Below are 57,671 nucleotides of genomic sequence, written 5' to 3' on the forward strand. Positions count from 1 at the left end.
GGGAAGGTCACTTCGCCTGTGGTCTGGCCCACAGGGATGGTGATGGTCTCACCGTTGTCTAGCGTGATGACCAGCGGCGTGTCGACCGGCGGGTTATCCACGGTCGCTGTGACGGTGATGTCACCGCCTTCTTCTACGCTAGGGGTGCTCTCAAGGGTGACAGTAGTTACATCATTGTCATCTACGATTGTTGTAGTCGAAGTATCAGTAGTATCAATACTTTCATAACCACCACCGGTAGTGCTATCAACACTGAATTCGACTGGGGTATCAGGGTCAGCGTAAACATCGTCTGCTACAGGGAAAGTCACAGAACCTGTAGTTTCACCAACAGGAATCGTGATTTCTTCACCATTATCTAGCGTAATTACTAATGGTGTATCAATCGGTGGATTATCAACGGTGGCTGTAACCGTAATATCACCGCCTTCTTCAACACTTGGAGTACTTTCCAGGGTAACAGTAGTCGGATCATTATCATCAACAACTGTAGTTACTGCGGTATCGGAGGTATCAAGATTTTCATAACCACCTCCGACAGCACTACCGACACCAAATTCAACAGGAGTGTCTGAGTCTGCATAAACATTATCATCAGCGGGGAATGTAATTGATCCTACAGTTTCGCCAACCGGAATGATTATTTCTTCACCATTATCTAGGGTGATTACTAACGGTGTATCTATTGGTGGATTATCGACAGTTGCTGTTACCGTAATATCGCCGCCTTCTTCAACATTTGGCGTACTTTCTAAGGTAACAGTAGTCGTTGTGAGGTCTGCCGGGTCATTAGCATCAACAATTGATGTTGTAACAGTAGCCGCAGCTGAGTCTACAACAACAGCTTCAAAGCCGCCCGAAGTCGGATTACTGATGCTAACAGTAAAGTCCTCGACCCCTTCGGAATAAGCATCATTGACGGCATCTACAGAAAAAGAAACCTCAGTTGATCCAGCAGGAATTGTGACTTGGGTTACACCTTCAACAATATCACCGCTGTCTGCACTAACAAAGCTGTAGAGGATATCAACAACTAGATCTTCAACAGGAGCCTCATCTATAGTTACCGTATAGCTGGCTGTATCGCCTTCAGCAACACTGGTATCACCCGTAATACTTAACGTAACGGTATCTTCTACTCCCGGCGTTGGCTCATCGAGTATGGTACCGACGCCTTCACCATCAGCAACCTCTGCATTACCGGAAGTAATATCTGTTATGTCTAAAAGGAAGGTTTCCGGCTGCTCTGCTAAGTTATCATCCGTAATCGGTACCGAAATAACAACAGAGGTCTCGCCTGCGGGAATAACGGCTGTGCCTGAGACTGGCGTATAATCGGCTCCATCTACAGCACTAGCATTATTGTTGGTGGTATATGTGAAAACAACGTCCGAATCAGCAGCAACATTTATGCTAACTGTAAATGCCAATGCACCTAGGTCTTCGTTAACGGTTACGTCATTAACGGATAGCTGTGGAATTGCAGCTGATTCACTCGAAACTTCTCCACCTGGCTCACGAATTATGTCATTCGTCTCTCGTTCAACACCAATGGTTTCGTAACCGGCTTCTGGGTCTTCTTCAAGCGCTGTACGAGTCAATATTTCAAAACGAACGCCGTCATCGCCTTGCCCACCGGCGCCAGGAGCACCCGCGGCTGTTTCTTCAGCTACTTGAGTAGGGTCTTCACCAGCCAAGATGGCTTGTTGGATAGCATCAACTGCTGCAAGGTCTTCATCAGCTACTGCATCTTCTACAGGGTAGTCAGCGGCTTCAGTATAGGTTTCAGCTGAGATTAACCAGCTTTGCCCACCGCCTAGTACAACTTCTTGACCGTTAGCCATGTATATTTCAACAGATGCATCAGGTGAAGTTCTGATCAGCTCATCTGCAAAAACCTCATCACCAAGCGCAAGCAAACGCTCCGACCCATCAGATTTTATTGCATAAACCAAACCAGAAATAAAAGTAACCGTACCGACAGCAGAAGCCATGCTATTTCCTCATAAACTTTTTAGACCATTACAGCCCAAAATACAGGGATGCAATAGACAATAAAATTGTACCGAGGGTCAGTATAGTTAAAGTTTTAGACTGAGCAGGATAAAAGCCTAAAAAATCATAGAGAAAGACAACAAAAGATACCTACAAATATCGATGTAGTACTGGGACTACGACATACAAAATAATTTCAAAGACTTTTAGCACTTTTTAATCGTTTAAGCCGACTGTAAACCGCCAACATTGCAGAGTGTGACTTAAAGCACTGAACGTTATCATCGATAACATGGAGATCCTCAAAGACTCTACTGCCTGCAAGCATCGCTTGGCAACGCGAAAAAACAGCTTCGCCGTATACATCAATGAATACCATTTTCACTTCATCAAGCTGGATTTCATGCTGCTCATTCAGCGCCAGAAGCTGGCTCAAGCACCTAAATAATTTAATACTATTACGATTAGGTAAACGCTTAATCGAGTGACAGGCTTTTGCTGCCATGACTAAGCGCCCGAGCTTCAAGCAAATCAAACACTTCAATTCAGCTACACTAAGCTCATTAAAATAGCTTTCTTTGTCAGGAAAAACACCTAATAACGCAGCCACATTGCCAGCTTCACCAAACACCCCATCTTCTATCAAATTTAAAAGGCTAGATAACTCTCCATCAGAGGCAGCGTTTAAATCAAACACAACAGAGCGCAACTCAACCATCGCACTATCATTGCTAACAACTAGCCGATCCACTGGATAAACATCAGACATACCTGGGACAATCACTCGGCATACATACAACCCCAAATATTCGTAATCAGCTATATAGATATCCATATCTACACGATGAATTAGATGACACAGATGCTCGAATTCGGCTTCACTATCCCCATCCACGTTCCATTCAGTAAACGCATAATCTGAATCAGTAGATAGAAGATCCCATGAGATAACACCATTTGAGTAAAAACTATGGGCTTCTAAATTCTCCTGATCAGCAACTTTTTGCAGATCAAAAACAGGCTCCGGAAATGCTTTATCTGGGTCTAAGGTAACACGCTGCATGACTTTCGAAGCCACCCTCAACAGTGCAATCTCAAATTTAGGATGAGCACCAAAGGCAGCAAAACAGCCACCATCTTCTGGATCAAAAATTGTCATACCGACTAATGGAAACTTACCCCCCAACGACGCATCGAGCACATACACAATATAACCCAGCTCACGTAGAAGATTTATTATTGCCACGGCATCCGGATACCGTTCTACAACAACCGGCGGAATCCTGGGTAAGCTTATCCCAGAAGATAGAATCGTATTTTTAATATGGCGTTCAAAGATTTCCGATAAAGCATGTACTCGCGCTTCAAATTTATTATTGCCAGCAGCGGAGCCATTACCCACATATAACGTATCGATAATTTTGACTGGAAACCACACCTCTCGTGCTGTTTTTTGATGCACAAAAGGAAGCCCACACACACCTCGGCTTACATCATCAGAGTTAAAGTCTAATAGCATATGAGCTTTGAGGTTATCGTCCATATTGTAGTGACTGAGCGTAGCCTCATCTAACAAACCTGCCGGGATGTTGTCCGAATCAACGGAAAACCAACGCTCATTGGGATAATAAATGAAGGAAGAGTCCGCACCCTGCTTGCCTAGATAGCTCCTGGCAAAAAAATAGTTACAGCCTAAATGCTCAATAAACGCACCTAGCGCACTCGCTAATGCCGCTTGTTTCGTGATACCTCTACCTTTAACTGACAAGCCCTTACAAGACACATCTCTCAGCTGCACGGACCACACGTAAGGAGCAGGGTTAAGCCAATCAAATTGCTCAACCACGAAGCCATTATCTACTAATAACTGCGACATTCTTTTAATAGATACTTCTAAAGATACATCTTTACCTAATACACGCGACATGTTGTAACTCTATAAAATTGAACGCACTCTTCATTTCATCAACACCCAATGAAGTACTTTCTGACAGACCGCACCCTGCAAACACAACTAAGCGCTGAACTGGACAATACACATTGCAACATAACTTGCTTCTAAATATAAGGACTACCATCCGCCTACTTAAGGTTATTAAAAATAAAGAGTTTTTTCTGAATCTTTTTGAAAAATAAGCTTGACGACTGACGGCCTCATCACTAATATACGCGCCCATCAGGTTGAGCAACCATTCCTCGATAGCTCAGTTGGTAGAGCAGTAGACTGTTAATCTATTGGTCGCTGGTTCGAGTCCAGCTCGAGGAGCCAAACCTGATATGTGTCGGAGCATAGCGCAGCCTGGTAGCGCATCTGCTTTGGGAGCAGAGGGTCGCAGGTTCGAATCCTGCTGCTCCGACCATTAAAAACATAGGCAACAAATTTATAATATTCTTATTATAAATCCCAACGTGTCGGAGCATAGCGCAGCCTGGTAGCGCATCTGCTTTGGGAGCAGAGGGTCGCAGGTTCGAATCCTGCTGCTCCGACCATTCTTATTTATCTATCCATCCAATTTTATTTCATACAAAAGCCAAATCTATTTTTTGATTTTATACTCGCTTTGCACCTGTTAAAGTAGATCTCCTATAAGGGTTTACATTTACTGAGGTGTCAGTTTGCCCCTCTTAAAAAAGCACTTTTGTCCAAAGGAATGGCAAGTGACTAAGCGGTTCATCATTTTATTTACCATCTTTGCATGCTGCTTTGTTGCACAGCTGTCGCATGGAGCAAACCAAGAGGTTTCATTACAACTACGATGGAGCCATCAAGCACAGTTTATCGGCTATTATGTTGCCAAAGAAAAAGGCTTTTACGAATCCCTCAACCTTGATGTCACTATAAAAGCTGGAGGCCATGGAATAATACCCTGGCAAGAGATAAAAGCAGGAAGGTCTGACTTTGCAGTCGACAACAGCAATGCATTTACAGCTTACATCGAAGGCGAACCTATCATTAGCCTTGCTGCCATATTCCAACACTCACCAAGCATCTTCCTTTCTAAGAGCAGCTCGGGTATCAGACAACCCCGAGATCTAGTCGGTAAGAGAGTCATGGCATTTCCAGGCAGCCAAGACCCCGAACTCATATTACTACTTTTAAAACAAGGTATTGCACTTGAAGATGTCAACCTTATTGCCACTAGCGCCGATTTAAACGACCTTATAACTAATAAAGTAGATGCATTTAGCGCTTACATTTCAAATGAGCCCTACTATCTTCAAAAACTGAACATTAACTTTAACATCATTAGCCCCAAACAATACGGCATAGACTTCTACAGTGATGTCCTTATAACCAATCCCACCTTAGCTCAACAATCGCCAGAATTAGTCGATCGCTTTATTTCAGCCAGCCTAGAGGGCTGGCGCTATGCTCTCAACCACCCAGAAGAAGCTATCAGTATTTTATATGACAAATACAACACTCAAAAAGAAATAGGACATTTAAGATACGAACTAAATTTAGCCAGAGAGCTAATCATGCCTGACCTATTTGATATTGGTCACATGAACCCTAAGCGCTGGGAAATAATGCAAGACACCCTGCTTCAGTACAAACTGGTAAAGCAAAGCAGACCTGTTGAGGACTTCATTTACAACAGCAAAGAGTCAATTACATGGAGTAATTGGCTACCAATTATATATCCGCTTGTGGCCTTGGTTTTGGCTTTAACCATTCTCAGCTTCTACCTTATTTCCTTAAATCGGAAGCTGAAGAAAGAGATCCGCAACCGAATTTATACAGAAACCCAGCTAAAACACCTTGCTAACCACGACCCTTTAACAGGATTAGCAAACCGCTCAGCATTAACCAACAAACTTGACACACTGGTTAAGCTTGCTCGTCGCAACAAAGAAACACCCGCTCTTCTGTATATAGACCTGGATGGCTTCAAGGAAATTAACGACACACACGGTCACTCATCTGGTGACCAAGTCCTTATTAGATTTGCTAAGCGCACACGTATGATACTAAGAGAAAGTGACATTTTTGCCAGACTGGGTGGTGATGAGTTTGTCATACTCTTGTCCTCTTCTGACCGCGCTGGAGCACACCACTTAGCACGCAAAATACTACTGAACTTCAAAACCCCATTTAAACTGCTTTCTGGTGATTACTACATCAGCGCTAGTATAGGCATTGCCATTTATGATCAATACGATGAAGCGGCCGATCAATTTCTTATTCGTGCTGACCACGCCATGTATCATATTAAGCGAAGCGGAAAATCAGGCATTAGCATCGCCCCTGCCCACAAACGAAAAAGGCCGTTAAAAAATGTCGTATAGTCTCTTTTAAAACAGTTTATTTCCAATAAGAAACAAATTGCAATTTCGTTTATCATCTACATTTACGCCCTTTAATTTCCCACACCTTCGGGCGAGATGTATATTTTAGCGAAAAGGCATACGGATGACCGACGACCTAGACAACCTCACTCCCCCTGAAAACACTAACCCAGCCTTTGAAGTAACAAAAACTTACGGCCACGATAAATCAGTTGAACCATTGCAACTAGGGAAACGCGTAAGACAAATTCGCCTCAGCCAAAATTTAACACTCGAAGAAGCAAGCAAACTGACAGGGCTCGCACGTTCAACCTTATCAAAGATAGAGAACGAGCAGATATCCCCTACCTTTAGCGCAGTGAGCAAACTGGTTAAAGGGCTAGGGATAGACATGCCTCAGCTTTTTACCCAACCCCAAAGCGCAAGCGGTGCTACTGGACGCCGAGACATCACCAAAGCAGGCGAAGGCAAACCGCACCCAACCACAACCTATGAACATGAGCTTTTAGCCAACAAGCTCAGTACAAAAAAAATGCTACCTTACAAAACAACGGTAAGAGCCAGAAACTTTTCGGAATTTGGTGATTGGGTGCGACACGAAGGAGAAGAACTGCTGTATGTCATCGAGGGAGATATCATATTTTACACTGAATTTTATGAGCCTATTCAGCTAACCACTGGCGATAGTGCTTATTATGATTGTGAAATGGGCCACGCTGTTATATCAACAAGCCCAAAGGATGCTGTAATCCTATGGGTAACAGCTTAGGCCACCTCACTGCAAAGCATCTATTGCCCTGTTCTAAGGAGCCTGCTACATTAAACGTTCATCAAGAGTAGGGCTGACGCCCTCACCAACCTGCCTACCCGGGCAAGGTGGTAACCCACAAAGATGCGGCCTTACAGGCAACAATACGGGGAATACAGCGTCAGCTCTTGGTTATCTAATAATCCGGAGCACACCATGTTTGAAGCACATTTTTGCACAGCAGCGGAAGAAACATTAACACACCCCAATCCGCCCAGTCTTAAATCAACCCCCGCTCTACCTAAAAACCAAGGCCAACAACGGTTATTTAAACGTGCCGTACAGCACCCAAGATACAATTGCTCTGTATGGATATGGAATGCTTTTGGCAAAAAAAGTGACTACTCGAACACGAGCAAATTGCACGAGTTCATTCACCTTGAATATAAAAAACATAACAATGAAACTGGCTCTATTTTTGTAGAATCAAGCACCCCCTTACTCTCAAGCGATGCAATGATAGAACAGCTACTAAGCACTACCATCACCGACATTTCTCCCCAAAAGAGTGACGAATGGCTCCATAGTCTACAAAACGAGGGGATTTAACCTGTACTAAAAGCGCTTGGTATCTTATACTGTAGCGCTATTCATATTTATCCCATCCAGGTTGATTTATTCAACCACGATTTACAGGTTTATTAGATGTCATCAGACAACCTGCCCGCTTTTTCAGAACTGGGCCTGGCTGCTCCTTTGTTACAATCATTACAAGAGATCGGCTACGAAACACCTTCCCCAATACAGGCGGCAAGCATTCCGCATCTGTTGGAAGGTAAAGACTTACTCGGACAAGCCCAAACGGGTACCGGTAAGACAGCAGCGTTTGCACTTCCTTTACTGTCGCGCATCGACACTAAGAAAAAAGTGCCTCAATTGCTTGTTTTAGCGCCAACACGTGAGCTTGCAATTCAAGTAGCCGAAGCATTCCAGACATATGCTCGCCATATGCCTGATTTCCATGTACTACCTATTTACGGTGGTTCCGCGTACGATGGACAACTACGCCAATTACGTCGTGGTGTTCAAGTAGTCGTCGGCACACCTGGCCGCGTAATGGATCATATCCGTCGCGGATCTTTAGTACTAAACGACCTACAAGCCCTTGTCTTAGATGAAGCCGATGAAATGCTTCGCATGGGCTTTATAGACGATGTCGATTGGATACTCGAGCATACGCCATCTACACGACAAATCGCACTGTTTTCAGCGACGATGCCTCAAGCGATTCGTCGCTTAGCACTTCAGCACTTAAAATCGCCTGAAGAAATTAAAATCGCAAGCAAAACAGCTACTGCTACAACGATCACGCAGAAATACTGGCGTGTAAGTGGCCTGCATAAGCTAGATGCCCTAACCCGCATCTTAGAAATGCAGCAGTTTGACGCGATGCTGATTTTTGTTCGTACAAAATCAGCAACCGTTGAATTATCAGAAAAATTGACTGCACGTGGCTATTCGTGCGAAGCACTTAATGGCGACGTTACTCAGCAGTTACGAGAGCGAACCGTTGAGCGTCTGCGCCAAGGTAAGTTAGACATTGTTGTAGCGACTGATGTTGTAGCGCGCGGCTTAGATGTAGAGCGTATCAGCCACGTATTGAACTACGATATTCCTTACGATACTGAATCATATGTCCACCGTATTGGGCGTACAGGACGTGCGGGACGCGAAGGCGAAGCAATCCTATTTGTTTCACCACGCGAGCAACGTATGCTACGCATGATCGAGCAAGCAACTCGTCAAAAAATCGAGCCGATGGAATTACCGTCTACAGCTGATATCAACACCAAACGTGTTGACCGCTTTAAGCAGCAAATCAGTGATACCCTAGACAGCCAAGATCTATCGCAATATGTCGATTTATTGACCAAGTATCAAACAGAGCATGACACGGATCCGCTGTTTATTGCTGCTGCCTTAGCTTCTCTTTTGCAAGGCAAGACACCGCTACTCTTAAGCGAGCGTGAACTGCGTGGCCCTAAAGGCTTTGAAGACCGCCCTCCTCGTGAACGCGGTGAGCGAAAAGAGCGTCGTCCTAAACGTTCTAGCGGCTCTGATGAAAACATGCAGCGCTACTGCCTATCGGTTGGTCGTGAGCATGGCGTTAAGCCTGGCAACATTGTTGGCGCTATCGCCAATGAAGCCGATATCGAAAGCAAATTTATTGGCCATATTGATATCCGCGATAAAGCAACATTTGTTGATTTACCGTCAGGCTTACCAAAAGAGACGATTGAGGTACTTAAACGAACAGTAGTTTGTGGCCAGCGACTCAACGCAAAATCAGTTGATGGTGCCGGTACGGAATCAGGCTCTAAGCCAAGCCGTTCCAAAGAAGGCCGAGACAGACCACGCAAACCGCGCAAGCCTCGCGCTGCAGAATAATTAAGTATTTAATCAATAAAATACTCCATTATAAAAGGCTGCATATGCAGCCTTTTTTACTATTTCATAGCTTACGCCACGCCGAATTAGTAAGTGATCCGAGTTGTGCCTCCACGTTGCAATAAGCGTATTTGGTCACCTACTCTAAAAAACTGCTGATTTTCAACTTCTTGTACAACAGAAATTTCTTGGCCATCCGCCATTCGTAGCGTCACTTCTTGACCTTGTTTACGTGTAGCACTCTCTTCTAGCTTTGAACCTAGCACACCACCAGCAACCGCACCTAACACAGCCGCAATACTGCTTCCTTTACCACCACCCACTGAACTGCCTGCTAGCGCTCCGACAATAGTTCCGGCACCGCCGCCCACGATCCCATCTTGCCGCCCTTCGATAACCACTGGCGTCACCGAGGTTACCGTACCATAACGTACTTGCTGAACTTGGCGCGCATCTTTCTGGCTATAAGTTGTTCCTGTTAAACTTGGGCTTGCGCAGCCAGTTAACAATACCGACGCGACAACAACAGCACCTAGTACTTTATGTTTTACCATGACTATCCCTCTTTCAAAAACTTTGCCTTAACTGACAATATGCCATGTAGTATATGACATAAACTGAACAGAAAAATTCGATTTAACTTGCGAGTGAGCCATATAGGCGAGCATAAAGTCCATTCTGCTGAAGAAGCGCGTCGTGATGCCCTTCTTCAGCTATCAGCCCATCCTCAAACACATAGACTCTATCCGCTTGCTTTACAGCACTTAGTCGATGCGCAATTATAATTGTTGTTCGCCCATCTAAGAATCGCTCTAAAGCAAGATGTACCGCATGCTCAGTCTCTGTATCTAAAGCTGAAGTTGCCTCATCTAATACAACGACTTTTGGGTTTGATAACACCATACGGGCGATAGCTAATCGTTGGCGCTGCCCTCCCGACAAACGAATTCCCTGCCTACCTACTTTAGCATCCAACCCATTCTCTAGCTCACTAACAAAACCACTTAACTGAGCCACCTCTAGCGCCGCCCATAATGCTGGTTCCGTAAAATCTTGCCCCATACACAGATTTGTTCTGACAGTCCCATTGAATAAAGCCGGATGCTGCAAGACAGTAGCAACATTCGCCCTTACAACTGACAAACCGATCTGACTAACAGGCACACCATTAAATTTAACCTCTCCTTCTTGCGCGCTGTACAACCCTAACAAAACTTGAACCAAAGTGGACTTACCACCACCGCTCACACCGACTAAAGCCACCTTCTGCCCAGCCTCAACATGCAAACTAATCCCCTTGAGCACTTCATTGTCTGCATTGTAGCGAAAATGAATATTATCAAGCGTCACACTAACACTCTTACGCCCAGCAAAAGGGTTTTCCAACATTGGATAATTTGGCTCTTGCTTCAGGTCTATTAAACGATTTAATCGCACCAATGCCGCTTTTGCTCCATAAAAAGCGTACTGCATATTCAGCACTTCTTGGACAGGCCCCATCATGAACCAAAGGTAGCCAAAGACAGCCATCATTTCGCCAATCGACAGATTAGAGAAGACGACCATGAGCATTGTAATCGCTCTAAAAATATCGAATCCGATCAAAAAAACCAAAAAGCTAAAACGTCCTGCTGCTTCACTACGCCACTCAAATGCAGAAGACTGATCCCTTACACCACGCGCCAACCGCGTAAGCTGACCAAGATAATACTCCTCTCGATTAGCTGAACGCACTTGCTGAATAGCATCTAATGTTTCGGTAAGCGCCCCTTGAAAAACCTCATAAGCTTTATTTTCTCGTTTCTTTAATTCTTTAACTCGCTTGCCAATCACGGTTGTGAAATAAATAACAACGGGGTTAAGAAACATGATGAACAACGCCAGCTGCCAATGCACCCAAAACAGGATTACCGCTGTGCCCACAATTGATAAGCTAGCTACCAATAATCGACTAACTGAGGTCCCTACAAAACGATCTACCGTATCCAAGTCCGTTACAAAGTGCGAGCTGATAGCGCCACTGCCCAACGTTTCGTACTCCACCATCGCAACCTTGCCTAATCTGGCGAGCAATAGTGAGCGCATTTTGTAAATAACGTCTTTGGAGATTAACGTGAACTGTCGTGACTGCCATACATTTAAAACCAAAGCCATGGCACGTAGAACAATTGTACACATCAAAATAGCAACGATATAAAGCACCGGGCCGTGCCAATCTAAAGGAAATAATGAGTTTAAAAATTGAACCATCTTACCTGGTTGTTCAAGAAGAACCTCATCAACTAATAAAGGCATTAGCAATGGCAAAGGTACCGAAGCGCACGCAGCTAAAATAGCCACCACGTTTGCCACTACGAGCGACTTTTTATGAGTGAAGGCAATCTGGGTAATGTATGACCAATCAAACTGAAACAAACGTATATCCACGATTCAAAAAAACAGAATACACAGCATACACAGCATACTGCGAGCGGACGACAAACCAAACAAAAACACCCGCAAAAGCGGGTGTTTTTGTATAATTGACTCGATGAATAGTCATTTATGGATTAGCGGCTCTCGCTATGCCTTCTCACTTAGCATTGCGTAAAGCTTATCCTTCAAACGAAGCCTTCTTAGTTTCAATTCCTCTTCCATTTTAGAAGACCCAGGTTTTACCTCTGCCTCCATTAACTCTACTTCTTTTGTAACTTCATGGTACTCGTCAAAAAGCTTTAAAAAGTGCGCATCTGTCATTTTAAGCGCATGAATTTGATCTCTGTACTCTGGCAATTCGTGCACCAAATCATGGTGTTCAATACCCATATTTACATTCCTTATCATTGTAAAAAAGCAGATGCTGTTAGTATCCGCCTCTATTGAAAAAAGAACATTGACACCTATCAACAAACGCCGCTCACCCTACTAAGGGCTTCAATCAACTTACCAGTACGTAAAAACTAGCTCCCCAGAAACCCCAGGGTTAGATTAAGCGCTTATCTGCACTTTTTTTATCCGATACCCTCGACCTAAACGGCTACACAAGGTAGCTTATATCTCCCTGATAAAAACACGTATAAAGAGTACCTTCCATGGATAATTTGACCCTAGAGCCTATCAATGCAGTTGCTGGCGAAGTTCAAATCCCAGGTTCAAAGAGCCTGTCGAACCGAATCTTGCTTTTAGCCGCACTTGCACAAGGCACAACACGTATCACTAACTTATTGGACAGTGATGATGTTCGTCATATGCTTACAGCATTAAACGAAATGGGTGTGGAATATTCATTATCCGATGATAAACAGACTTGTACATTAACAGGCTTAGCTGGATCACTGGGCACAGCCAGTAAAGCTCTTTTCTTAGGCAACGCAGGCACTGCTATGCGCCCTTTATGTGCGGCCTTATGCCTTGGCAATGATGTTTACGAGCTAACAGGCGAGCCACGAATGTATGAGCGCCCCATTGGCGACCTAGTGGATGCCTTACGTCAGCTTGGCGCTGATATTACCTATCTAGGTGATGACGGATATCCACCTTTGCGTATCCGCTCGCAAGGCTTGCGCGGTGGTGAGGTCAGCATCAAAGGCAATATCTCTAGTCAATTCTTAACCGCTTTACTGATGGCTGCTCCATTGGCTAGCGATGATCTGACCATTAAAGTAGATGGTGAGCTTGTATCCAAGCCGTATATTGATATTACCCTACATACCATGAAGCTTTTTGGTGTGAATGTGCAAAATGACAACTACCAGCAATTCGTTATTAAATCAGGACAGACATACCAGTCACCCGGCGAAATCATGGTAGAAGGCGATGCGTCGTCGGCTTCATACTTCCTTGCCGCTGGCGCTATTAAAGGTGGTACTGTTCGTGTTTATGGCGTGGGATCTGATAGCGTTCAGGGCGACAAACGTTTTGCTGAAGTCTTAGAAGCAATGGGGGCTCAAGTAACCTACGGGCCCACCTATATTGAGGTAACGGGAACAGGTGACTTAAAGGCCGTTGATATGGACATGAATCATATCCCAGATGCTGCCATGACAATCGCGACTACCGCTTTATTTGCAGAGGGTACTACTGCCATTCGAAATATATATAACTGGCGAGTCAAAGAGACCGATCGCCTTTCGGCCATGGCTACTGAGCTACGTAAAGTCGGTGCTAGCGTAGTAGAAGGAGAAGACTTTATCGAAGTAACTCCACCAGCCAAGCTGACTCATGCCGCTATCGACACATATGACGACCACCGTATGGCTATGTGTTTTTCGCTAGTTGCGTTGAGCGATACTCCCGTCACTATCAATGATCCAGGATGCACTCGTAAAACTTTCCCAGAGTACTTCGAACTTTTTAAAAGCATTTGCCAATAAAACGATACCGCTCGCTGCTCACGGGCAGCGAGCTTTTATCATCGCCCTTATACAATCAGCCACTGATTGAGCACAAAACCGCCTCCCAGTAAAAGCACAAACAAACAACCGGCTAGCAACATGGATGCGGCCCCTGCTTGGCGTATAGCCGCTAAACGTGTCTGATAGCCTAAGGCAGCCATAGCGATTGTTAACATAAACTGGCTAGCTAAATGGGCTGTTTCGCGAGTCACGGCCACAAAATTTTCTATCTTTTGGGGTGATACAAACAACTGACTAACGTTATCTAAGCCACTATTGATAACAACAGCAACCACAAAACCAAGTACAAACCACGGGAAATTAATCGAGCCACGCTCTCTATCGCCTCGTAAGCGCAATAAGCAAACGCTTAATATAACGATAAAAGGCGCCAAGAGCATCACACGGATTAACTTAACCACAACAGCATATTGCAAAGCACTACCGCCAATACTCTCCCCAGCTGCAACTGCTTGCGCGACTTCATGCACCGTACTACCTATGAACACACCAAATTGTTGCTCAGTCATTCCCGTTAAAGGAAAGATAAACGGATAACTAAACATCGCAACCGTACCAAATAGGACAACAGTCGCTACCGCCATAGAAACATGCTGCTGCCTTGGCTTAAGAATGGACTCTGTCGCCAAGATCGCCGCTGCTCCACAAATAGCACTGCCTGCCGAAGTCAAAATCGCAAGATCTACTGGCAACTTAAACAGGTGAACCCCAAGCCAAATACCCACTAACAGCACACACGTCACTACTAGCATATCAAGTACTAGCGCCTGCCAGCCCACAGCAAGCAACTGCTGAAGTGTCAACGAAAAGCCAAACAAAATGATCCCGGCTCTAAGCAGGCGTTGTTGGCAAAAGCGAACCCATTGCAACTCGCTACCTTCTGGCAGATGACCAACACAGTGCCCCGCTATCATGCCTAGCACAATAGCCAACGGTAAAGCGCTCACTCCCATTTCAGAGATCGAATCAACATGTGCAAAACAGATCGCAGAAACAGCGATAATGGGCAACAACACAACAGCAGAAAAAACAGGTAAGCGTTTGATCACAATCCAAAGCCGGTGCAAAAGCCCATGCCCACCTGCTATAAATTGATCGAAATTATTATTCATTATTAAGGCACCCATGCACGCGCTACGTTTATGGGCGCCATACTGATGGAAGCCTTATCAGATGTAAAACAGATTAATTAAGATAGCATTATCGACTAAACCGATTAACACTATTGACTCTCTTTTGAACCCCCACGGCATTGAGGCGAAGGCATCACAAAACCGTTTTTATCAGCCCATTCCTTTTGAGTATACAAAAGCATAGATAGCGCATGGATGGGGTTTTGCATTTCATTGGCTAGCACTTTGTAGAGTAACTGGTGGCGCTGTACCAAGCGTTTATCAGCAAAATCATCCGATACCAACAACACCTTAAAATGACTGTCAGTAGCTGGGCCTGAGTGCATGTGGCTTTCATTTTCTATGATCAGCTCAGCTACAGCTAGGTTAGCCCGTAGCTTGTCTTCTATAATTTGAGCAACGCTCATTTTAGCTCACCTATTGCTAGTAATATTATGATTTATTTAGACTTTCTACGTTCTTCATCAGCTAAATCTGCATCTCGTTGCTCGCGCGCCAAGGCTAAAAAATGCTTATGAATACGCCGTGTCGCTAACCATACACCACCGACAACAACGGGTACAGCTGCCCCCAAAACGAGGTGTTTATTAAAGCTCAACCCACTATCGTATAACGCATCAATAATCAGTTTGATTAACCCGATAGAGTAATAGCTAATAGCCGCGACTGATAACCCCTCAACGGTATGCTGCATCATCAACTGGATTTTAGAACGACGATCCATCGATGAAAGTAATTCTTGATTTTGCTCTTGTATCGACAGCTCAATGCGCGTTCGCATCATGTCGGAAACCCTATCAATTCGCCGCGACATGTCTTCTAAGCGCTGACCTACCGAATCACAGGTTCGTATTGCTGGTGACAAACGACGCGTCATAAACTCTGTCATGGTCAAATGACCCGACACCTCATCCTCTCTTAGCTCTGCTAAACGCTTAAGAACAAGCTCATGGTAAGCTTGTGAAGCCGCAAAACGAAAGGTTGTTTTAGCTCGATAGTCTTCCACTTTACTGGCTATGCGCGTTAAGTCTTTGAGTATGTCCGACTCATCCTCACCACTTTCCGAAGATAAACGCTGTGTTAGCTCGGCAATTTGGGTATCCATAATGCGTAACTGGGGAGAGTACTCCCGTGCGGTTGGTAAGCCGATTAAAGCCATTAAGCGATAGGTCTCGATCTCCATGAGCCGCTGCGTTAAACGCCCTAATTGACTATCACTCATACGCTTATTACAGATGAGCATTCGACCAAATCCATCACTGTGCAAGCGAAACGTCGTCCAGATACGCGCATCCCCTTGTTGAGGGCTACTACCAATTAAACGCATACCTTCAAAAAAACGGCGCACCTTAGGGAGCATATAATCGCCATCTTCTGAAGAGTCCTTAACGGATACATGCACTGCCGAGATTACCTTACCGGGTAGCTTATCTAGCCAACCACTAGGTAATGAACTAATGCCCGTTACAGCAAATGGATCATCGTTATTTTCAACCGCTAAATTAACAAAGGTAAAAGCGATAAACTCTAAGTGCTTCTCTAAACGAATTCTGAAATCACCAAAGTCCCATTGAACGCACATTTCATCTCGTTCGGGCGGCTGTTGACCTAACAGCTCAAATAAACGGCGCAGATGATTAAATTGCTCCCGCTTTTCTGCTTCATCACAAATTAGCGCGATATGTGTCAAACGCGCTGGGCTGGGTATAACTTGGAAAGGACGCGAGTGCATCTCTTCATATAAATCATCTCTATGCGGATGAAACGACATACCTGTTGACACTGACTCCACAACCCTCTCCCCGACCAACAACTTTTGATAAACAATCAGTCTAATTTAGCGACTAATAACGGCTCTGAAGAAAGATCAAACGCCATCACCTGGTGGCTGATTTCAAACCACTCTTTAAATACTGCTAAGCTTCTTTGCGATGGCCAGTAATCACCAAACTCGTCCCAAGCAGCAAGTTCGTTGCGCCATAGATTATCCCACTCGTCGACCAATACTTGAGCAAAGTCTGACTCGTGCTCGGCCTCAGTCATGAGATAAATATTCCCTTCGCGTCTTAGCTCTTCTAATGAAGTGGGTTGATTTAACTCATCGCCTTCCGGTAATGAAGCTATCCAACGCGCAAAGGGTTCCTTTGCCAATAAAGTAATAGCTGAACGATTAAGCAGTTTCATGATGCGTCTTTCACCTGTTCAATTTATACTGACCTTTCAGCCAATAAGTAATAATGATGCATATTCCTGTTTTAAATCAATTAGAAACACGTACTGATTGGGTCTCCTTCTTTAGGAGGGAGCGGTCGTACGCCTACGTACAACAACCTCTGTGTTTAATTGATTTACAAAGCACTTACCTACAACTCACTTTACTAGACAACGAACAACTGGATGGCAGAAGCGCAATCAAATATAGCCTCGGCTCACGTCGCTCGGTAGAGCCTGCATGGCGATTAATAAAATCATGTAATTGGCAGCTATCCGTCTTAGTAACTGGGCTGAATACGTTAGGCTTTGACTCCAACGTACGTGACAACAGCTTTCTGCAACGACATACCGACTTAACGGTAAGAAAGTTTTTTGCCAAAGATAAGCAAATTATTGCACCTAGCTTAATTGGGCAAATTACTCCCACTACCCACATACCATCTGAATGGAATATATCTAGCGTTAAGAGTCTTTTAAGCCACAAACAATACAAGGACTGTATTTATCTCCCTGCTCCAAAGCAACCCGCTCCGATGAAAGCCATACTCTTGCGCTTAATTGACTCCCCGCAGTCTTGGACTGTACAAACCAGTCACGATGGGAGCCTACTGCTTTTTTACCGAAATAAAGGCATTGTTCAACTGACTCCGGATATAAAAAAGCCGGTGGCACGCTTACGCACAACCGGCTAATTTCATAAAACGATTTTAGAAACCGTAATGAGTTAAACGTCTGCTAAGAGCTCCTCAGATAAACCAGCCTCTTCCATTAGCTTACGCGGGTTATCGGAATTAAGTAGTTCCTTACCCTTAGGAGTCGGAAATTCAACATCGATATCAACGATACGCCCATCTCGACAAACGTTGATGATGGTATCCATGCAAGACGATAACAAAGAATACTTTTCATCGGGTGCCGCAATGATAGTTTGCAGCCCTAAATCAGTCATAAAGCCGAGCGATGTTTGCGTGTTCTCTGAATCTAGCTTGTTAAAGGCCTCATCAAACACCGCCAAACTCATACCACCTACCGGATTACCGTTAGGGCCTTCTTTTAGCCGGTAAGCCGCGCCCATTGCTGCTGCCATTGCAACATAGAAAGGGACTTGGTGCTCACCACCTGAACCGGTTTTGATACGCTGAGTGAGAGTTGTTTTCCGATTACCGTTAAGATCTTTAACCACAAGCTCAAAGTTATAAAAGTTTCGATAGTCCTGTAGCAGACTGCTCTCACCTTCATCTTTTAACACATCGTGTATTTTAGCTAAGGCATCATGATGCGGACGATCACCATCATGCTGAATGTCAAAAAGCGTCCCAACATTCGCTTGATCTAAACGTGTATAAGCCTCAACCAGCTCTAAAATATCTTTTAGCTCAGGGTTAGGAGACATCTCGAAGCTGTACATTTCCTTATGGAAAGGACGGTTCTTTAAGTGATTGTTTAACTCACGAATCAGATCTTTAATTTTATTGATTTGATCATTTAGGTGCGCAACAAAGTCCGACCGGAAAGCGGTTTCTGCCTCTAAGCGAGCACGCTCAGCTTTTTCGGTGTACTCTGCCAGCTCGGAATCTTTCAACGACTGCAGTGTTTCATCCACATACTGCTCTAGCTCTTCATGAGTTGAGTCTGGGCCTATTTTGTCTAAGCCCTGATGGCTTCTACCGCCGCCATGGAAACGAGCCTTGTAATTTGCAACCGCATCACGCACAGAGTATTTCTTTTTCTCGTGCAAGCTTAATTCGGACTGTGCTTTTTTAGCGGCCTCAAAAATAATACGCTCTAGCTCACCAGCGCAGCTTTCATCTAAATAATCACGCTTTTCCTGTGCTGACTGCGGATCAAAGTCACGATTTGCCTCACACACATTACGTGCTTCTGAATGCTCTGTTAGTTCTTCGTCTAAAACTTCTAACGCCGCCGTGTCTTTTATCATACTCGTGCGGATACGCTGTAACTTATCCATGAGCACTTTGTTTTTGTCATTAGCGGCTTTTTGCTCTTCAACGAGTTCCGCTATGCGACGCTGGATACCTGAATCGTCGTGATTGCGCAGGTCAGTAATTGCCTGACGGTAACCTTCAATCTCATTACTGATTTGGTTACGGGAGTTCACCAGATCAAATACGTTTTCTGTCGCTCCAGCCAAGCTTGTGGTTAAGTTGATGAGGTTATCACGCAGTTTTTCCAACGCCTCATGGCGTTTACCCAGCTTGGTAAACTCTTCAATCATCTCATCAACTTGCTTACCTTGCGATGCCAGCTGATCGCCACGACGACGAATGCCCATAATAGGCGACAGTTCGTTGATAGAGGTCGTTGAACCCTCGGTTTGCAGCATGCAGTCATATGTTAAAGCACGTTCCTCACGCAGTAGCTCGTTTTCCGTTTCAACGGCCATAACGCCGCCTAGCGCACGGTTCATGTAAGCCTGAGCATCATCATTATCCGTATCGATAAATTGAGCGAGCGAGCGCGGCTTACTACGGTTTAACCAATCGCGGGACTTGGTCGTATTGATTATACGACACCCTTTTAGATGACGACCTTTACGACGATAAAGCGTGATCGCTTCTTTAACATGTGCAGGGTCAACAATCAGAGCTTCTCGGCGAGCCCCTAAAAATGACTCAATAGCAATACGCCACTTATCGTCATTGATATCGACCAGTTCACAAATAGGTGTCGACTCTATTCCATACTCAGACAGCAAATTCATTAATTCGCGCGTGTTGTGGCGCACTGGCGCTCGGCCTTGCTTTAATTGCTCAACAGCACCTTTTTGATTTTGAATTGACGTGCGTAGCTCATTCATCCGGATGACGGATTCTTCAAACTTACGGCCAATATCTCGTCTTACCGAATCAACATTGTCCTTCAATTCGGCAAGCGCATTATCCACCTCTACCGGCTCTGCAGGCCATACATCGGCCATCATGTCTTCACCAGTTCGCCACAATTGCACGCAACGCTCAACTAATGGACGAAACGATTCAGGTAATAAATCTTGATAATGCGCAAACCCGACCGTATTACGGAACAAACTATAAACGTTCTGTATTTTATCTTTTACAACGCCTTCTTCATGTAAACGAGCGGCAATATTATTCTCAAGCGCTTTGATTTGGTGAGCATCATCAGAGTTATTTAATTGAGCACGCGCATCAGCAAGACGCTGCATTACACCGCTGAGTTCAGCGGCATGCTCTTCCATTTCTTTTTGGACTTCTAACTCTTTTTCTTGGTTCGATTCTAAACGTTCTTGAGCATCTTCTTTTTTGAGATCTGCGTTTTCAAAGCGAGTCTCGTGTACCACCCATTCATACTCAACAGCGTTTTTCACGTTACGCTGAATACCTTTACACTGCTCAGAAACCTTTTCTAGCTCCGTAATACGATTAAACACCTCAAGTGTTTTTTGCTCCATCGCACGGTATTCATCCAGTGACTTCCGGAAAGCGCCAACATGCACGATGTTTTCATCCAATACGAACTCACGAATAAATTTCGTCGGACTATCGATCGGTACAAAACGTAATGCGTTCTTAAAGTTTTTAATAAACTTTTCATCATCATTAGGCATTTGCGGGTCATGGCTAAGCGCAGTCGTTACTTCACGAACAAACTTACTGGCACGTTTTTCCAACACCATATCAGGGCATTGTTTAAGAAGCTGATCTCGCACCTTGTTCCACGGCTTAGGCAATCGACCATCACCCTCGCGCACCGAGAAATCATCTAACGTTACTGAAAAGTTAGGCAATATAAAGCGACCTAAAATTTCTTCATCGGGTGATGCTGTGGACGCGCTAATCGCTATCCCAATACACGTTTCTTGTGCTGTCTCCGTATCAAAGAAGCTTAGCGCCATGTAGGTAATAGAATCATCACGTGCAGTTGCTTTTTTACCACCGTCATCCAAAAAACCAAGGCAGTAAGTACGTAAAGAACGCTCACTTTTTTGGCCGGCTGATGCGTTGAAACTTAAATTACGTTTGTGGCCGCCCATCAGTATGGTTTGTATAGCATCTAATAATGATGATTTACCCGAACCATTAGGCCCGACAATAGCCACATTACCTTTAATAGGAACCTCTACCGCCCCCAAAACATACCAGTTAACTAGAACAATACGATTAAGCTGTTTCATCAGCAGCCTCCTCCGCTTCTGTTAGGGCATCGCGGCTGTTTTCTGTATCGCAAAGCGCTTCTAACTGACCGATGTAATCTTCAATTACCACTTGGCGGATTGTGGGTAAAATACTAAATGGCACGTTTTTGGGATCCGTTTCGTTAATTTTCCCGCGCTCGATAATACCGTGACGATTAAAGAGGGACATGATCTCTTTCATGCGGGTTTCGTTCGGGAGTTCTTTACCGGTCAGGTTCTCATACAGAGAAAGTAACTCATTGGTATTGGTGTAAGCCCGACCGCTTTCAACTTCAAAGCTCTCTAATTTTGCTTCATATTGCTGTCGCATACATAACATCAATAAAGACTCATCAAGACGCAGCTTTACATTGCGTTCCTCACCTTGAGGCAGAATACCCATATAAGCTTCATCGGGTTGATAAATAAATGACCACCCAATCGCCTCAAATAAGTTACGAAAATAATCAATATGTGCGGCTATTAAAAAATAACTGTCACGATGTGAAGAACGGTCCGCATGCAGAAACTGGTTAGTTAACAGCAAGTTGGCCGCTCGCGAAAAATCAGCTGCGTCATTTTGCTCACTGCGGCTGACTATTTTTTGCAGATCACCAAGCATTACGGTTTCCTTTGAATAACTTTATTAATAGTAAAATCGCGACACTCCACCACATCGGCGACATGAGTGTAGTTTTCGGCAAACTCAATTTTGAACATATCTGCTGTCTTCTTAGCTTTTTTGCCAAGCGATGCAAGGTGACGTATATAGCTAAAGCATATGTAATCTTCGATGGTGTCAATCGAAAACTCTTCGGCTTTAATTGAGTCTTTATCCGATAAGTGACGCTCTAGATAGGCATCGATGCGCTCCACTTTAACTTCGCGGCGCTCTTTGAAAGCTTTAAATAACTCGCGCAATTCAACCACTTTAGGATCAATCTGCTGCTGCCTAATCACCGTTGGTTCTGCCACAATGCGCCTTCTGATAGGCGAGCGTATGCTTGAAGGGTTAATAAACCCGACCTCTTCAATAGTATCAATGACAGGCAACTCATCACGTTTGGCTAACTCGGCAATCACTCGTGATAAGCGTGAGGCCATGCCTGGTGTGGTTTTATCCATGTATCTAACAGTATCAGCCACACGTTTTTCCAATCGATAACGAAAATCATCAATGGAGTCTAAGCGTTTATCTACTGAGTCAAAGATACGAATGATACGGTTGATGTGCGTATGGACCATGGCCTCTGCATCATCGTAACTCGCTTCAAACTGTTCTTGATAGTGGCGAGTAAGCTTATCAACTTTAACAGTGTCGAACTGTAAATCGCGCAAGAGCGATAAAATCTGACGACGGAAACGAAACGGATTATTTTTCGTTTTCAGCGTTTTATAGTCAGACACCAAAATATGCTCAACAAAACGCTCGAAGAAGCCTCGCACTATCTCTTGCGGACTTTGCGAATTAGAAAGGCTAATTTTTAGTTCTCGCAATCCCAACATCATATCGGTCAGATGCGCACTAAAGTCTGAAGCGGTTTGCGCGGCTTCCGATAATGTAATTCCTCGGCCTGCGGGGTCGTTAACAGCCGCTTCAAGCGAGCTCAATACATTCAGTACCGCACCGCCATAAGAGCGTTTTTCTAAATTAGCGATCGAAACTAACGAGCGCAGCAAAAAGCTGATAGACGGCGACATCAGTACATAAGTGCGATAAATACGCTGCTCTTCTTCGATCCAGCCACAATCGACTAAACGACGATAAATGCGGTTCGTGTATTCCGCGGTGGAACGCGGCGCCTCACCATCATCGTTGTCGTCATCTATCTCTGGTTCCCAACGACGAACTCCTAAGCGCACTACCGCATCTTCGATCGAAGAACGTACAAGGTCTTTGGGAATAAAGGGATCGACTAGATCTTCGTCGAAAAACAAATCAGCCAACTCAAGCAAAACAGCTTGATATATATGGCGGTTTTGACCGGAGAGCGGTACAAAAAGATCATCAGGAAGCTTGTTAAAAAGCATTCAAAGTCCAATTAGATGTCAGCTAGCCCAGCAATTGATAAAGGCTGGGTTGTAATAAGTCCAGCGGGTGATTCTAGCTCAGCTAGCGCTGACAAAAAAGGCCTTCTCTACTCTGAGCCTAGAATGCTTCAAACTATCTCCTCACATACCTATTGCAAAGATTGACGGACACGTATTTAACATTAGGTTGTGTGCTTGCATAGTAGAAATTGATTTGGCGCATTATTTTCAACGCCTGCAGCTAGCCAAACGTCTTAAACAGCCCCTTATTATTCAATTAAACCCTGTGATTTAGCTGCTAGCCCTACTGAAATCGAACGCTTTTTTTTACTTATTCTCTGCTTTATCACGTGAGTTTTGGCGTTGATGCTTAGCCAATAAACTTTACTTGGCAAATTTTGTATATGTCGTACACTGATACCGCACTCAATAACAATAAAAAGGAATGATCATGCCTTTCACTAGTGAGATAAACGACGAACTCAATATATTAGCTCGGTTTAACCTAGAGACCACTCAGGAAGGAATCAAAATCCACTCCTCGGCAGCACCAAATGTTATTGCGGCTACCAAGCGGCTTCATGAAAAATCTTTAGTCACTCAGCCTGATGGTGGCTATTTGACTGAACTAGGACGCCACGCAGCTGAACATGCACAGCAATTGTTAACGATTGTTAAAGCCTAAAGACAAACTGAACGCTCCCAGATGGTTATAACCAACCTTGTAACCACTGGGTGCTATCCTTGAGTGAATTCCAATCAATTGTATCAGCTCGCTTAGTCAGTACAGCTTCTATTACGCATTCCTCAACACATCCCTCTTCGTCAAACGTAATCTTGGACACGAGAAAGTGTTTTTCTTTATTAATGGGCCGAACTGCGGTCCACTTACTTAGATGAAGTTTTTTAGGGTTTATCGTATTCACTTAACGCTTCCATTATAGTCATTAATTGATCAATCGAGGACGCTCCTACCTTGGACACACAAGTAGCCCCCGCCTGCTCGAACATATGTGCTTGAACTAACCCAACAAGATCCTCAAGGGTGTACTTTTCTTCGAGCTTTACTAACTCGATACCTTTTTCGCTTTTCTCGGGTTGATACAAACAACCATCAGCATCAATAATACGATCACCTTCGTCAAAATGAGGCGATTGTAAGTCATTATCAGACATCCACTCACTTTGGTTAGCAATAAAAACAAGCTCATTGTCACCAACATAGCTCAATAACGCGGGCCAACGCATTAGGCTCCTCCTTAGAGATTTCAATTAGCTAAACGTAATACTCTGCGCTAAATAAATCGTCCACTTTGCTCGTACGGTTTAACATCAATAAAAGATGTAAATTACTCATTAATAGGGAATTAATTTTCATCCGAGTAGACAAAACAAACGTAAAGGTGTCTAGTAATACAATATTAGTCTATTACAATTTAAATTCTCAAACCGCTACGCTCAAGGAGAAGGCTATGACCGTACAACGTCCGGAAAGTACTGCTGCTCATCAGATTCCACAGGAAGCGTTCGATTGGTACGACCAATACGCACATGGCGACATTGATAGACGCACATTTTTAACTCGATTAGCGGCTATTGGCTTAACAGCGGCAGCGGTCGCGGGTGGCCTTATTCCCAATTACGCGTTGGCTGAACAGGTGTCGTTTAACGACCCAGACATCACCGCATCTTACGCAACCTACCCGTCACCAGACGGTTTTGGTGAAGGCCGGGGGTACTTAGTTGTACCTAAAAACATGACCGAAAAAACCCCTGCTGTGCTTGTTGTCCACGAAAACCGAGGTTTAAACCCGTATATCGAAGATGTTGCACGTCGATTAGCAAAAGCCGGTTACATTGCCTTTGCTCCAGATATTTTATACTCGCTCGGCGGTTACCCCGGCAATGATGATGAAGGTCGAGAAATGCAAAAGTCTCTTGATCCTGTGAAGGTTGAAATAGACTTCATCAACGCCGCCAAATTCCTAAAAGCTCATGAATTAACGAATGATAAACTCGGCGTAGTAGGTTTTTGCTTTGGTGGTTACATCAGTAACATGTTAGCGGCTCGAGCTCCTGAGATCATAGATGCAGCAGTCCCATTTTATGGCACCCCCGCTAAAGCAGAGCTTATTAAAAATATCAAAGCTCCACTCATGCTCCAATTTGCCGCACTTGATAAGCGCGTCAATGGCACATGGCCTGATTATGAGAAAGAACTGAAGGCTATCGGCGCCGATTACCAAGCCTTTGTATATGAAGACGTAAACCATGGTTTCCACAACGATTCTACAGCTCGCTACAATGAGCCTGCTGCCGAGTTAGCATGGGAACGCACACTTGCTTTCTTTAAGGAACACTTATCATAGTTACTAAAAGCGCTAATATTTAGCCATCACGCAGCCCCAAACAAAGGGGCTGCCACTAACTAATAGTCTTCTCGGTAAGTTATGACTCAACGAGGAAGCGAGCACTCAAATACGTTTTAACAATTCCGCTTTTTTACTGGAAAACTCATCATCTGTGAGTACGCCTGCTTCACGCAACTTGCCTAATTTTTCGATATGACCCAGCACCTCGTCTAAAGAGCCAGAGCTATGGCTTAAACTATCAGAGCCTTGCGGAGCTTGTGCAAAATTCTGTTGAGAAGCGCTCTGATAGGATTGCTGAACATTATCCGCCTGATTATAACCATTAGATTGGCTTTGCGACTGGCCCACGGAAGCGGCACTGTTAGCGGCAGGTACGGCGAAGTTAGTTTGCTGAGCCTGGGGCAAACCCGGACCATAAATAACGGGCAAACTAGAAACCGACAATGTTCCATACTGGCTACTAAAAGTAAGGGAGGTGTCCCCGCCTTGCTGCTGGCTTACGCCTCCGATTTGGTGATCCAACGTATCGTACACCGTCACATTTCCAAACAGCATGACCGCTAAACGCCCAGGAAATACGGCATACTTAATATCATTTTGCGCACCACTACTAAACGGAACGCCTAAATCTTGAGGCCACCACTGATTACTACCCGGAGTACCCGCTGGGATAACTGGAAAAACTTGGGTACTGGCCAATGCATTGGATAAATCGTTGCACAAATTATCAACGGTATTTTTAAGGCCATAATTAAACATATCACCCACCATTGTCATACCACCACGCATCCACTGACCGCCGCCACCGAGTTCGGGACAGTTAAATTGCGCCATACTGCCACCACCATTACTAACAGCAATTAACATATGAACAATTGCATCGCGGCTTAGGTTATAACGCTGAGACATAGTGGTGACCAGATGTTGGCCTTCGGGTGTTAAGTTTTGCATGATGCATCCTCTGCGTTAGTGGGCAAACCGTAAACGATTGTATATCAGGTGTCACTTATACAGGATTTTGATGCTAATTGTTGAGTTAACCACTCACTAAGCGCCTTCTATTTTTCGTGCCAAGAGCCTCGTCTAAACAGAACTATTTTTACACAAAACAGCTTTCTTTATTAAAACAGCACCTTATAGAGCAACCATACTCAAAAGGACAATTATAAGGAACGGAAAGCCTGTAAAAATCAGCTCGGCGTTACAAAAAAAAATAAAAAAAGCCGACCTAAGTCAGCTTTTTACTGTATTCATTTACCGGCAAACTCTCGTCTTTCAAGGACGATGACTATTAGTCCTGAGAAGTAGACTCGATTTTATGGATACTCAAATCAGCGCCGTTATATTCCTCTTCTTCGCTGAGACGCAGACCAGAAATTGCCTTAATCATTCCATATACAACAGCAGCACCAACAACCGCAACCAAAACGCCGGCTACGCTACCAATCAGCTGCGACATAAAACTAACACCGCCTAAACCGCCTAAAGCTTCTGAGCCAAAAATACCAGCCGCAATACCACCCCAGACGCCACACAAACCGTGTAATGGCCATACACCCAGCACATCATCAACTTTCCATTTATTCTGCTGCAGAGTAAAAACCCATACAAACAGGACACCTGCTACAGCACCTACAACGAGCGACCCCATTGGGTGCATTACGTCAGAGCCAGCACACACGGCGACTAAACCAGCGAGTGGACCGTTATGAATAAAGCCTGGGTCATTCTTGCCAACCAGTAGCGCAGCGATAATGCCGCCCACCATGGCCATCAATGAGTTAACGGCAACCAATCCTGAAATACCGTCTAAGGTTTGCGCCGACATAACGTTAAAGCCAAACCAACCTATGCAAAGAATCCACGCACCGAGCGCCAAAAAAGGAATATTAGATGGAGGAAATGCAACCACTCGATTATCGCGATAACGTCCTGAACGTGCGCCCAGCATGAGAACAGCCACGAGCGCAATCCAACCTCCAACACCATGAACGACTACGGAGCCTGCAAAATCATGAAAGCCAGCACCAAAAGTATCTTCCAACCAAGTTTGAAAACCGAAATTTCCATTCCAGATTACCCCTTCAAAAAACGGGTAAACAAACGCTACAACTAGACTAGACGCGATAAGCATGGGCCAAAACTTAGCTCGTTCGGCTATACCGCCAGACACAATGGCAGGGATCGCCGCCGCAAATGTCATCAAAAAGAAAAACTTAACCAGGTCATATCCGTTATTCGCGGCTAACGCTTCTGCGTCTTGAAAAAAAGTGATTCCGTACGCAACCCAATAGCCAATGAAGAAATAAGCCACGGCAGAAAAACCAAAGTCCGTCATAATTTTAACTAACGCATTAACTTGGTTTTTATGGCGAACAGTACCCACTTCTAAAAAGGCAAAGCCAGCATGCATAGCGAACACCATAATGGCGCCCATCAGGATAAAGAGCGTATTAGCGCTCTGCATTAATGTCTCGACTGCACTATTAACAGTTTCCACAAGTGTCTCCTACAAAGGTTGCAATTTATAATATTGCACTCTATCGGTGCAATTTCAGCGTACGGACGCTATAAAAGTGCACTGAATATCTAGATACTCATTTTTGTTGTTGTCGCCATGCTTCATCAATTAATTCAAAAAGCACGTAAACAACTGAAAAACAGGAAGTATTTATAAAATCAGGCACTCTAAAGCATGCGCCGTATCATTCGGCGCACCCAATACTGCACTAAATTAATGCACGAAACGTACCAAAAGAAAGCATTGCACCATTATTGACGCCAGCGAATTTCGAAACAGCTGTGTATTTTTGCATTGCGCTTAAAGTCAGGATCGATGGTCTGCGCTGTAATATCGTTAATATCAAACGCACCCAACATTTCGTAATCCAGCTTAAACTTCCGAAAGTTATTAGAGAAAATTAGAACACCATCCTGCCGCAACAAACGCATCGCTAACCGAATCAGCTCAACATGATCTCTTTGAACATCCAAAACATCGCTCATACGTTTAGAATTTGAAAACGTGGGGGGGTCCATAAAAATCAGGTCATAAGCCGGCTTACGTTGTTTTTTAAGCCATACAATACAATCAGATTGAATAAAGTGATGAGCTTTGTCAGCAAAGCCATTAATCGCCATGTTCTTCATCGCCCACTGCAGATAAGTGGCTGACATATCAACACTTGTCGTGCTTTTTGCCCCGCCAACCCCGGCATGGACACTGGCAGTAGCGGTATAGCAAAACAGATTAAGAAAGTCTTTACCTGCTGCAGTTTGTTGAATTTGGTGGCGTACGGGGCGGTGATCTAAGAATAAACCAGTATCTAAATAGTCATGCAGGTTAACTCTAAACTTACAGCCATGCTCAGTTATCTGAAAAAAACGACGACCAGTGCCCTGTTTCTCATATTGCTGAGTGCCCGTTTGACGCTTGCGTTGCTTTAAAACAACACGCAAAGGATCAACGCCTAATGCTTCAGGTATAGCCGCCAATACATCTTTAAGACGATCAAAAGCTTTTATTTTATCTATCGACTTAGGCGCTGCGTACTCCTGTACATGAACCCAGTCTTTGTAAACATCAACCGCCACAGCAAATTCGGGAATGTCCGCATCGTATAAACGATACCCCTGAATATCATTTTGCTTACGCCACTTATTCAAATTTTTCAGGTTTTTTCTGAGACGATTCGCAAACATTTGAGCTGTTTCGCTTAAAGCAACGTCACCAGCCTGCTCGCTAGGCTGCCCTTCTTTGGCAATCCGATTCGCATATAAAGTGTATAAAAATAAGCGACTATCGATTGGCCCATTATTTAAACGATAGGTTTTATCCGTTTTTAGGCCCACGGCCTCACAGAGCTCAGGGTTACCCGTAAAAATAGCCGCTTTCCAACCACCAAATTCTTGTTTTAAGGTATCGCCCAGATCACGATACAAAAACATAAGCTCTGAACTTTCACCCAGACGCTCACCATAGGGTGGGTTAGTAATGAACAACCCATTCTCTTCACATGGGCGCACCATTCGTTGAACTTGCGCTTCGTGTACTTTGATTAAATGATCAACACCTGCACGTTCAGCATTCGACAGTGTTACATCAAGCATACGCTCATCTTCATCGGCGCCATAAACCTTTACCTTAAAGGCCGTCAAACCATTAATGCGGCGCTGCTCTGCTTCTTCTTTTAGGCTTTCCCATAAAGCGGCATCATGCTGCTTCCAATGCTCGAACCCAAAACGATCGCGTAAAATGCCAGGAGCAATATCTGCAACCATCCACGCACCTTCGATGAGCAAAGTGCCTGAGCCACACATAGGATCAAACAACACAGGACTGTCATCACTAAGCGCAGGCCAACCCGCTCTTGTTAACAATGCCGCCGCAAGGTTTTCTTTTAACGGTGCTGCTCCTGCCTGTGTACGATAGCCACGTCGGTGCAAACTTTCACCAGAGAGATCAATCGACACATTGAGTTTACCGCCATAAATATGGGCATGTATGCGCAGATCGGGGTTCTCGCGATCAACGCCCGGACGCTCCCCTGTTATTTCTCGTAGTTGGTCGACAATTGCATCTTTCACTTTGAGCGCACCAAAGTGAGTATGGTTAATTGACTGTGTTTTCCCCGTGAAAGAAATTGCCAACGACATGCTCGGATCTAAATGATCGCTCCAATGGACTCGTTGGATAGCGCTATATAAGTCATCGGCGGTTTCAACGTTGGTTTCAAGAATCGGTAACAAAACCCGATTCGCAAGACGAGACCATAAACACGCTCGGTAGGCCTGCGCTAACTCCCCTTCAAATGCGACACCCGTCGGCATCAATTTTACTGACTCAGCCCCTAACGCTGCTAACTCGTCAGCCAGAAGAGATTCGATGCCTTTAGGGCAAGTCGCTATAAATTTCATATTTTTCCTAAAAAGTTATTTTTACAACTTCTTAAATATCAGCAAGTTGCAGTTTCATTCAATTGTTACGGTTTTTTGATGATTTTTTTTCAAATGTATTACAGCGTTTCAATATGAATTTTAACTCGCTGAATACGCACCTTTTTTGCAAGTGCTAACAATCAAAAACCCTAAATTCCATAGCGATTATTAATCGCACTTTGTTCGTGAATTAGATATCAATATAGGCCTGTGTTGCGAAAAATACCGTATGCATACAGACACTGTGTGAATATTTAGTCTCAGATATTCATGTTCTCAATCATAACGTAAACGTATGAGAGGTTTCTTTATATGAAGAGACAGAAAAGAGATAAGACATCAACTCTGTTTAACCGCGGTTTTCAGGCTGGTATTAACGGTAAATCACGAGACTCTTGCCCAGTGCAAGTCACAGAGCTACGAAGTCATTGGATGAGTGGCTGGCGTGAAGGTAGAGACGCCCACTGGAGTGGCATGGATGGAGTTTCGGCAATTCAAGCTCACCCAGGACTGCATTAACAACACATTCCCTTCAAAAACAGGCTCCTCTATAAAGGAGCCTTTTTTGCAAACCAAACCACAACCCTTAGTGCCGTTTTTCTCCCTAAACACTCATCACTGACGACGCTTCAACGCCTCAATCGCTCTTACAGATTCTTTAACCAACGCTGGGCCTTTATAAATAAAACCAGAATAAATCTGCACTAAGCTTGCGCCTGCTTCGATTTTCTCAGCAGCGTCGAACCCTTCCGTAATACCCCCGACACCAATAATAGGTAAAGCACCATTAAGCTCATAAGCCAATGTTCTGATCACTTTAGTCGATTTATTACGCACAGGTTCACCGCTTAAGCCCCCCGACTCACCTTGCAAGACTGAGTCTTCAACGCCTTCTCTGGACAAGGTGGTATTGGTTGCTATAACGCCGTCCATCTCGTACGTTTTGAGTGAATCAGCAACCATGACGATTTCCTCTTCGGTCATGTCAGGTGCGATTTTTACCGCAATGGGGACATATCTATCATGCAAAAGCGCTTGACGAGCTTGCTCATTTTTTAACGATTCAAGCAACGTATTCAACGAATCACCAAACTGTAATGAGCGTAGCCCCGGCGTATTGGGTGATGACACGTTTACCGTGATATAACTCGCACGTGAGTACACTTTTCGTAAACAGTACAAGTAATCATCATTAGCTTTATCATTTGGCGTGTCTTTATTCTTGCCAATATTGATCCCTAGAATGCCCTTGTAACGAGCACGATCAACATTGGCAAGTAGCGCGTCCACACCGTGGTTATTGAACCCCATGCGATTAATAATCGCGTTATGCTCAGGAATACGAAATAAACGAGGCTTAGGATTACCCACTTGTGGTCTGGGTGTTACAGTCCCTATTTCTACAAACCCAAAACCTAACGCGGCCAAACCATCAATCGCGGTACCATTTTTATCCAAACCAGCCGCTAAACCTACAGGATTAGGAAAGCGAATCCCCATCACTTCGACAGGCATATCCAGCTTTTCAGCGCCAAGCAACGAAGGTACTCCCAACGATGCCGCTAAATTCATACCGCCCAACGCTAGATTATGAGAACGCTCCGCATCCATGCTAAACATGAGAGATTTTGCCAGTGAATAGAACATATCAAGACCGTTTCTGAATAAAGACTCGCTATTATAACGGCGCGACCTTGGTTTTACATCCTACTATGAGCTCCGTTCAATAGATTTAAACTTTCCATTTTGACTAAAATTGATACGAAAACGGCCATGTATGCCCTCATGCAACAAGAAAGGCTTTAAAATAGAGGCAGGAAACTGCACACGACGACCATCACTGGCATGTGTATGCACCATGACACCAGGGATTTGGTACTGCTTTATGTAGTCCTGAGGGGAAATATGTAATGTTACGAGTATTGAATTCATCATTTTTAACAACTTAAGCGCGTCATCTATAATCGAGTTATAGCAAAACCTCATTGATATCGTATACCCCTTACTTAATAATGCAGAATGATTTTGCTTTGTTATTAAGGATCTAACCTAGGGATGCGCGCATTTTTTACGGTTGTTAGCACCACGCTAAGCTTACTTTTACTGGTAGCCCCAACGCTCAGCATTGCCGAGGTTAATGCTTATCTTAATCGATATACTATCAACCAAACAGATACAGTGCGGTTAACGATAGAAGCCACACAGCCAGGCCAAGCACAGCGCCCAGACTTATCCTTGTTAACAGCTGACTTTTCATTGCTTGGCAGCAAAAAAATGACGATTTCTAGTTTGCAAAATGGAAGCAGACAAGCAACAACGCGATGGCAGGTATTAATGCGACCGCGCCGTAGTGGCGACTTAACCGTACCGGCTATTCAAATTAATGGGGAACGTTCCTTTCCGATGACGCTGAGCGTATTAAGCGCCGCCAATAACGCCCCACGCGTACTCCCCAACTATGATCCAAACTACAGCCCAAACCGGTCGAGCAGCTCCCAAGCCAGCCAAGCTCCAGGCGGACTTGACGTCACATCCGACCTCAATGCTATTCGCATTACGACCGAAATAGACCACACAGAAGCATACGAAGGTAGCCAACTACTTTACTCATCAACACTAAGGCATCGTTCGCCGTTAGATGACCAAGCGGTTTTCTCGGATCCTTTTTTGAATCAAGCACTTATTTTACCAATGGGCGACGAAGTTGTCTCCAATGTATTTATACAAGGCGTAGCCTACACTGAACGCAAACAAACCTATGTTGTTTTTCCTAACGAGCCAGGGAGTTTCATAATAGAGCCACCATTATTTGCTGGAACACTAGCAAACGGGCAGTATGCTGAAGTACTCGGAGATGCTATTGAGCTATCAATTCTGCCACGTGCTAACGATAACTCGGCAGGCTACTGGCTCCCAGCATCCAAACTAACCATTCAAGACGCATTTGACCAACCCGAACAGCTCGTCGCGGGCAACTCAATAACACGAACCATTACCCTCATAGCGCAAGGCCTGCCCGCTTCAAGGCTGCCTCCTATGATGCCCCTAACGAATGAACTCGCCGATATTGAACTGGTTAATACAGACCTGAGGGAGTCGTTCAATGAAGATGGGTTGGTCGGTCAACGCGTTGAAACTGTCAAAATAACGTTCAAAGAGCGTGGCGAAGTAACGCTGCCACCCATAGACATCCATTGGTGGGATATAGAAACCGACCGCGCTCAAGTAGCATCATTACCTCCCATTCAGATGCGTATAGAAGGCGCTAATAGCGCCCAGCAGCAACCACCTGCCGACCAAGAGAACGCTAAACCAGACCTAGCGGAAAACTTAAATACGACACAAAGCGTTGAGCAATACTCCAATGGAACATCACCCAACGTTATTGCTTTGATCGCGCTTTTAGCGCTAATTAGCATCATTTCATCACTGGGGTGGCTCTACACGGGCAATAGACTACGCAAATTGCGTAATAGACAGGCGATAGACCGAGCCGCCAAAACCGAAAAACAAAGAATTAAACGCGATAAACAGCTCATCGCTGATGAAAAATTGGCCTATTCAGCGCTTCAAAAAGCCTGCACCCTTAATAAACCCGAATTAGCGCAAGCGCGCTTAATTGAATGGGCAGCGTTATTTTGGCCTGAATCCCATCTTTATAATGGGCGAGATGTGAGCGTAGCGGCTAAAAACAAGACATTGGAATTCTTGATTATTGATTTAGAGCAGCATGTCTACAATAACGCCGAAGATCCGTGGCAAGGCGACTTGTTAATACAAACTGTCGACAGCATACGCGAACGTCTAACACGCCGGTAACTTAGCTACCCTACAATCTAAGTAGCAGATGTTAAGGCAGACTGTAAATCAGGGAATTTAAATACATACCCTGCTTCTACCAAAGCCGTTGGGTATACGTGCTGCCCTGATAAGAGTAGCTCGCTTGATTCTCCCATAGCCCATTTCAACAGCGAAGCGGGAACTCGAAAGAAAGCGGGCCTGCGTAAAGTACTAGCCAGTGTTCGCGTAAATGTTGAATTAGTAACCGCCTCAGGAGATGTGGCATTAAATGCCCCTGACAACTGATCATGTTCGAGTAAAAAACGAATAATATTGACTTCGTCTTCTAAGTGCACCCAAGACATCCATTGCGCCCCATTCCCAATAGGTCCGCCAAGGCCCAACTTAAAAGCAGGCAGCATTTTAGACAATGCACCACCGCCCTTACCGAAAACCACACCGGTGCGAACACAACATACCCGAGCCCCCAAATCTTTCTCAGCAACCATTGCGGCATCTTCCCATTGCTGGCAAAGGCTATGCTGGAAGCCCTCTTCTACCGGACCATTCTCTGATAAGGGAGCATTTCCCTCTTGGGGACCGTAATAGCCAATAGCTGAACCACTGACAAAAACTTCTGGCCTCTGGCCTGCTTCATATAGACGCTGTATGAGATCCTGAGTGAAATCTATACGGCTGTTTTTAATCTCCAATTTTCGGCTATCAGTCCAGCGTTTATCAGCTATAGGGGCGCCTGCAAGATTAATCACAGCATCGATTTTAACGCTGCTCAACAAGCTCACATCGGACAGACTAATCGCATTGACGCGACTTCCAAATTGCAACATCGCACGCTCAGCATCTCGGCTTACCAACATCACCTCATGACCGTCAGCAAGTAAAGATTCAGTTAACCGACGGCCTATGAAGCCTGTACCACCAGTAATTAAATAGTGCATGTTGTCGCCTCTTAAGATGCAGGTATTTTAGTTATATATACGGTATCCTTACGGCCTCAGATCATATTAGATTTAGGATAACCGATGTTTACAGGAATCGTGCAGGGGCAAGCAGAAGTTATAGCGCTAGAACGTCGCGACCAATTCATGAAGCTACGCGTAGCCTTACCTGCAGGTCATACCAACAACCTTCAAACCGGTGCCAGCATAGCTATTAATGGTACTTGTTTAACCGTGACCAGCTTTGACGAATCATCTGTCCAGTTTGATTTAATTCAAGAAACACTCAATGTGACCAACCTAGGCGAACTCAGAGTAACGAGTGTTGTCAATTTTGAAAGAGCGGCCAAGTTTGGAGATGAAATTGGCGGCCATCTGTTATCAGGTCACATCAGTGCAACGGCACAGATTTGCGAGATCAAACAAACAGACGATAACTGCATTATATGGTTTGAAATTGACGAGGCGCTCACCCCTTACATTCTTACAAAAGGCTTTGTAGCACTCAATGGCTGCAGCTTGACAATAGGAGCAGTGGAAGGAAACCGTTTCAATGTGTATTTGATACCTGAAACCTTGAGCATTACCACTTTCGGACAAGCCAACGTAGGTGACCGCATCAACATAGAAGTGGACCCACAAACTCAAGCAATTGTAGACACCGTTAATCGGTACCTAGAAACCCATTCTCCTGTGAAGTGATTATTTTTCTTTATGCTAAGCCTAACTTACATACAACAGAGCATTTTCTTTTTTAGACAACATCTAGGCACTATCGCCAAAATCCAATTGCCTTTTTTGATTGCAATTAACGGGTTAGCACAGTGGTTTGATATATACAGCGACGATGAGCAAATTGCTCAACAATTTGCCGTACTATCCATTTTAAATCTGACCATTCTCCCGTTGTATTGGTCAGCGACTATTGTCTACATGCAGTCAGTTTTAGAAGACCGTCCTCTATCGGCATTCCAATCTCTAGTAGTGGGCATGTCTCGCTGGAGAACGTTACTGCTAACTTTTCTGTTAACAGGATGCGCCGTATTTGGCGGGCTTATGTTTTTAATTGTGCCCGGGATTTTCATCGGAGTGCGTTTGGCGTTTGCTGACTACATTTGCGTTGTTGAAAAAAAATCTGCTTTGCAAAGTCTTAAGCAAAGCTGGCAAGACACCGATGATTATTTTTGGCCACTTCTCCAAGGACTCGCCATTTTATACATTGCAATTGAGCTGATAAATTACCCAGTGGTGAGCTTTTTCCAATCTATGGAAGACCGTCAGTTCATTGTTGAACTGCCTATACTGGCTGCCCTAGATCTACTTAGCGCTCTAATTACCGTTTTTGCTTTTCGCATGTATTGCGTTATGCGAGACGAAATACGGCCGGCCAAACCAATAGCAAGATCCAGTGCGCAGGCTGACAATTATACTGAGCACAACAATGCTACCCCAAATAGTAAATCAACAGATAAACCAGACAACTCGATAGATTCAGACAGTTCTGATGGCGGCGGTGATGATTGATGAAAGCTATCTTACAAAAGCAAAGAACCGACTACATCATCCCAGTAGATAGCCAGCTCTAAGCTGGCTTGATTAGCGTTTTACGAAAACACATTTACATTCTATGTCGCGCTTGAGAGGTACACGATGCCTGCTGTTCAACCCGCTGCAAATACTTTACCGACAAAAGTTATTTTATTAGACCCCAATGGTGAGTTCTCCAATTGGTCACAGCGCCTCAAGCTCGCAGGCTGTCAGTGGGATGTTTTTTCGATCGATGACTACGAGACACTCATCAATCAACTTACAACGGCTAACTACGATGCGATTTTTTTAGCCTACGACCTGAAAACATCCCGCAAAGCCGAACTACTGCGTCGAGCTAAACAACAAAGCCCAAGAACCCTGCGCTTTCAACTAGGACTCAAAGCAGAATCCAGCGATGAAAAAAATGTTCGACAAGAGCTACTCCACCGCACTTTTGACATGCCCGTCAACTTTCCACATATACAAAAATCGGTTGAGCATCTCTTAAAAGTACGGCGGTTATTATTCAGAGCGCCTCTTCAAAAAATCATCCAGCAACGCGGCCAAATACAACACCCCAACTATATTAAAGGGCTGTTTGAAGCGGTGGCTGTAATTGGTGATAGTCAAGATCATATGGCTTATGTTCTTGAAAACGACGAAGCCTTAAGTGCCCAAATCATTAAGTGGGTAAACACACCCTATTTTGGAGAGCACGCCGCCGTCTTCGGCGTCTCGGACCTCACCAACAAAATTAACTTACGACGCTTGCGTGGCTTAATCATTTTAGCCAACCTGTATCGCACCTACCCTGCTCACACCAATTGGACCCTTTTTTCATTTGAACGACTGATACATCGTTCATTGCTCGTGGCACAGCTAGCTTATGACATAGCCAAGGATGCAAAGCTCGATAACACATACTGCGAACAGAGCTATTTGGCAGGCTTACTACACGATACAGGTATCATGGTGCTGGCCTCTCTATTTCCTACTAAGTATCGAGACATGCTTAGAAGCATGGAGAAACACACTCAGGCTCTGCACAACGCCGAAAAAGCGGCATTCGGTATGTTTCATGGTGAAATAGCTGCTGCACTAATCATGCATTGGTATGTACCACCGCGTGTTACAGAAGCGATCTTATTTCACTCTTTACCCATGCTTTCAGACGATAAACGCTTTACCCCTTTAACAGCTGTGCATATCGCCGATACGCTTTTGCCTTCCGTTTGGAAATCTGGCGAGAGCGAAATGCGCAGCCAGCTATCACAACCATACCTAACGCGCACCGAACAACATGCTCATCTTCACCGCTGGAAACTACTAGCGACCCATTATCGCTCTTATTTGCGCCAACAACCCACTAGCTAGTCAGTTGTTCGATGATATGACGCCCGATAGGAATAGCAGAGGTTGCTGCCGGAGAGGGAGCATTACACACAAATAAACAGCGCTGCGTTTTAATAAAATGAAAATCGTCCATCAAACGACCATCTTCCGACACAGCTTGCGCTCGAATTCCAGCAGGGTAAGGCGTTAAATCAGCCATGGTCAATGACGGGCAATATTTTTGCACCATCGATAAATATCCCGGTTTATAAAGGCTATTTTTCATTTCATTCAGACTGGCTTTAAAGTGCTGACGCACAACCCGACGTAATCCGGCGTAACGTAACATCTCCCAGGTGTCTGATAAGCTAATGTCTGATTTTTTGTAGCCTTCACGCTTAAAGGCGAGCACAGCATTAGGACCGACAGTGACCGTTCCATCGATCATTCGCGTAAGATGCACCCCCAAAAATGGCAAATCAGGATCAGGGATGGGATAAATCAAATGATTAACAATGGTATTATGCTGAGGCGGCAGTAAAAAATACTCCCCACGGAACGGAATAACCTTAAAGTCTGGCGTTATACCTAACATGCGCACTAAACGATCAGCCATCAAACCACCACAGGCAATCAGCTGATCGGCAACAAAACAGCTGCCCTCTTGTGTCGTAACAGTAATACTTGGCCCTGTTTCTTCAAGCTTAACCACTTCTTTGTTGAACTCGACCTGCCCACCGGCCTCCTCAACCTTTTCTAACATACGCTGAGTAATTTGTGTGTAGCTTACAATACCCGTTGAAGGGACAAAAATTGCTCCCTCACCTTCAATATTAGGCTCTCGCTCATTCAACGCTTGTTTATCTAAGACCTCTATTGGTAAGGCATTCTGGGCACATCGGTCAATTAAACCCTGCATACGCTCAAGCTCCAGCGCTTTAGTGGCTACCAATAACTTCCCGCAGGTGTCGTAAGGTATTGATTCTGCATCACAAAAATCGCGAGTGGCTTGATTACCTTCTTTACAAAATTTTGCTTTAAGACTACCAGGCTTATAATAAACTCCCGCATGGATTACACCCGAGTTATGTCCTGTTTGATGCTTTGCTGGGCCGGCTTCTTTTTCTAGAACTAAAACAGTGCAATCAGGATCCCTCTCCTGCAACTGCATTGCAGTCGAAGCCCCCAAAATACCGCCGCCAATCACTATAAAATCATACTTGGGCTGCATATTGTCCCCCTTTTCAACTCAACAAACTGACTCTTACTAACTGTAGCCAGAGCAAAAAAATGGCCACCTATAACGGGTGGCCAAAATAGTTTTCATCGACTCATTCTACACATAATTTATACGATGCTTTAGGCAACAGCCGCCTGCGATTCAATGTTACGTCGCGAATACATAAACAACACAACAAAGGCAACCAGCCCAGCAACATTCAGCCAAAGCGGCGCATGCGGCCACAATAAAGCTAGAGCCAAAGCGCCAGATACAATACGCAGCACTATGTTCAATGGCCCTTCTAAATAGCCTTCCATAAAGCCAACAAATGCATACATACCCACTAAAGCGAATACAAATATAGTAAACACATCTAATGGGCTGCCGCCAATGAAGTTGGTATAGGCAAAGAGTACAGGGACTACGTATAAGCCTTTAGCTATCTTCCATGCCATAAAGCCAGTTTTCATTGGCGGAGTCTTGGCAATAGCCGCTGCCGCAAACGCCGTCAGACAAACCGGCGGCGTCACATTAGAATCCTGAGATAACCAAAAAATAATCATGTGAGCTGATAACAAGATCATAGATAGCGCCACAGGATCCAATGCTTGCTGCAAAAGCTGACCTTTAAAATCGCTAGGTACTAGCGCCAGTAACGCTTTAGCATCGACCTCGGACATAGGGGCCGCCAACAAAGGAATTTTGTCTGGATCTACCAACATGAAGATCATTTTAGCCGCTTCTGGCAAGCCACCACTCATCATTAATTCAACCAACTGATTTTCAGCAATCAAATTATACAAAGCAGGAGCAGACAAAGTAGCTAACACAATATAAGCCGCGGTAACGGGTAACCCCATACCTAAAACTAACGACGCCAGCGCTACCAAGATCAACGTAATGAGCAAACTACCACCAGCCCATTCAGTGACCATCAACGAGAACGTATTACCAATACCCGTCATGGAAACCACGTTAACAACCAATCCTACGGCAATCAGCAAAATAGCAGTGGTTGCCATATTACGAGAGCCTTGAGCTAACGCATCAAAGATTTCACGCAAGCCCATTGGGTTCTTAGAAATCCAAGAAGATACGATGACCGAAATAATGGAGATGCCTGCCGCATAGGTAGGCGTAAAACCATAAATTAAGAGTGCTACCAGCACTGCCAAAGGCAACAGAAAATGCCACCCTTCTTTAAATACCTCTTTGATAGGTCGGCTATCTAACTCAACAGCTTGCGCATGGCTTCGCATCGCCTCGACACGTACATAAAAGCCAACCGACATGAAATACAGCAAAGCGGGTAATGCCGCGATAGCAATGATATCCACATAGGGGATTTGTGTATAAGAAGCCATGATAAACGCACCTGCACCCATGACTGGCGGCATGAGCTGTCCACCAGTGGAAGCAGCGGCTTCAACACCAGCGGCAAAACGTGCAGGAAATCCAGCACGCTGCATTAAAGGAATCGTGATTACACCCGTAGAAACCGTATTAGCAACCGATGAACCTGAAACCGACCCCATTAAACCGGAACCTAATACCGCTACAAAACCCGGACCACCTACAAAACGACCAGCGGCACAACGTGACAGCTCGATAATAAAATCGCCGGCGCCAGACTTCACTAAAAAGGCACCAAACAAAATGAACATGAACACGTAAGACCATGAAATACGGGCTATTTGCCCAAACATGCCTTCCGATGTGAAGTAGCTTCGATAAAGAACGGTTTCTAAACTCAACCCCGAAAAACCAAACATTCCTCCAATATACTGCCCCCACCAAAACACATAAGTTAAGGCAACTAGAATCAATGTTGGGATAAACCACCCAGTGGTTCGTCTAGCAAGTTCCAGAGCAACCGCAATGGCTAAAATTGAAAATACCCAGTCCGTAGTGGAAAACTTCACACCGCGAGCATAAAGCGCATCCTCAAAAAAGATGAGATACACAGCACAGGCAACCGCTATTAACCCAACAACAATATCGAGCGTTAGGACCGTGCGGCTCTTAACTCCATCACCTTTCATCATGGGGTACATCAGCGAGCACATAAGAGCGAAGCCTGCAAAATGGATGACCGAGACCCACAACTCAGACAAAGTGCCAAGCGTATTGAAATAAATATGCGCCAGCGCAAAAAGCACACCGACCCAATAAAGGAAACGGCCAATACCGCCTGTTTCTGGACGCTGCGTTAGCTCAAGGCTTTTAAGCTTCTCCGCTGTATCGTCATGTGTAAGCTCTGGGGACTGAGACATAAGAACTACCCGAAATCTAAAAAATCGTTAGGAAAAGAGAAATGGATACTCCACCTAGGCATAGGTAGAGTATCTATGGGTCTAGGCTTATTTAGCGATTAGACGATCAGGGATCGTAAGACCTGCTTCTTTGTAGTAACGTGCCGCTCCAGGATGAAGCGGAACAGGTAAGCCAGCAATTGCTTTTTCTAAAGACATGGCCTTAGTGGCTTTATGAATACCATTTAGGAAAGGTAGGTTTTCATAAATCGTTTTAGTCAACAAATACACATCTTCTTCAGAGACATCATCGTTAACCGCCAAAAAGTTTGGCTGCGCCATAGTATTGATGTCTTTGGTTTGACCAGGGTAAGTATTCGCTGGAATTAGATAACGCGTCCACAACTCGTAATGGCCATTAGCACGAGCGATTTGCTCATCAGTAAAATCAAGCACAGTTACATCACTACCTAAAGCAGCATAAGCTCGTGTGATTGCTGAAGTGGGCACGCCCGAAGGGATATTCATTCCATCGATCGTACCGTTTTGCAAAGCATCAGCAGAAGAGCCATATCCCATATAAGCTAGATTGAAGCTATCGGCATCAATTCCTAGGTTACTTAAAATAGTACGCCCAGAGCCTTCTGTACCTGAGTTTTTGCTACCGATAGAAAACTTATTACCTTTCATACCGGTAAGGTCATCGATCGTGCCTGTTTTTACGTAATCAGTTTTAACCGCAAATTGTTCTACGTTTTGCCATAGCATTGAAACAGAACGCAAATTCTTTTGTGGGCCAGACTGTTCAAGTTTGCCTTCACCTTCCCAAGCCCAAGCACCGTACAAGCCTTGTAGAATGGAGAATTGTGCTTCATTTTCACCCATCAACTTCACGTTTTCGCCAGACCCTGCCGAGTTGATAGCCGAAATAGAAATACCATTTGTGGGTTCAAGTTTAACTTTCGCTAACGTCGCTAACGCAACACCAACTGGATAATAGGTTCCACCTGTAGAAGCAGTTGCCAGAATGTACGAGCGTTTATCAGCAGCCTGAGCAATACCAGACAAGCCACCTAGCGTGCTGACGGCTACTGCAACAGAAAGAGTTTTTAGCAACGTACGTTTGCTGATTGTCATGTTGTCACCTTTTTTGTGATTGTTGTAAGGAAAACAGGAAACAGTCTATACAATGCACTTATCAGACCAGCCTATAAAATATATTTATAAAACAATAGCTTATTAAAAAACCTCAGTTTAAGAATTATAAAATGAGCAAAAAACGGCCGATTAAAACCTTACAATAAGCAAAAAACAGCCGATTAATGCTCAACCCATCCTACGTTATACAGTAATACTCTCCCTTGATGCCTATTTTTATGAGACCTTAGTCGTAAGCGCATGGTCGATATCTTGTCTTAATTTAGCTAAAAACTGTCGCATGAATCCTGCAAACTACCGATCGGCTATTTTTTGCCTATATCAACGATCGCCTTACCCTTTGGTAAAGTCTGTGCGGCTCAAGCCATAACGAATCATTTTCTGATTCAAGGTTCGCCTAGGGAGGTCCAGTTCCTCCATGACTAACTTTATATTGCCTTTGTGGCGTGCCAGCACTTCTCGAATCACATTAGACTCGAAACTGGCAACTTGCACAGATAAAGGCAAAAGCTTTGATGCACTCGCCCGCCCTATCGCTGAGCTATTCATGGGATCAGCAGCCGATAAAATAGCGGAAACCGAGCTATCTCCATCGACGGCAAACCGGATTGCTATATTTTTTAGTTCACGAACGTTACCAGGCCATTGATAACGCGATAAGGCCTGAAGGTCATGCTCAGACAACACGCGAGGCTTTGAGCCTTCTTCTGTGTTTTCTTTTGTAGCAATGCGCAGGTAGTGATTGAACAATAAAGGTACATCTTCCATGCGCTCTCTTAAGGGAGGGATATGCAACTGCGATACATTTAATCGGTAAAATAAATCTTCTCGGAAATGCTCATCTTCTCTCAAATCGACCTTTGCCGCGGCAATGACTCTTAAATCAATTTGCAATGGCTGGTTTGAACCTAATCGTTCAATCACTCCCTCTTGAAGAGCGCGCAATAAACGTATTTGCAAAAGAGCAGGCATGCTTTCAATTTCATCTAGGAATAGCGTCCCTTTGTCGGCGTATTCGAATTTACCGATACGCCGTTTAGATGCACTGGTAAATGCACCGGCCTCATGCCCAAACAACTCACTCTCAATCAGCGATTCAGGAATGGCTCCACAATTAATAGGTACAAAATTCTGTGATTTACGACGGCTATATTGATGTAAAGACTGAGCAATAAGCTCTTTACCTGTCCCTGTTTCACCATAAACAATGACGTTGGTATCCAAATCAGCCAGTTTCAATACATCGCGGCGCAGACGTTGAATTGCCGGAGAGATGCCTATAATTGTTGCATCCAGCCCTGACTGCTTCGCCAGAACCGATTGAAGCTTAGAGTTTTCTAAAATTAAACGTCGCTTTTCGCACGCACGATGGACTGTTTCTACTAGGCGCTCGGGGACGAATGGCTTTTCAATAAAATCATACGCCCCCTCTCTCATCGCCTTAATAGCCATGTCTACATCACCGTGTGCAGTCAGCAGAATAACAGGCAAGCCAGGTACTTTGCTTAACGCCGCCGATAACAGTTCCAAGCCATCCATACCAGGCATACGAACATCAGTTATCAAAACACCTTCTGTTTGAACATCCAGATGCGCCAGTGCAGATTCAGCATCTGCAAAACTATCGACAGCAAAACCCGAGAACGATAGCCATTGCTCAGTTGACTGCCGTACCATCGGCTCATCATCAACAAGAATGACATGACCACGCTGTTCCAATATGCCTCCTTAATCTGCCAAAGGCAGAGTGACTAAAACGCCAAGACCGCCTTCGGAGTTATTCCGTGCGCTGATCTTTCCACCAAGGTCGCGAAGAATATTATCGACAATTGAAAGCCCCAACCCTAAACCACTTCCCATGGATTTAGTGGTGTAGAAAGGCTCAAATAAGTGCGCCAAAGCCTCTTCGCTCACTCCGTCGCCATTGTCACTAATCAATATATGTACCCACTTTAACTCAGTGCTAACTGTAACTGTTAACACAGACGGGTGATCTTGAGCGGCCTCTTCTAATGCATCACATGCATTACCAATAAGATTGACCAATACTTGTTCTAAGCGAACTTGATCTCCCTTTACCCGTATTGAGGTTTCAGGTATCTGGATGACAGACCTAATCTCATTGGCTTTCATTTGCGCGCTAAACATCGTTAACACAGAAGGTATTACGCTCTGTAAATCGACTGCGCCTGTAACCTCTACTTTCTTGTAGGCGAAGGTTTTTAATTGGCCGGTAAGGCTGGCCATTCTATCGACCAATTGATTTAGCCGCTGCAAGTTATCGTTAAACATGTCCGGGTGCTCTCTTATCTGACGCAACATAGCCAAATAATTACGCATCGCTGTTAACGGCTGATTTAGCTCATGAACGATGGCTGTCGACATCCTACCCATCGCGGCCATCTTTTCGGCTTGCAATAACTCAGCCTGCGCATTTTTAAGCGCTAATGTTCGCTCAGACACTTTCTGTTCAAGTGATTCGTTTGCTTCTTGTAAAGCATGTTCAAGACGCTTACGCCGAGTAATATCGATGATGGTGACTAAATACGTCGTCTCAGGAGCTGTAGACATCATCCGGATTGAAAACATCATTGGAAAACGCGAACCATCAGAACGCTGCCCCACTACCTCATAACCCGTTATGGGCGAGAACTCACGCCTTTTCAACACATCCAACATGCGCTTAAGTGGCGAAAACTGATCAATGTCAGCAAAAAGAATCGTTAGCGGTGATCTCTCGATTAGGCTCTGTGACACACCAAATTGCTGCATAACCATAGAGTTAATCGATAATATTTTCCCAGCAGAATCAACAGTAATCAGCCCTACTTGAGCCGTGTTAATGATACGCCGTTGTCGCTGCTCACTTTCACGTTGCGCATTAACGGTCTCACGCTGTGAACGACGTTTTAGCTGAGCCTCTCGCAAATATAAAAACAATAAAGCAAGCACCATACAAACGCCTGCAATGGATAACGCGACATAAGCACTGCGCAGGTTGGCACTTTGAATGGGCGACAAAACACCCACTTGCCATTGAAGATCATCTAATTTGACAGCCTGAACCAGCCAGTACTCCCCTTTGTGCTTACCCAAAGTAATTTCGCGGCCATCCAGTAATAACTCAACATGACCGGGCGCTAACGGCCAAATATGTTCTTGATCAAAAGAAGGGCTCGTTAGAAGCAAACTATCATTGGCGTCGGCCACATAAAATAGTGACTCATTCGATAACTGCTCACGTAACGTGGCGATATTAAGCCTGAGCACAGCAACGCCTATTAACTTTTGACTTTGATAAATAGGTGCCGATAAATAATAAGCTGGTCTCATAGTCGATTTATCAATGACAAAGTAAGGCCCTTGTTCGCCAGAGAGCGCCTCTCGATAAAAAGCAGCATCCCTATAACGATCACGAGGTAGCGAAGTATTTTCTCGCCAGTTGCTATAAGCGACTATATCACCTTGTTCATCTAATATTAGCAACGCTGCCGATCCTGCTACTAGGTTCGTTTGCTCTAACAACCGACTCACGCGCACTTGGTTATCGGCATCAGGAACTAGCAACAGCTGCTTAACATCTCTATTTTGAGACAATAGAAAAGGAAGGTATCGATATTGGTCGATGGCTACACGCAACGAGCGAATGGTTTCCAATAGCCGCTCTGATCCCGCTTTATGCAAGTTCGCCAATTCATAATTGCGCATTGTTGTAAAACCTTGCCACGACAAAAAAGCAACGAATAAAACAGCAATGCCACCTAAAAACAGATCATGCTTTCGCTTCACAAGCATCCCTTACTATTACAACTAAGCCCTATGATTGCAGGATATCAACATGCAAAAACGAGCCATATAATGTGTTATCCGCAACGCAGCACTGTGCCATAATAGCGAACTATTTGAACGACCATATGGATTAAGAACAATCATGACAACTAATATCATTGCTTATCAAGGCTATCCGGGCGCATATTCCCACCTCTCTTGCCGACATGTACACCCTGAAATGGATGCGCTGGCTTGCGGGAGCTTTGCTGATGCAATGTTTATGGTCGAACGTGGTGAAGCCGATCTCGCTATGATCCCACTAGAAAACTCAACGGCAGGGCGTGTAGAAGAAATCTATCGGCTTATGCCAAAAACACAACTCCATATCATCAATGAGCATTTCGAACCCGTAAACCACTGCTTGCTAGTAAAGCCGGGGACTAAAACCAGCGATTTAAAAACCGTTTGGTCCCACCCTCAAGCGCTTGCTCAATGCGATGGCCACATAAGGGAGATGGGCTTAACACAAATTGCTCATCTAGATACAGCAGGTTCTGCTGAAGAGCTATCTCATCGGGCAGATAATAGCTATGCCGCTATCGCGTCTAGCTTAGCGGCTGAACTCTATGGATTAGAAATACTTAAAGAGAACTTTCAAGATAAAGAAGGGAACACTACCCGCTTTATAATCCTAGCTCGTGACAGTCACATGCCTAAATTAGAGCCCGGTATTACATTCATGACTACTGTGATGTTTACCGTACGAAATATGCCAGCTGCGCTGTATAAAGCATTAGGGGGCTTTGCCACAAATGGCATCAATATGGTGAAACTGGAGAGCTACATGGCTTCTGATACAATGCAAGCCACTAGTTTCCACTTGGATATTGTAGGCCACCCCCACCAACAATCCATGAAATACGCGCTTCAAGAATTGGACTTTTTTGCTAAAGACGTAAGAGTCATAGGCACTTATCCAGCAAATCCATTTAGGTTTAAGCGCGATGCAAACCTGTTTTCTTAACAAAAGATTAATTGCACTGCAAAATATAAAAAACAAACATTTTTAACGAATAAATACATATATAACAATGATTTAATATATATAGTACTAAAGTACAATTGTGCAGCGCACAATAAAATCCAATAGTGAGTACTGATAGTATTCGTGTTGTGCCTCTTCACGAAGTTTTTTCTATCACATCCCTACTTTTCAACTCTTAGTACTTTGAGTTGTCTTTTTTCCACCCCTGCCATGCAGGGGTTTTTTTATTCCTACTATTTTTTGTCATCTCAGCCAGCTAGGATTCATCTTAGCTATGGAATGATCTCCACAGCTCAGGCGTTCGCCTGAACAACCATTTAATTAAGGGGTTATACAATGGGATTGTTTGATTTCGCATCTAATCTAGGTAAAAAGCTTTTCGGTAATGACGAAGATCCAGCAGAAAAAATCCAAGAACACATCGAGGCTGACAACCCTGGGGTTGATGCATTGAGCATTACAGTCGAAAACGGTGTTGCTAGCGTATCAGGCTCTGCCAAAGACCAAGCAGCTTACGAAAAGGCAATCTTAATGGCCGGAAACGTCGAAGGGATTACCGAAGTCAATGCTGACGCACTGGCATTTACAGGACCAGAAATCAAAGTTGAGTACTACACTATTCAATCAGGCGACTCTTTATGGAAGATAGCTCAACAGCATTTGGGGAACGGTAACCTCTACACTAAAATTTTCGAAGAAAACAAAGAAGTTATCAAAGATCCAGACCTAATCTACCCAGGCCAAAAGATCCGAATTCCGTTAGAAGGCTAGCCCAAAAAAGATGGCAGTTAGCGATAACGTTACACTGCCATCTAAAAAGTGTATTTTTTAAAAAAAAATTCCCATAAAGGCTTGATCTAAAAAAGGAAGGTGATTAATATACGCCCCACTTAACGCAGTGCCGGTATAGCTCAGCTGGTAGAGCAACTGACTTGTAATCAGTAGGTCCCGAGTTCGACTCTTGGTGCCGGCACCACTTAAGTATCCTTCCTAGTTACGCCGCTAAAATACAGATTAAGATCTCTCTTCTAGCTTATTTAAAAACTTTTCAATTAACTACGTTGCTTTAAGCATTCAAAACTAATTTGTAGCAACACTGACTGATGATAAAAAGCAGCCTTGTGAAGCCTTAGCACTTTCTTGAATTACTTTATCTAGCTATTTCCTCGCGTTACACTCAAAGTAACTCATTAGGGAATAACCACATGCACACGCCATCCGACATAGTTTTAGAAAAGAATCCCCCCACTCTTCCCAAAAAGAACGCTGAACATTCCGTCTTAGATGACAAAGCCGATTACAAGAAACAACTTAAAAAATGGCAAACCCGCTTGCTGCATGTTCAACAAGCTTACTACCACCAAAAGCGCCGATGCATCATTGTTATGGAGGGCTGGGATGCTGCGGGTAAAGGTGGCGCTATTAGACGTGTTACAGAAAAACTCGACCCTCGAGGCTTTGAAGTCTACCCTATTGCCGCACCAACCAAAGAAGAACAAGGTAAACATTATCTATATCGCTTTCAAACCAAGCTACCTGCCCCAGGCGAAATCGCTATATTCGATCGCTCATGGTATGGACGCGTACTTGTAGAGCGTATTGAGAAGTTTGCAACCAAGGCGCAATGGCAGCGTGCCTACCAAGAAATAAATGAGTTCGAACGATTACTCGTGGATGATAACGCCCGCATCATCAAAATCTTTTTACATATCACGCCTGATGAACAACATAGACGATTCACTGAACGACTCGAAAATCCAGTTAAACGCTGGAAGCTAACACCGGAAGATATTCGCAACCGCCAACGCTGGGGTGATTACGAAAAAGCAACATTGGATATGTTTAACCACACATCTACCAAAGCAGCGCCTTGGAATGTCGTAGCGGCCAACCATAAGTGGTACACCCGAGTGGAGGTTTTAAAAACTATCGTTAAAGCCATGGAAAAGGATGTTGATCTCACTCCTCCGGCGGTTGACCCTGAAGTATTAGAACTGGCAAGAGCTCACTTAGTCTGACCAAGCCATGTATGCAGAGTATTAGGTTGTTAGCACCTAATACTCTAACTCCTTAAACTTGCTCAAATAACAAAAAAGAGCTCATCTTTATGGGGCAATGGTATAACTGCGACGTAAGTCTCCGTATGTACGGATCCAATAACCGTTGTCCTGTATTTCCTGAGGTAAGGTCTTAGCCACTGCTTTACTAGTGCGGTTGTTGGGGTAATCACCGTAGAGCAATATATAACGCCACTGACCATCCTGTAACGCATGAATATAGTAGGCCTTATCTTGCAAACTATATTTATTAATAAACTTTAAGATGCCGTCTACACTGCCCGCTTGCACCAATTGAATTGAATAGCGCATATCTGGCTGCTGATTCACCCATTCACTGCCACGCCGCTGCGCACTATCGCTCGTGACTAGATCTCTATTACCCGTTGCAGGCGATGTAAGATCGTCGACCTCTGCACTCTTAACAGACTCTACCGATGTTTGCTTCTTACTAGGCGCTTTTGGCGATGACGCCTGAGCAACCTCTACCGACTCTTTAACCGAGCTAGACTCCATTGCTTCCAATTCTTGGCTTGCAGCCTCAACCAACTGATCGGCTAGCTGACTTTCATCAACCGATTCAACACTTGTCTCATTAGGCTGTATGGCAACGACGGACTCCTCAGCTAGCGGTTCAAGCTCCTTATCGGAGCCTGATTCAGTTATTTCTACACGCTCGGCTTCTTGGGAGGTATTTCGTAGTTTTAAGGAGGGCAGGTACTCTAACAGCCCTTGCAAAACGGTGGTCTTTTGCTCTTCAGGTGGAATAATGACCACGTCTTCTTCATTAGCATGAATCACAGGGACGGCAGTTTGAGCAACAACGGCATCTGAGACTTGATTTTCTGACGAGGGTAAAGATTCTTGTTTGAGACGAATACGTGTGAGTAGCTCTTTACTCTTTTCAAACCCAGCTTCTGAACCTAACGCTGATAGCTCTTGGGCTTTTTCATAACTTTGGGGAACGCCAATACCGTAATAGTAAAGCTCTGCCAAACGATGATTTGCGTATAAATTACCGCCTTCAGCTGCCCGACTAAACAATTTAGCGCTACTGAGCGCATCGCTGTCTACTAGCAGGATACCTAAAGCCAACTCCGCATCATGATTACCTTGCGAGGCAGAGCGATTTAACCAAAGCATACCTTTTTTAAGATCTTTTTTAGTGCCCTCGCCTTCTAAAAGCATTAGACCAACTTTTAACTGCGCAGCAGAGTCATTCTGCAGGGCGGAATTACAATACCACTGATAAGCTTTCACAGGGTCCTTAGGGAAGCCATGCTGTCCGGTTTCTGCAGCCTGCCCTTTTCGAAAGCTCTCACTGGCTGAGGACTCATCAAATGGCGCCATTGCATTATTAGGTCGACAGGATAAATCTGCTTCGCCTTGGGAAACCGAGGTATAACTAAGACCCGCAAACACGAGTACAGAGCCCAACACAAAATAACGAGGCAAAAAAGTAGACCGCACGTAGCTCATTCCATGTCAAAAAAATACAGAAAAAAGTAAATCAAAGGTGAACACATAGTACCTAAGTATCTGAGTTTATAACATAAAGCCAACCTTTCAAGTAGACTTTTAAAAACAATCACTCAAAACATGCTCCCATAAAAATAGTCAATGCAAGGTATTTACACCATTACACACAAGTCCATTAGGTATTTAATGACCGAGTTCGCCCCTTCCAACTCAACAATAAATCAAAGAACCGCTTCCATGTTCGCTTACGTCGCTCTGTTAAAAAGCCCAATGCAAATACAGTGATTATTACGAGCCCTATCACTGTTAAATAAAAGCGCGATGAGTCTGGGTTCCCATTAATCACGGCGCCATAAAACTGCAAGAGCGGTTGATGCGAGAGATACAATATAAAAGTAAAGCCCGATACATAACGTATACACTGACTCACCGCTTGCGGCATATGAGGACACAGCCCAGAAAGACGGCGAAACGCAATAAAATTAATAGCAATGATGGGAACTAGCAGGTAATCACTCAAAAAATATTTGGAGAAAGTAAGCTGCTCATAGAGATAGTCCCCTCCCCATGCTTTTAATAAATCGGCCAGAGCATATTGCACTCCATACTCATGGAAACCATAAAAAGCGACAAAACTCATCAACCACAAAACACATGCTTTAAATACACTTAGGTTGTATGTTATCTGCCATTTATAAATAGCGACACCTACTAACCATAATGGAAAGAGCAATAAAATTTTTGGCCCTAGAAGAAGCGCTATACTCACGATAGCAACCCAACGTTTCCAACCTCTCATGAATATATAAGCCGCATAAATAACGTAATACCAAACCTCATAACATAATGACCAGTATGGGACGTTAGAAAAACTCATAATGGAAACGAACCAAACTTCGTTCAAAAACAAAAGGCTTGAAAAAATGCGTACATACCACAGATCATGTGTTGTTTTATCCTCATAGAACACAGGATTTATAGACTCGCCCCAGACATCCAAAAGCGGCGTCATTAACAACACTGGAATAGCTACCGAGTAAATACGAGATAACCTATTCACTGCATAACTTTTGGCATCAGCCTCTTTGACATCACTCACGTACGCAATAACAAAGCCAGAGAGCACAAAAAAGATAATAACAGCAGAATGGCCGTAACCACCCAAAGGCACTTGATCAGTAATTAATTCACGCCAGTTAGAGTGATATAACAGCACTAGCACCGCCGCCAAAAACCGAACTACATCCAAATAAAGTGAAAAGGTTTGATTTGGCATATCACCGTTCCATGATGAGTAACAAGGCTAACAGAACTTAATCAGCGTTATTTGTTTTGATACAACGAAAAAGACAACTCAATTTGATCTAACATCCACTCGATTTCTGACAAGCGTAACGACTGATGACAGGGAAACTGAATAACATGTTCGGACAACTCAACACTATTAGCGCAAACTTCAGAGGTAATTGCTGGGTCAAGCAATTCACCAAATCGCCAAATCGGTACACCCGCCATTTTCATGTGATGGAAAACCTCAGGTAGGTTTTCTACATAGAGAGGGTAAACTAAAGGAACAGTCCCTTCGGGCAGCGCTTTATAAAAAGGCCTAGCTCCGGGCAGCTTACGTAAACGGGCATCAATAATCGCATAATGACTTTGCCTTGCTGCAATTATTTGCTCAAAGTTTGCGTATTCAATAACCTTTTTAGACGCGCTCGACATCACCTTATGAATCCATTGGCTTTCTAAACCGAAGCCCCCCTCTGATGACGAAGGGGGTGCAAACTGCTGTTTACGATTTGGACTCATTAACCGTTTAGCACTCTTCCATAATACTTCTTTGCCCAATATTGCTAAATTAGCAGCGCGCCCCAAGAGACCGAAGCGTTTATAACCAATCGCTTTTTCCGTGATATTAAAAAAGCTTTGTAACTGGAATGACTTAGCATGTGGCTTCAACGAGATATTAGACAAATCTCTGCTAGCTGACGCCAACACACCGCCATCAAAGTTTGGAAAAAACTTCATGCTGCTAGCAATCGCATAATCTCCAACGGCACCTGCAGGCGAACCATTTCGACGACCAAAAAAAGCATGCGCACAATCTTCAACCAACACCAAGCCATGAAGATCGCACATCGCACGAATAGGTGCTAAATCTTGGAGTACGCCAAAATAATGTGTCACTAACACCGCTTTGGTTTTTGCTGAAAGCTTACTTTCCAAATCGGCCAGATCCACTTGAGCATCAGGCAATATCCGATAGAAAACAGGGCTCGCCTGACGCCAATGAACCGGGGAAATCATAGACTCACAATGGAAAGCTGGAACCAACACTTCGTCACCCGCAACAACTCCAGCATCTTCAAGCGCTATAGCAATGGCCGCCCGACCACTGGTCACCAGGCGCTTGTTAGGCACTGATAAAATAGAATCTACCTGCCGGGTAGCACTATCTCGACTAAAAGCCTTCTCACTTAAAATAGGAGATAACGGTATCTTGGGATAGGGGTATTGAGCAAAACCATTTCGAAGCTCAACAGACACTCCGCCATCAAGGACTGATGACTGATTTTGTTCGGACAAGGTACTCATACAATTACTTCCTTCCATGTCAGATCCAGTACTACGGTGGAAAAGCACTGACCAGCCTCCGCTGATTTTAATACATCTTACCACTGTCCATTTGAAGATTGGATAAAAAAAGCAACACGAAAAGCAGTAGAAACTGGAAGGAAAAAACATCAGGGAAGGAATCAGCTTTTGCCAACGACAAAAGCTGATCAGAAACTATCACATACTGGGCAGTTCACCCAATAGGATTACAAACCAGCAAACACTAGCCAGTCGGAAGAAACAACACGAAAGTCCAACGCCATTGTCACGCTGAGTGCCGTAATCGTAATGATAGAGAACACAAATACTTGCCGCGCCCAACCATTAATATCGATCCCTGTACGGTAGCCTCGCAAAGCCATGGCCAACCACCACAAGCTAGTAGCCAGAGCTACCACCATAAACCCGATACCAACATACCCGGTTAACGGAAGCAAAGCGGCAACAATAGCAAAGGCAGCGATGTGAAGTACGATATGACGCTTCGCTTTAGACAAGCCCTCTGCTACGGGCAACACAGGAATATTCGCCGCTTCATAGTCTTTATAGCGAAAAATGGCAATGGCATACGAATGCGGCATCTGCCAAATACAAAACATCACTAATAAGATAGCGGCCCCTGTATCAAATTGACCTGCCGCAGCACAGTACCCCACAACCGGAGGTACAGCTCCTGACAAGCTGCCAACAAACGTGCCATAGACTGACTTACGCTTGAAATATAAGGTATACAAGCCAACATAAACTACATAACCAAAAGCACCAAAAAACAGAGCCACAGGGTTAGTAAAGTAAGCTAACAAACCAAAACCAACAATGCCGAGCACAATACCGTGAGCAAATGCAGCCTTACCTGACATTTCCCCTGTTACTGTTACACGATTGCGAGTGCGCTGCATTTTTGCATCAATATCTCTATCAATGTAGTTGTTAATGGCACAGCCAGAAGCAACCACTAATGATAAACCTATCACTGTCGCCAGCATCAACATCCAATCTATCTCGCCACGGGAGGCTAAAAAGAAGCCCCCCGCAACAGAGATAAGGTTGCCCATAATGATGCCCGGCTTTGTTACCTGAAGATAACGCTTAAACATCCTTATAGACCTCCTTAGATGCGGCTTTTAACGTTCCGCAAGTTTTCACGCTGCTATCTCAGTTGTGCATCATCATCGCGTTGGAAGCATAGATAATCCAAATGGACAACCCTACAACCATCACAATAATTAATGCAGCAAACATAAAGGAATAAGCATCTAACTTACCCTGTTCAGAACCAAAATTCAGATGAAGGAAATACTTCAAGTGAACCACAATCTGAACAACAGCTAAAATCACAATCACAACAATTGTTGTTAGCTTGTCAAAGGTGCCAGTCATCACCATCCAGAATGGTATACCCGTCAAAATAACGGATAAGATAAATCCTGTGATATACGACTTAACACTACCGTGAGAGTGCGCGTCAGAAGAATGATCGCTCATTTATATCGCCCCCATCAGATAAACTACGGTGAAAACACAAATCCAAACTACGTCTAAGAAGTGCCAGAACAAGCTCAAGCAGCTAAGACGCGTAATAGAACGGTTTGTTAAACCAGTTTTTGCAACTTCGATCATCATGATAAACATCCAGATCAAACCAGCAGTAACGTGTAAGCCGTGAGTACCTACCAAGGTAAAGAAGGCTGACAAGAAGGCACTGCTGCCTGGACCGTGACCATTAACAATCAAATGATGGAATTCATAGATTTCCATCGCAATGAAGATAGCGCCCAATGCAAACGTAACTAGCAACCAAGACAAGGTGCCTTTACGGTTTTTCTTGAATGCACAAATCATTGCAAAGCCGTAAGTGATACTTGAAACAAGTAGCGCCGCCGTCTCAGCAAGAACAAAGTCCAACTCAAAGATGTCTTTACCGGAAACACCACCCGCTGTGTTCATAAAGAGCACAGCATAGGTAGCGAAAATAGATGCGAACAACAAGCAGTCCGTCATCAAATAGATCCAGAAACCAAATACAGTGTTTCCACCCGTATCGTGGTGTTCTTCATGCGCTCCAGCAGCGTGAGCGTCGTGCGTATTCATATGTGTAGTGCTCATGATTACCCCTTAGCCGCGTTGTCTAGAAACTCATTTTCAACACGAGCAACCTCGTCTGGCTGTACGTAGTAATCCACATCTTTGGTGTATGCACGCATAACGAAAGCTACAAAAGAGCCCACTAAGCCTGCGATAGCTAACCACCAAATATGCCAAATCATCGCAAAACCGAAAGCGGTAATAAAGCCACCAATCACAATGCCTGCCATAGTATTTTTAGGCATATGAATCGGTGCATATGTCGCTTTGCGCTGATACGCCTCACCTTTTTCTTTCATATCTGTAAAGGCATCAATGTCAGAAACTTTTGGAAGCTCAGCAAAGTTATAGAACTGCGGAGGAGAAGCTGTTGACCACTCTAAAGTGTGACCATTCCAAGGGTCGCCCGTTTTATCGAGGTTTTGCTCACGATCACGGAAGCTCACGTACAACTGCACAAATTGTGCAACGATGCCCACAAGGATGATGGCAGCACCACCAGCAGCGATATACAACCAAATGTTCCAATCCGGGTTATCCGTATGGTTCAGACGACGCGTCATACCCAAGAATCCGAGTACGTACAACGGCATGAACGCCATAAAGAAACCAACCAACCAGCACCAGAAAGACACTCGACCTAACTTCTCATTCAAATGGAAGCCCATAGCTTTCGGGAACCAGAACGCGAAACCAGCCAAATAGCCAAATACAGCGCCACCGATAATGGTGTTATGAAAGTGAGCAATCAAGAACAAGCTGTTATGCAGAACGTAGTCGGCGCCTGGCACTGCTAGAAGCACCCCAGTCATACCGCCCACAGTGAAAGTCACCATGAAACCAAGCGTCCACAATACGGGTACAGTGATGCGCAAACGACCACGGTACATAGTAAACAACCAGTTAAATAACTTAACGCCCGTTGGTACAGCAATGATCATTGTCATTATGCCGAAGAAAGCATTCACGTTTGCGCTGGACCCCATCGTAAAGAAGTGGTGCAACCAAACAATGAAACCAAGAACAGCGATAGAAGCCGTTGCCCATACCATGGACTTGTAACCGAACAAGCGCTTACCTGTAAAGGTAGAGATAATTTCAGAGAAAATACCAAACGCCGGTAATACAAGAATGTATACCTCAGGGTGGCCCCATGCCCAGAACAAGTTGATGTACATCATAGAGTTACCACCAGCATCATTCGTGAAGAAGTGGAAATCTAGATAACGATCAAGCGTCAGCATAGCCAACACAGCGGTTAGAATAGGGAAAGAAGCTGCGATCAAAATATTGGCCCACGTACAGGTCCACGTAAAGATCGGCATATCCATTAGCTTCATACCAGGAGCACGCATTTTAAAAACAGTTACCAAGAAGTTAACTGCCGTTAATGTTGTCCCTATACCCGATATCTGAAGCGCCCAGATGTAGTAGTCGACACCAACTCCGGGACTAAACTCCAACCCGGCCAGAGGCGGATAAGCAACCCAGCCTGTTTTAGCAAACTCACCCAAACCGAGTGAAATATTAACCAAAACCGCACCCGAAACCGCAAGCCAAAAACTCAGGTTATTCAAGAACGGGAAAGCAACATCACGAGCACCAATCTGCAATGGCAGCACGATGTTCATAAGACCAATCATGAATGGCATTGCCATAAAGATGATCA

At 44.4% G+C, this 57,671-nt stretch carries 48 protein-coding genes, 4 tRNA genes and 1 riboswitch (1 of these 53 running past the window's edge); of the genes, 20 read left to right on the plus strand and 32 right to left on the minus strand.

Annotated features, from left to right (window positions below; genetic code table 11):
• On the minus strand, positions 1–1,994 hold a 1,994-nt coding region (locus OW491_RS02540; protein WP_290034550.1), incomplete at its 3' end, for a retention module-containing protein.
• 197 nt (positions 1,995–2,191) lie between these two features.
• The gene (locus tag OW491_RS02545) at positions 2,192–3,922 is read right to left on the minus strand and encodes a YcaO-like family protein (RefSeq protein WP_290034551.1); all 1,731 of its coding nucleotides are present in this window, start codon (positions 3,920–3,922) and stop codon (positions 2,192–2,194) included.
• A gap of 266 nt (positions 3,923–4,188) precedes the next feature.
• Between OW491_RS02545 and OW491_RS02550 the strand changes: the two genes are divergently transcribed.
• From OW491_RS02550 to OW491_RS02580, 7 genes are all read left to right on the plus strand, one after another.
• Positions 4,189–4,264 (plus strand) — tRNA-Asn (locus tag OW491_RS02550).
• A gap of 14 nt (positions 4,265–4,278) precedes the next feature.
• Positions 4,279–4,355, plus strand: a tRNA-Pro gene (locus OW491_RS02555).
• A gap of 53 nt (positions 4,356–4,408) precedes the next feature.
• Positions 4,409–4,485: transfer RNA gene (locus OW491_RS02560), tRNA-Pro, on the plus strand.
• 168 nt (positions 4,486–4,653) lie between these two features.
• A complete protein-coding gene (locus tag OW491_RS02565; protein ID WP_290034552.1) occupies positions 4,654–6,285 on the plus strand; it encodes a GGDEF domain-containing protein in 1,632 nt (543 codons plus the stop codon).
• A 124-nt stretch (positions 6,286–6,409) separates the two neighbouring features.
• Positions 6,410–7,054 carry an XRE family transcriptional regulator gene (locus OW491_RS02570; protein WP_075171882.1) on the plus strand — a complete coding sequence of 215 codons (645 nt, stop codon included), beginning with the start codon at positions 6,410–6,412 and terminating at the stop codon, positions 7,052–7,054.
• A 53-nt stretch (positions 7,055–7,107) separates the two neighbouring features.
• A riboswitch (SAM-I-IV-variant riboswitch) is annotated at positions 7,108–7,209 on the plus strand.
• 40 nt (positions 7,210–7,249) lie between these two features.
• On the plus strand, positions 7,250–7,642 hold the full coding sequence (locus tag OW491_RS02575; protein WP_290034553.1) for a hypothetical protein: 393 nt from the start codon (positions 7,250–7,252) through the stop codon (positions 7,640–7,642).
• Positions 7,643–7,738: 96 nt separating this feature from the next.
• The gene (locus OW491_RS02580; protein WP_075171880.1) at positions 7,739–9,481 is read left to right on the plus strand and encodes a DEAD/DEAH box helicase; all 1,743 of its coding nucleotides are present in this window, start codon (positions 7,739–7,741) and stop codon (positions 9,479–9,481) included.
• An 86-nt stretch (positions 9,482–9,567) separates the two neighbouring features.
• On the opposite strand, the gene OW491_RS02585 is transcribed toward OW491_RS02580, so the two are convergent.
• From OW491_RS02585 to OW491_RS02595, 3 genes are all read right to left on the minus strand, one after another.
• Positions 9,568–10,035, minus strand: a complete 468-nt coding sequence (locus OW491_RS02585; protein WP_075171879.1) for a glycine zipper 2TM domain-containing protein — start codon at positions 10,033–10,035, stop codon at positions 9,568–9,570.
• An 82-nt stretch (positions 10,036–10,117) separates the two neighbouring features.
• Positions 10,118–11,896 carry an ABC transporter ATP-binding protein gene (locus OW491_RS02590; protein WP_290034554.1) on the minus strand — a complete coding sequence of 593 codons (1,779 nt, stop codon included), beginning with the start codon at positions 11,894–11,896 and terminating at the stop codon, positions 10,118–10,120.
• A 147-nt stretch (positions 11,897–12,043) separates the two neighbouring features.
• Complete coding sequence (locus OW491_RS02595; protein ID WP_075180136.1) at positions 12,044–12,286, minus strand: DUF465 domain-containing protein; 243 nt, start codon at positions 12,284–12,286, stop codon at positions 12,044–12,046.
• Between the two features lie 266 nt (positions 12,287–12,552).
• Between OW491_RS02595 and aroA the strand changes: the two genes are divergently transcribed.
• The gene (aroA, locus tag OW491_RS02600) at positions 12,553–13,833 is read left to right on the plus strand and encodes a 3-phosphoshikimate 1-carboxyvinyltransferase (RefSeq protein ID WP_178968558.1); all 1,281 of its coding nucleotides are present in this window, start codon (positions 12,553–12,555) and stop codon (positions 13,831–13,833) included.
• Positions 13,834–13,880: 47 nt separating this feature from the next.
• Here the strand turns inward: aroA and OW491_RS02605 are convergent, their stop codons facing one another.
• From OW491_RS02605 to OW491_RS02620, 4 genes are all read right to left on the minus strand, one after another.
• Positions 13,881–14,987 carry a YeiH family protein gene (locus OW491_RS02605; protein WP_290034555.1) on the minus strand — a complete coding sequence of 369 codons (1,107 nt, stop codon included), beginning with the start codon at positions 14,985–14,987 and terminating at the stop codon, positions 13,881–13,883.
• A gap of 110 nt (positions 14,988–15,097) precedes the next feature.
• Positions 15,098–15,415, minus strand: coding sequence for a BolA/IbaG family iron-sulfur metabolism protein (locus tag OW491_RS02610; protein WP_075171875.1), 318 nt, complete (start codon positions 15,413–15,415; stop codon positions 15,098–15,100).
• Between the two features lie 32 nt (positions 15,416–15,447).
• The gene (locus OW491_RS02615) at positions 15,448–16,800 is read right to left on the minus strand and encodes a DUF3422 domain-containing protein (RefSeq protein ID WP_343048905.1); all 1,353 of its coding nucleotides are present in this window, start codon (positions 16,798–16,800) and stop codon (positions 15,448–15,450) included.
• Positions 16,801–16,835: 35 nt separating this feature from the next.
• Positions 16,836–17,192 carry a hypothetical protein gene (locus OW491_RS02620; protein ID WP_075171874.1) on the minus strand — a complete coding sequence of 119 codons (357 nt, stop codon included), beginning with the start codon at positions 17,190–17,192 and terminating at the stop codon, positions 16,836–16,838.
• A gap of 53 nt (positions 17,193–17,245) precedes the next feature.
• Here OW491_RS02620 and OW491_RS02625 point away from each other — a divergent pair, with 53 nt between their 5' ends.
• The gene (locus tag OW491_RS02625; protein ID WP_290034556.1) at positions 17,246–17,914 is read left to right on the plus strand and encodes a hypothetical protein; all 669 of its coding nucleotides are present in this window, start codon (positions 17,246–17,248) and stop codon (positions 17,912–17,914) included.
• 32 nt (positions 17,915–17,946) lie between these two features.
• On the opposite strand, the gene OW491_RS02630 is transcribed toward OW491_RS02625, so the two are convergent.
• Genes OW491_RS02630 through OW491_RS02640 form a run of 3 tightly spaced genes read right to left on the minus strand, consistent with a single transcriptional unit; the run spans position 17,947 to position 23,406 of the window.
• Positions 17,947–21,375, minus strand: a complete 3,429-nt coding sequence (locus OW491_RS02630) for an SbcC/MukB-like Walker B domain-containing protein (protein WP_075171872.1) — start codon at positions 21,373–21,375, stop codon at positions 17,947–17,949.
• The gene (locus OW491_RS02635; RefSeq protein ID WP_075171871.1) at positions 21,362–21,997 is read right to left on the minus strand and encodes a DUF4194 domain-containing protein; all 636 of its coding nucleotides are present in this window, start codon (positions 21,995–21,997) and stop codon (positions 21,362–21,364) included. Before OW491_RS02635 ends, OW491_RS02630 begins: the two co-directional genes overlap by 14 nt.
• Positions 21,997–23,406, minus strand: a complete 1,410-nt coding sequence (locus OW491_RS02640; protein ID WP_075180132.1) for a Wadjet anti-phage system protein JetA family protein — start codon at positions 23,404–23,406, stop codon at positions 21,997–21,999. Before OW491_RS02640 ends, OW491_RS02635 begins: the two co-directional genes overlap by 1 nt.
• Before the next feature lie 451 nt (positions 23,407–23,857).
• Here OW491_RS02640 and OW491_RS02645 point away from each other — a divergent pair, with 451 nt between their 5' ends.
• Positions 23,858–24,091, plus strand: coding sequence for a TIGR02647 family protein (locus tag OW491_RS02645; RefSeq protein ID WP_075171869.1), 234 nt, complete (start codon positions 23,858–23,860; stop codon positions 24,089–24,091).
• A gap of 25 nt (positions 24,092–24,116) precedes the next feature.
• Here OW491_RS02645 and OW491_RS02650 read toward each other — a convergent pair whose 3' ends face one another.
• Both OW491_RS02650 and OW491_RS02655 read right to left on the minus strand, forming a co-directional pair.
• The gene (locus OW491_RS02650) at positions 24,117–24,332 is read right to left on the minus strand and encodes a TIGR02450 family Trp-rich protein (RefSeq protein ID WP_290034557.1); all 216 of its coding nucleotides are present in this window, start codon (positions 24,330–24,332) and stop codon (positions 24,117–24,119) included.
• The gene (locus tag OW491_RS02655; protein ID WP_290034558.1) at positions 24,313–24,654 is read right to left on the minus strand and encodes a DUF4144 family protein; all 342 of its coding nucleotides are present in this window, start codon (positions 24,652–24,654) and stop codon (positions 24,313–24,315) included. The genes OW491_RS02650 and OW491_RS02655 overlap by 20 nt, the downstream gene beginning before the upstream one ends.
• Positions 24,655–24,878: 224 nt before the next feature.
• On the opposite strand from OW491_RS02655, the gene OW491_RS02660 reads away from it, so the two are divergent.
• On the plus strand, positions 24,879–25,775 hold the full coding sequence (locus OW491_RS02660; protein ID WP_075171866.1) for a dienelactone hydrolase family protein: 897 nt from the start codon (positions 24,879–24,881) through the stop codon (positions 25,773–25,775).
• A gap of 105 nt (positions 25,776–25,880) precedes the next feature.
• Here OW491_RS02660 and OW491_RS02665 read toward each other — a convergent pair whose 3' ends face one another.
• The 3 genes from OW491_RS02665 to rlmKL form a co-directional block, all read right to left on the minus strand.
• Complete coding sequence (locus OW491_RS02665) at positions 25,881–26,729, minus strand: SHOCT domain-containing protein (RefSeq protein ID WP_290034559.1); 849 nt, start codon at positions 26,727–26,729, stop codon at positions 25,881–25,883.
• 340 nt (positions 26,730–27,069) lie between these two features.
• Positions 27,070–28,278, minus strand: a complete 1,209-nt coding sequence (locus OW491_RS02670) for an ammonium transporter (RefSeq protein ID WP_215152026.1) — start codon at positions 28,276–28,278, stop codon at positions 27,070–27,072.
• Between the two features lie 272 nt (positions 28,279–28,550).
• Positions 28,551–30,695 carry a bifunctional 23S rRNA (guanine(2069)-N(7))-methyltransferase RlmK/23S rRNA (guanine(2445)-N(2))-methyltransferase RlmL gene (gene rlmKL, locus OW491_RS02675; RefSeq protein WP_290034560.1) on the minus strand — a complete coding sequence of 715 codons (2,145 nt, stop codon included), beginning with the start codon at positions 30,693–30,695 and terminating at the stop codon, positions 28,551–28,553.
• Between the two features lie 333 nt (positions 30,696–31,028).
• Between rlmKL and rmf the strand changes: the two genes are divergently transcribed.
• The gene (gene rmf / locus OW491_RS02680) at positions 31,029–31,235 is read left to right on the plus strand and encodes a ribosome modulation factor (protein WP_075171862.1); all 207 of its coding nucleotides are present in this window, start codon (positions 31,029–31,031) and stop codon (positions 31,233–31,235) included.
• Positions 31,236–31,331: 96 nt separating this feature from the next.
• On the opposite strand, the gene OW491_RS02685 is transcribed toward rmf, so the two are convergent.
• Positions 31,332–32,363, minus strand: coding sequence for a quinone-dependent dihydroorotate dehydrogenase (locus OW491_RS02685; RefSeq protein ID WP_075171861.1), 1,032 nt, complete (start codon positions 32,361–32,363; stop codon positions 31,332–31,334).
• A 63-nt stretch (positions 32,364–32,426) separates the two neighbouring features.
• Entirely contained in the window at positions 32,427–32,651 is a 225-nt protein-coding gene (locus tag OW491_RS02690; RefSeq protein WP_249263575.1) for a DUF2835 domain-containing protein, read from the minus strand.
• A gap of 120 nt (positions 32,652–32,771) precedes the next feature.
• On the opposite strand from OW491_RS02690, the gene OW491_RS02695 reads away from it, so the two are divergent.
• Positions 32,772–34,535 carry a BatD family protein gene (locus OW491_RS02695; RefSeq protein WP_290034561.1) on the plus strand — a complete coding sequence of 588 codons (1,764 nt, stop codon included), beginning with the start codon at positions 32,772–32,774 and terminating at the stop codon, positions 34,533–34,535.
• A gap of 17 nt (positions 34,536–34,552) precedes the next feature.
• On the opposite strand, the gene OW491_RS02700 is transcribed toward OW491_RS02695, so the two are convergent.
• A complete protein-coding gene (locus tag OW491_RS02700) occupies positions 34,553–35,455 on the minus strand; it encodes a TIGR01777 family oxidoreductase (protein WP_215152029.1) in 903 nt (300 codons plus the stop codon).
• A gap of 84 nt (positions 35,456–35,539) precedes the next feature.
• Here OW491_RS02700 and OW491_RS02705 point away from each other — a divergent pair, with 84 nt between their 5' ends.
• From OW491_RS02705 to OW491_RS02715, 3 genes are all read left to right on the plus strand, one after another.
• The gene (locus OW491_RS02705; protein ID WP_290034562.1) at positions 35,540–36,157 is read left to right on the plus strand and encodes a riboflavin synthase subunit alpha; all 618 of its coding nucleotides are present in this window, start codon (positions 35,540–35,542) and stop codon (positions 36,155–36,157) included.
• Positions 36,158–36,169: 12 nt separating this feature from the next.
• The gene (locus OW491_RS02710; protein ID WP_290034563.1) at positions 36,170–36,979 is read left to right on the plus strand and encodes a YciC family protein; all 810 of its coding nucleotides are present in this window, start codon (positions 36,170–36,172) and stop codon (positions 36,977–36,979) included.
• 126 nt (positions 36,980–37,105) lie between these two features.
• Positions 37,106–38,359: an HDOD domain-containing protein gene (locus OW491_RS02715; protein WP_215152031.1), complete on the plus strand. Its 1,254-nt coding sequence runs from the start codon at positions 37,106–37,108 to the stop codon at positions 38,357–38,359.
• On the opposite strand, the gene lhgO is transcribed toward OW491_RS02715, so the two are convergent.
• From lhgO to OW491_RS02740, 5 genes are all read right to left on the minus strand, one after another.
• Positions 38,352–39,548 carry an L-2-hydroxyglutarate oxidase gene (gene lhgO / locus OW491_RS02720; RefSeq protein ID WP_290034564.1) on the minus strand — a complete coding sequence of 399 codons (1,197 nt, stop codon included), beginning with the start codon at positions 39,546–39,548 and terminating at the stop codon, positions 38,352–38,354. The genes OW491_RS02715 and lhgO overlap by 8 nt on opposite strands.
• Before the next feature lie 128 nt (positions 39,549–39,676).
• A complete protein-coding gene (locus OW491_RS02725) occupies positions 39,677–41,812 on the minus strand; it encodes a TRAP transporter permease (RefSeq protein WP_290034565.1) in 2,136 nt (711 codons plus the stop codon).
• 87 nt (positions 41,813–41,899) lie between these two features.
• Positions 41,900–42,928, minus strand: coding sequence for a TAXI family TRAP transporter solute-binding subunit (locus tag OW491_RS02730; RefSeq protein WP_075171853.1), 1,029 nt, complete (start codon positions 42,926–42,928; stop codon positions 41,900–41,902).
• A gap of 354 nt (positions 42,929–43,282) precedes the next feature.
• Positions 43,283–44,668 carry a sigma-54 dependent transcriptional regulator gene (locus tag OW491_RS02735; protein WP_290034566.1) on the minus strand — a complete coding sequence of 462 codons (1,386 nt, stop codon included), beginning with the start codon at positions 44,666–44,668 and terminating at the stop codon, positions 43,283–43,285.
• Positions 44,669–44,677: 9 nt separating this feature from the next.
• A complete protein-coding gene (locus tag OW491_RS02740; RefSeq protein ID WP_290034567.1) occupies positions 44,678–46,738 on the minus strand; it encodes an ATP-binding protein in 2,061 nt (686 codons plus the stop codon).
• A 142-nt stretch (positions 46,739–46,880) separates the two neighbouring features.
• Between OW491_RS02740 and OW491_RS02745 the strand changes: the two genes are divergently transcribed.
• From OW491_RS02745 to OW491_RS02760, 4 genes are all read left to right on the plus strand, one after another.
• Positions 46,881–47,744 (plus strand): prephenate dehydratase, encoded by an 864-nt coding sequence (locus OW491_RS02745; RefSeq protein ID WP_290034568.1) that lies wholly within the window; start codon positions 46,881–46,883, stop codon positions 47,742–47,744.
• Between the two features lie 357 nt (positions 47,745–48,101).
• A complete protein-coding gene (gene lysM / locus OW491_RS02750; RefSeq protein WP_075171849.1) occupies positions 48,102–48,536 on the plus strand; it encodes a peptidoglycan-binding protein LysM in 435 nt (144 codons plus the stop codon).
• A gap of 129 nt (positions 48,537–48,665) precedes the next feature.
• Positions 48,666–48,741: transfer RNA gene (locus tag OW491_RS02755), tRNA-Thr, on the plus strand.
• Positions 48,742–48,970: 229 nt separating this feature from the next.
• Positions 48,971–49,783: a PPK2 family polyphosphate kinase gene (locus tag OW491_RS02760; RefSeq protein ID WP_075171848.1), complete on the plus strand. Its 813-nt coding sequence runs from the start codon at positions 48,971–48,973 to the stop codon at positions 49,781–49,783.
• 87 nt (positions 49,784–49,870) lie between these two features.
• Here OW491_RS02760 and OW491_RS02765 read toward each other — a convergent pair whose 3' ends face one another.
• From OW491_RS02765 to cyoB, 7 genes are all read right to left on the minus strand, one after another.
• Positions 49,871–51,292, minus strand: a complete 1,422-nt coding sequence (locus OW491_RS02765) for a hypothetical protein (RefSeq protein ID WP_290034569.1) — start codon at positions 51,290–51,292, stop codon at positions 49,871–49,873.
• A 184-nt stretch (positions 51,293–51,476) separates the two neighbouring features.
• Positions 51,477–52,577: an acyltransferase gene (locus OW491_RS02770; RefSeq protein WP_075171846.1), complete on the minus strand. Its 1,101-nt coding sequence runs from the start codon at positions 52,575–52,577 to the stop codon at positions 51,477–51,479.
• Between the two features lie 47 nt (positions 52,578–52,624).
• On the minus strand, positions 52,625–53,896 hold the full coding sequence (locus OW491_RS02775; RefSeq protein ID WP_290034570.1) for an aminotransferase class I/II-fold pyridoxal phosphate-dependent enzyme: 1,272 nt from the start codon (positions 53,894–53,896) through the stop codon (positions 52,625–52,627).
• Between the two features lie 227 nt (positions 53,897–54,123).
• Positions 54,124–55,014, minus strand: coding sequence for a heme o synthase (gene cyoE, locus OW491_RS02780; protein WP_075171845.1), 891 nt, complete (start codon positions 55,012–55,014; stop codon positions 54,124–54,126).
• A 58-nt stretch (positions 55,015–55,072) separates the two neighbouring features.
• Positions 55,073–55,402 carry a cytochrome o ubiquinol oxidase subunit IV gene (gene cyoD / locus OW491_RS02785; protein ID WP_178968538.1) on the minus strand — a complete coding sequence of 110 codons (330 nt, stop codon included), beginning with the start codon at positions 55,400–55,402 and terminating at the stop codon, positions 55,073–55,075.
• Entirely contained in the window at positions 55,403–56,023 is a 621-nt protein-coding gene (gene cyoC, locus OW491_RS02790) for a cytochrome o ubiquinol oxidase subunit III (protein WP_178968537.1), read from the minus strand. It lies immediately after the preceding gene.
• Positions 56,024–56,025: 2 nt separating this feature from the next.
• Positions 56,026–57,671, minus strand: the 3' portion of a protein-coding gene (cyoB, locus tag OW491_RS02795) for a cytochrome o ubiquinol oxidase subunit I (protein ID WP_075180120.1). It continues 331 nt past the right edge of the window; the window shows 1,646 of its 1,977 coding nt (coding positions 332–1,977); the start codon falls outside the window, past its right edge — the gene reads right to left on this strand; the stop codon is at positions 56,026–56,028.

The sequence above is a fragment of the Neptunomonas sp. CHC150 genome (assembly GCF_030397555.1).
In the GTDB taxonomy this organism is placed as follows: Bacteria; Pseudomonadota; Gammaproteobacteria; order Pseudomonadales; family Balneatricaceae; genus Neptunomonas; species Neptunomonas phycophila.

What these genes read in the sequence shown, in the direction of transcription:
- OW491_RS02545 (WP_290034551.1), bottom strand. Translation starts at nt 3,922, where the DNA reads ATGTCGCGTGTATTAGGTAAAGATGTATCTTTAGAAGTATCTATTAAA.
- OW491_RS02570 (WP_075171882.1), top strand. Translation starts at nt 6,410, where the DNA reads ATGACCGACGACCTAGACAACCTCACTCCCCCTGAAAACACTAACCCA.
- OW491_RS02575 (WP_290034553.1), top strand. Translation starts at nt 7,250, where the DNA reads ATGTTTGAAGCACATTTTTGCACAGCAGCGGAAGAAACATTAACACAC.
- OW491_RS02580 (WP_075171880.1), top strand. Translation starts at nt 7,739, where the DNA reads ATGTCATCAGACAACCTGCCCGCTTTTTCAGAACTGGGCCTGGCTGCT.
- OW491_RS02585 (WP_075171879.1), bottom strand. Translation starts at nt 10,035, where the DNA reads ATGGTAAAACATAAAGTACTAGGTGCTGTTGTTGTCGCGTCGGTATTG.
- OW491_RS02595 (WP_075180136.1), bottom strand. Translation starts at nt 12,286, where the DNA reads ATGGGTATTGAACACCATGATTTGGTGCACGAATTGCCAGAGTACAGA.
- aroA (WP_178968558.1), top strand. Translation starts at nt 12,553, where the DNA reads ATGGATAATTTGACCCTAGAGCCTATCAATGCAGTTGCTGGCGAAGTT.
- OW491_RS02605 (WP_290034555.1), bottom strand. Translation starts at nt 14,987, where the DNA reads ATGAATAATAATTTCGATCAATTTATAGCAGGTGGGCATGGGCTTTTG.
- OW491_RS02610 (WP_075171875.1), bottom strand. Translation starts at nt 15,415, where the DNA reads ATGAGCGTTGCTCAAATTATAGAAGACAAGCTACGGGCTAACCTAGCT.
- OW491_RS02620 (WP_075171874.1), bottom strand. Translation starts at nt 17,192, where the DNA reads ATGAAACTGCTTAATCGTTCAGCTATTACTTTATTGGCAAAGGAACCC.
- OW491_RS02625 (WP_290034556.1), top strand. Translation starts at nt 17,246, where the DNA reads ATGATGCATATTCCTGTTTTAAATCAATTAGAAACACGTACTGATTGG.
- OW491_RS02630 (WP_075171872.1), bottom strand. Translation starts at nt 21,375, where the DNA reads ATGAAACAGCTTAATCGTATTGTTCTAGTTAACTGGTATGTTTTGGGG.
- OW491_RS02635 (WP_075171871.1), bottom strand. Translation starts at nt 21,997, where the DNA reads ATGCTTGGTGATCTGCAAAAAATAGTCAGCCGCAGTGAGCAAAATGAC.
- OW491_RS02640 (WP_075180132.1), bottom strand. Translation starts at nt 23,406, where the DNA reads ATGCTTTTTAACAAGCTTCCTGATGATCTTTTTGTACCGCTCTCCGGT.
- OW491_RS02645 (WP_075171869.1), top strand. Translation starts at nt 23,858, where the DNA reads ATGCCTTTCACTAGTGAGATAAACGACGAACTCAATATATTAGCTCGG.
- OW491_RS02655 (WP_290034558.1), bottom strand. Translation starts at nt 24,654, where the DNA reads ATGCGTTGGCCCGCGTTATTGAGCTATGTTGGTGACAATGAGCTTGTT.
- OW491_RS02660 (WP_075171866.1), top strand. Translation starts at nt 24,879, where the DNA reads ATGACCGTACAACGTCCGGAAAGTACTGCTGCTCATCAGATTCCACAG.
- OW491_RS02665 (WP_290034559.1), bottom strand. Translation starts at nt 26,729, where the DNA reads ATGCAAAACTTAACACCCGAAGGCCAACATCTGGTCACCACTATGTCT.
- rlmKL (WP_290034560.1), bottom strand. Translation starts at nt 30,695, where the DNA reads ATGAAATTTATAGCGACTTGCCCTAAAGGCATCGAATCTCTTCTGGCT.
- rmf (WP_075171862.1), top strand. Translation starts at nt 31,029, where the DNA reads ATGAAGAGACAGAAAAGAGATAAGACATCAACTCTGTTTAACCGCGGT.
- OW491_RS02685 (WP_075171861.1), bottom strand. Translation starts at nt 32,363, where the DNA reads ATGTTCTATTCACTGGCAAAATCTCTCATGTTTAGCATGGATGCGGAG.
- OW491_RS02690 (WP_249263575.1), bottom strand. Translation starts at nt 32,651, where the DNA reads ATGATGAATTCAATACTCGTAACATTACATATTTCCCCTCAGGACTAC.
- OW491_RS02695 (WP_290034561.1), top strand. Translation starts at nt 32,772, where the DNA reads ATGCGCGCATTTTTTACGGTTGTTAGCACCACGCTAAGCTTACTTTTA.
- OW491_RS02700 (WP_215152029.1), bottom strand. Translation starts at nt 35,455, where the DNA reads ATGCACTATTTAATTACTGGTGGTACAGGCTTCATAGGCCGTCGGTTA.
- OW491_RS02705 (WP_290034562.1), top strand. Translation starts at nt 35,540, where the DNA reads ATGTTTACAGGAATCGTGCAGGGGCAAGCAGAAGTTATAGCGCTAGAA.
- OW491_RS02710 (WP_290034563.1), top strand. Translation starts at nt 36,170, where the DNA reads ATGCTAAGCCTAACTTACATACAACAGAGCATTTTCTTTTTTAGACAA.
- OW491_RS02715 (WP_215152031.1), top strand. Translation starts at nt 37,106, where the DNA reads ATGCCTGCTGTTCAACCCGCTGCAAATACTTTACCGACAAAAGTTATT.
- lhgO (WP_290034564.1), bottom strand. Translation starts at nt 39,548, where the DNA reads ATGCAGCCCAAGTATGATTTTATAGTGATTGGCGGCGGTATTTTGGGG.
- OW491_RS02725 (WP_290034565.1), bottom strand. Translation starts at nt 41,812, where the DNA reads ATGTCTCAGTCCCCAGAGCTTACACATGACGATACAGCGGAGAAGCTT.
- OW491_RS02730 (WP_075171853.1), bottom strand. Translation starts at nt 42,928, where the DNA reads ATGACAATCAGCAAACGTACGTTGCTAAAAACTCTTTCTGTTGCAGTA.
- OW491_RS02745 (WP_290034568.1), top strand. Translation starts at nt 46,881, where the DNA reads ATGACAACTAATATCATTGCTTATCAAGGCTATCCGGGCGCATATTCC.
- lysM (WP_075171849.1), top strand. Translation starts at nt 48,102, where the DNA reads ATGGGATTGTTTGATTTCGCATCTAATCTAGGTAAAAAGCTTTTCGGT.
- OW491_RS02760 (WP_075171848.1), top strand. Translation starts at nt 48,971, where the DNA reads ATGCACACGCCATCCGACATAGTTTTAGAAAAGAATCCCCCCACTCTT.
- OW491_RS02770 (WP_075171846.1), bottom strand. Translation starts at nt 52,577, where the DNA reads ATGCCAAATCAAACCTTTTCACTTTATTTGGATGTAGTTCGGTTTTTG.
- OW491_RS02775 (WP_290034570.1), bottom strand. Translation starts at nt 53,896, where the DNA reads ATGAGTACCTTGTCCGAACAAAATCAGTCATCAGTCCTTGATGGCGGA.
- cyoE (WP_075171845.1), bottom strand. Translation starts at nt 55,014, where the DNA reads ATGTTTAAGCGTTATCTTCAGGTAACAAAGCCGGGCATCATTATGGGC.
- cyoD (WP_178968538.1), bottom strand. Translation starts at nt 55,402, where the DNA reads ATGAGCGATCATTCTTCTGACGCGCACTCTCACGGTAGTGTTAAGTCG.
- cyoC (WP_178968537.1), bottom strand. Translation starts at nt 56,023, where the DNA reads ATGAGCACTACACATATGAATACGCACGACGCTCACGCTGCTGGAGCG.